At 51.1% G+C, this 57,671-nt stretch carries 42 protein-coding genes and 1 tRNA gene (2 of these 43 cut by a window edge); 24 read left to right on the top strand and 19 right to left on the bottom strand.

Annotation, left to right across the window (positions count from 1 at the left end):
- From R3I13_RS11435 to R3I13_RS11425, 3 genes are all read left to right on the top strand, one after another.
- A protein-coding gene (locus R3I13_RS11435; protein ID WP_346318086.1) for a hypothetical protein crosses the window boundary here: on the top strand, positions 1-35 show its 3' portion. It extends 448 nt beyond the left edge of the window; 35 of the gene's 483 nt are visible here — the last part of the coding sequence; the start codon falls outside the window, past its left edge; the stop codon is at positions 33-35.
- Positions 36-43: 8 nt separating this feature from the next.
- The gene (locus R3I13_RS11430; RefSeq protein WP_346318085.1) at positions 44-2,449 is read left to right on the top strand and encodes a penicillin acylase family protein; all 2,406 of its coding nucleotides are present in this window, start codon (positions 44-46) and stop codon (positions 2,447-2,449) included.
- Between the two features lie 185 nt (positions 2,450-2,634).
- Positions 2,635-2,707 (top strand) — tRNA-Lys (locus R3I13_RS11425).
- A 1,027-nt stretch (positions 2,708-3,734) separates the two neighbouring features.
- Here R3I13_RS11425 and R3I13_RS11420 read toward each other — a convergent pair.
- The 3 genes from R3I13_RS11420 to R3I13_RS11410 are packed head-to-tail and all read right to left on the bottom strand — an operon-like array spanning position 3,735 to position 9,486.
- On the bottom strand, positions 3,735-4,310 hold the full coding sequence (locus R3I13_RS11420) for a hypothetical protein (RefSeq protein ID WP_346318084.1): 576 nt from the start codon (positions 4,308-4,310) through the stop codon (positions 3,735-3,737).
- Between the two features lie 6 nt (positions 4,311-4,316).
- The gene (locus tag R3I13_RS11415) at positions 4,317-5,723 is read right to left on the bottom strand and encodes a RagB/SusD family nutrient uptake outer membrane protein (RefSeq protein ID WP_346318083.1); all 1,407 of its coding nucleotides are present in this window, start codon (positions 5,721-5,723) and stop codon (positions 4,317-4,319) included.
- A gap of 22 nt (positions 5,724-5,745) precedes the next feature.
- Complete coding sequence (locus tag R3I13_RS11410) at positions 5,746-9,486, bottom strand: carboxypeptidase regulatory-like domain-containing protein (RefSeq protein ID WP_346318082.1); 3,741 nt, start codon at positions 9,484-9,486, stop codon at positions 5,746-5,748.
- Positions 9,487-10,589: 1,103 nt separating this feature from the next.
- Between R3I13_RS11410 and R3I13_RS11405 the strand changes: the two genes are divergently transcribed.
- Both R3I13_RS11405 and R3I13_RS11400 read left to right on the top strand, forming a co-directional pair.
- Positions 10,590-11,063: a thioredoxin family protein gene (locus tag R3I13_RS11405; RefSeq protein WP_346318081.1), complete on the top strand. Its 474-nt coding sequence runs from the start codon at positions 10,590-10,592 to the stop codon at positions 11,061-11,063.
- Between the two features lie 147 nt (positions 11,064-11,210).
- Complete coding sequence (locus tag R3I13_RS11400; protein WP_346318080.1) at positions 11,211-12,434, top strand: hypothetical protein; 1,224 nt, start codon at positions 11,211-11,213, stop codon at positions 12,432-12,434.
- 379 nt (positions 12,435-12,813) lie between these two features.
- Here the strand turns inward: R3I13_RS11400 and R3I13_RS11395 are convergent, their stop codons facing one another.
- The 8 genes from R3I13_RS11395 to R3I13_RS11360 form a co-directional block, all read right to left on the bottom strand.
- Entirely contained in the window at positions 12,814-13,884 is a 1,071-nt protein-coding gene (locus R3I13_RS11395; RefSeq protein WP_346318079.1) for a serine hydrolase, read from the bottom strand.
- A gap of 228 nt (positions 13,885-14,112) precedes the next feature.
- Positions 14,113-15,009, bottom strand: a complete 897-nt coding sequence (locus R3I13_RS11390) for a winged helix-turn-helix domain-containing protein (protein WP_346318078.1) — start codon at positions 15,007-15,009, stop codon at positions 14,113-14,115.
- Between the two features lie 134 nt (positions 15,010-15,143).
- The gene (locus R3I13_RS11385) at positions 15,144-15,896 is read right to left on the bottom strand and encodes a hypothetical protein (protein WP_346318077.1); all 753 of its coding nucleotides are present in this window, start codon (positions 15,894-15,896) and stop codon (positions 15,144-15,146) included.
- Between the two features lie 19 nt (positions 15,897-15,915).
- Positions 15,916-16,581 carry an alpha/beta hydrolase-fold protein gene (locus R3I13_RS11380; protein WP_346318076.1) on the bottom strand — a complete coding sequence of 222 codons (666 nt, stop codon included), beginning with the start codon at positions 16,579-16,581 and terminating at the stop codon, positions 15,916-15,918.
- A 142-nt stretch (positions 16,582-16,723) separates the two neighbouring features.
- The gene (locus R3I13_RS11375; RefSeq protein WP_346318075.1) at positions 16,724-17,740 is read right to left on the bottom strand and encodes a hypothetical protein; all 1,017 of its coding nucleotides are present in this window, start codon (positions 17,738-17,740) and stop codon (positions 16,724-16,726) included.
- A gap of 43 nt (positions 17,741-17,783) precedes the next feature.
- Positions 17,784-18,782 (bottom strand): terpene synthase family protein, encoded by a 999-nt coding sequence (locus R3I13_RS11370; RefSeq protein WP_346318074.1) that lies wholly within the window; start codon positions 18,780-18,782, stop codon positions 17,784-17,786.
- A gap of 257 nt (positions 18,783-19,039) precedes the next feature.
- Positions 19,040-19,810, bottom strand: a complete 771-nt coding sequence (locus tag R3I13_RS11365) for an SDR family oxidoreductase (RefSeq protein ID WP_346318073.1) — start codon at positions 19,808-19,810, stop codon at positions 19,040-19,042.
- A 31-nt stretch (positions 19,811-19,841) separates the two neighbouring features.
- Positions 19,842-20,597 carry a glucose 1-dehydrogenase gene (locus R3I13_RS11360; RefSeq protein ID WP_346318072.1) on the bottom strand — a complete coding sequence of 252 codons (756 nt, stop codon included), beginning with the start codon at positions 20,595-20,597 and terminating at the stop codon, positions 19,842-19,844.
- 108 nt (positions 20,598-20,705) lie between these two features.
- On the opposite strand from R3I13_RS11360, the gene R3I13_RS11355 reads away from it, so the two are divergent.
- Entirely contained in the window at positions 20,706-21,056 is a 351-nt protein-coding gene (locus R3I13_RS11355; protein WP_346318071.1) for a helix-turn-helix domain-containing protein, read from the top strand.
- A 58-nt stretch (positions 21,057-21,114) separates the two neighbouring features.
- Positions 21,115-21,849 (top strand): SDR family NAD(P)-dependent oxidoreductase, encoded by a 735-nt coding sequence (locus R3I13_RS11350; RefSeq protein WP_346318070.1) that lies wholly within the window; start codon positions 21,115-21,117, stop codon positions 21,847-21,849.
- A 117-nt stretch (positions 21,850-21,966) separates the two neighbouring features.
- Here R3I13_RS11350 and R3I13_RS11345 read toward each other — a convergent pair whose 3' ends face one another.
- From R3I13_RS11345 to R3I13_RS11335, 3 genes are all read right to left on the bottom strand, one after another.
- Complete coding sequence (locus R3I13_RS11345; protein ID WP_346318069.1) at positions 21,967-22,980, bottom strand: hypothetical protein; 1,014 nt, start codon at positions 22,978-22,980, stop codon at positions 21,967-21,969.
- 119 nt (positions 22,981-23,099) lie between these two features.
- Positions 23,100-24,089, bottom strand: coding sequence for an aldo/keto reductase (locus tag R3I13_RS11340; RefSeq protein WP_346318068.1), 990 nt, complete (start codon positions 24,087-24,089; stop codon positions 23,100-23,102).
- A 71-nt stretch (positions 24,090-24,160) separates the two neighbouring features.
- On the bottom strand, positions 24,161-25,015 hold the full coding sequence (locus tag R3I13_RS11335; RefSeq protein ID WP_346318067.1) for an AraC family transcriptional regulator: 855 nt from the start codon (positions 25,013-25,015) through the stop codon (positions 24,161-24,163).
- Between the two features lie 174 nt (positions 25,016-25,189).
- Here R3I13_RS11335 and R3I13_RS11330 point away from each other — a divergent pair, with 174 nt between their 5' ends.
- Both R3I13_RS11330 and R3I13_RS11325 read left to right on the top strand, forming a co-directional pair.
- Complete coding sequence (locus R3I13_RS11330; protein ID WP_346318066.1) at positions 25,190-26,230, top strand: helix-turn-helix domain-containing protein; 1,041 nt, start codon at positions 25,190-25,192, stop codon at positions 26,228-26,230.
- A 125-nt stretch (positions 26,231-26,355) separates the two neighbouring features.
- Positions 26,356-27,408 carry an alpha/beta hydrolase gene (locus R3I13_RS11325; protein WP_346318065.1) on the top strand — a complete coding sequence of 351 codons (1,053 nt, stop codon included), beginning with the start codon at positions 26,356-26,358 and terminating at the stop codon, positions 27,406-27,408.
- A 15-nt stretch (positions 27,409-27,423) separates the two neighbouring features.
- Here R3I13_RS11325 and R3I13_RS11320 read toward each other — a convergent pair whose 3' ends face one another.
- A complete protein-coding gene (locus R3I13_RS11320; RefSeq protein WP_346318064.1) occupies positions 27,424-27,804 on the bottom strand; it encodes a hypothetical protein in 381 nt (126 codons plus the stop codon).
- Between the two features lie 119 nt (positions 27,805-27,923).
- On the opposite strand from R3I13_RS11320, the gene R3I13_RS11315 reads away from it, so the two are divergent.
- Entirely contained in the window at positions 27,924-28,568 is a 645-nt protein-coding gene (locus R3I13_RS11315; RefSeq protein WP_346318063.1) for a sigma-70 family RNA polymerase sigma factor, read from the top strand.
- A gap of 19 nt (positions 28,569-28,587) precedes the next feature.
- On the opposite strand, the gene R3I13_RS11310 is transcribed toward R3I13_RS11315, so the two are convergent.
- On the bottom strand, positions 28,588-28,944 hold the full coding sequence (locus R3I13_RS11310; protein WP_346318062.1) for a helix-turn-helix domain-containing protein: 357 nt from the start codon (positions 28,942-28,944) through the stop codon (positions 28,588-28,590).
- A gap of 93 nt (positions 28,945-29,037) precedes the next feature.
- Between R3I13_RS11310 and R3I13_RS11305 the strand changes: the two genes are divergently transcribed.
- On the top strand, positions 29,038-29,568 hold the full coding sequence (locus R3I13_RS11305; RefSeq protein ID WP_346318061.1) for an NAD(P)H-dependent oxidoreductase: 531 nt from the start codon (positions 29,038-29,040) through the stop codon (positions 29,566-29,568).
- A 57-nt stretch (positions 29,569-29,625) separates the two neighbouring features.
- On the opposite strand, the gene R3I13_RS11300 is transcribed toward R3I13_RS11305, so the two are convergent.
- Both R3I13_RS11300 and R3I13_RS11295 read right to left on the bottom strand, forming a co-directional pair.
- Positions 29,626-34,674 carry an FG-GAP-like repeat-containing protein gene (locus tag R3I13_RS11300; protein ID WP_346318060.1) on the bottom strand — a complete coding sequence of 1,683 codons (5,049 nt, stop codon included), beginning with the start codon at positions 34,672-34,674 and terminating at the stop codon, positions 29,626-29,628.
- Positions 34,675-34,703: 29 nt separating this feature from the next.
- Complete coding sequence (locus tag R3I13_RS11295; RefSeq protein WP_346318059.1) at positions 34,704-35,621, bottom strand: PorP/SprF family type IX secretion system membrane protein; 918 nt, start codon at positions 35,619-35,621, stop codon at positions 34,704-34,706.
- A gap of 430 nt (positions 35,622-36,051) precedes the next feature.
- Between R3I13_RS11295 and R3I13_RS11290 the strand changes: the two genes are divergently transcribed.
- Complete coding sequence (locus tag R3I13_RS11290; protein WP_346318058.1) at positions 36,052-39,288, top strand: TonB-dependent receptor; 3,237 nt, start codon at positions 36,052-36,054, stop codon at positions 39,286-39,288.
- A gap of 3 nt (positions 39,289-39,291) precedes the next feature.
- Positions 39,292-41,067, top strand: a complete 1,776-nt coding sequence (locus R3I13_RS11285) for a RagB/SusD family nutrient uptake outer membrane protein (protein WP_346318057.1) — start codon at positions 39,292-39,294, stop codon at positions 41,065-41,067.
- A 92-nt stretch (positions 41,068-41,159) separates the two neighbouring features.
- Here R3I13_RS11285 and R3I13_RS11280 read toward each other — a convergent pair whose 3' ends face one another.
- On the bottom strand, positions 41,160-41,534 hold the full coding sequence (locus tag R3I13_RS11280) for a hypothetical protein (RefSeq protein WP_346318056.1): 375 nt from the start codon (positions 41,532-41,534) through the stop codon (positions 41,160-41,162).
- Positions 41,535-41,700: 166 nt separating this feature from the next.
- On the opposite strand from R3I13_RS11280, the gene R3I13_RS11275 reads away from it, so the two are divergent.
- From R3I13_RS11275 to R3I13_RS11225, 11 genes are all read left to right on the top strand, one after another.
- Positions 41,701-43,113: a sialate O-acetylesterase gene (locus R3I13_RS11275; RefSeq protein WP_346318055.1), complete on the top strand. Its 1,413-nt coding sequence runs from the start codon at positions 41,701-41,703 to the stop codon at positions 43,111-43,113.
- 103 nt (positions 43,114-43,216) lie between these two features.
- Positions 43,217-43,948, top strand: a complete 732-nt coding sequence (locus R3I13_RS11270) for a GntR family transcriptional regulator (RefSeq protein WP_346318054.1) — start codon at positions 43,217-43,219, stop codon at positions 43,946-43,948.
- Between the two features lie 76 nt (positions 43,949-44,024).
- Entirely contained in the window at positions 44,025-44,927 is a 903-nt protein-coding gene (locus R3I13_RS11265) for an ROK family protein (RefSeq protein ID WP_346318053.1), read from the top strand.
- A gap of 61 nt (positions 44,928-44,988) precedes the next feature.
- Positions 44,989-46,725: a class I mannose-6-phosphate isomerase gene (locus R3I13_RS11260; protein WP_346318052.1), complete on the top strand. Its 1,737-nt coding sequence runs from the start codon at positions 44,989-44,991 to the stop codon at positions 46,723-46,725.
- 55 nt (positions 46,726-46,780) lie between these two features.
- Positions 46,781-49,108: a GH92 family glycosyl hydrolase gene (locus R3I13_RS11255; RefSeq protein WP_346318051.1), complete on the top strand. Its 2,328-nt coding sequence runs from the start codon at positions 46,781-46,783 to the stop codon at positions 49,106-49,108.
- A 56-nt stretch (positions 49,109-49,164) separates the two neighbouring features.
- Positions 49,165-52,254, top strand: a complete 3,090-nt coding sequence (locus R3I13_RS11250; RefSeq protein WP_346318050.1) for a TonB-dependent receptor — start codon at positions 49,165-49,167, stop codon at positions 52,252-52,254.
- A 21-nt stretch (positions 52,255-52,275) separates the two neighbouring features.
- The gene (locus R3I13_RS11245) at positions 52,276-53,880 is read left to right on the top strand and encodes a RagB/SusD family nutrient uptake outer membrane protein (RefSeq protein WP_346318049.1); all 1,605 of its coding nucleotides are present in this window, start codon (positions 52,276-52,278) and stop codon (positions 53,878-53,880) included.
- 39 nt (positions 53,881-53,919) lie between these two features.
- A complete protein-coding gene (locus tag R3I13_RS11240; protein ID WP_346318048.1) occupies positions 53,920-55,065 on the top strand; it encodes a SusE domain-containing protein in 1,146 nt (381 codons plus the stop codon).
- Positions 55,066-55,090: 25 nt separating this feature from the next.
- Positions 55,091-56,290, top strand: coding sequence for a glycoside hydrolase family 76 protein (locus R3I13_RS11235; RefSeq protein WP_346318047.1), 1,200 nt, complete (start codon positions 55,091-55,093; stop codon positions 56,288-56,290).
- A gap of 59 nt (positions 56,291-56,349) precedes the next feature.
- Positions 56,350-57,504 carry a glycoside hydrolase family 76 protein gene (locus tag R3I13_RS11230; protein WP_346318046.1) on the top strand — a complete coding sequence of 385 codons (1,155 nt, stop codon included), beginning with the start codon at positions 56,350-56,352 and terminating at the stop codon, positions 57,502-57,504.
- A gap of 21 nt (positions 57,505-57,525) precedes the next feature.
- Positions 57,526-57,671, top strand: the 5' portion of a protein-coding gene (locus R3I13_RS11225) for an MFS transporter (RefSeq protein ID WP_346318045.1). 1,033 nt of this gene lie beyond the right edge of the window; the window shows 146 of its 1,179 coding nt (coding positions 1-146); the start codon lies at positions 57,526-57,528; its stop codon lies off the right edge, out of view.

Genomic DNA, 57,671 nt, shown 5'->3' with positions numbered 1-57,671 from the left:
TCGATATCTACCTGGCCGAGCCGGCAACCATGTAAAACTCTTTATGAGAATTATCCCATTGATCTTCACGGTCGCGCTCGTCTGGGCGCTCAATCACCGCTGGGGCGCCACGCCTCCTTTTGGTATGCTTTTCAGTCCGCAGCACGGTTTCTGGGTACACGCGGAGCCCGTCAATTCCCCGGTCAGTGAACAGCTCGTTTTTCCCCAGCTGAAAGGCAAGGCGGAAGTCTGGTTCGACGACCGGATGGTGGCACACGTATTCGCCGAACAGGAAGCCGATGCTTATTTCATCCAGGGTTACCTGCACGCGAAGAACCGCCTCTGGCAGATGGAACTGCAAACCCACGCCGCCGGCGGCAGGCTCAGCGAAATACTCGGCCCCAAGTTGCTGGATTACGACCGCCGCAAACGCCGCGAAGGCATGGTGTATGGCGCGGAACAGGTCGTAAAAGGTATTGAGGCGGATCCCGTCACGAAAATGGAGCTGGACAGCTACACCGCCGGTATCAACGCCTACATCGGCGAGCTGCGCAAACGCAATTACCCGCTGGAATACAAGCTGCTGGGGTATAGTCCCGAGCCGTGGACCAATATCAAGACCGGCCTGCTCGTAAAGTATATGAGTGCGGACCTGGCCGCCACGGCGGATGATATTCCTTACACCAACGCCCGCAATCATTTTTCCAAAGAAGATTTTAACCAGCTGTACCCGGATTTTACCGACTTCATTGCGCCCATCATCCCGAAAGGCACGCCCTTCCCCGCGCCCACGCGCCGCGCCGTGCCTCCGCCGGATAGCGTGGTGAATGCTGAATTCCAATACAACACCCAACAGCAGGACCGCGACAAAGGCAGCAACAACTGGGCCGTGGCCGGTAGCAAGACCAAAAGCGGGAATCCCATTCTCTGCAACGATCCGCACCTGGAGCTGAGCCTGCCCAGCCTGTTCTACGAAATGCAGATCAAAACCCCCGGCATGAACGTGTACGGCGTAAGCCTGCCCGGCGCGCCCGGCATCATCATCGGCTTCAACGACAATATGGGCTGGGGTTTTACGAACGGTTACGTGGATGTGCTGGATTATTACAAAATGGAATTCCGCAACGGCAAAAAAGAATACCTGTTCAATGGCCAATACCGCCCTGCGGACCTGCGGGTGGAAGAGATCAAAATAAAAGGCCAGCCCAGCTTCTATGATACCGTGGCCTACACCGTATGGGGCCCGGTGCTTTACGACGAAACCTTTACCGATCCCCGTTTTAAAGGTTACCTCGCCATGCGCTGGACCGCGCACGACCGCAGCAACGAACTGCGCTCCATCCACCTGCTGAACCACGCCAAAGGCTACAACGATTACCTGGAGGCCATGAAATACTGGAGCTGCCCCGGCCAGAACTTCATTTACGCCGGCAAAAAAGACGGCATCGCCATCTGGCACAACGGCAAGCACCCGCTGCGCTGGAAAGACCAGGGCAAGTTCGTAAACCCCGGCAGTGACAGCACCTATGCCTGGCAGGGCTTCATTCCACAGGCCGAGAACCCGCATATCTATAATCCCGCCGAGGGCTTTGTAAGCTCCGCTAATCAACAATCTACAGACAGCACTTATCCATACAACCTCTTCGGTTATTACGACCTCTTCCGCGGTATGCGCATACAGGAGCAGCTGGGCCAGATGAGCGGCATTACGCCTGAAGACATGATGAAGCTCCAGAACGACAACAAGAACCGCCTTGCCGAGGCCGCCGTGCCCTTTTTGAGCGATTATGTGAGCGCAAATAATTTAAGCTCCAAACAGCAGGAATACTGGCGCATGTTATTCGCCTGGGACGGTGTGGCAGGCCCGGACAGCAAGGCAGCCACGCTTTTCAACCTCTGGTGGAGCAACCTGGAAGACGCCATCTGGAGCGACGAGTTGCCGCTGAACGACAGCATCGCCTACGTGCAGCCCGAGGAAAAAACGCTGCTGTTCTGGCTCATGCGCGACAGCGCCATGCATTTCGTGGACAACATCCGCACTCCCGCCCGCGAAACGCTGGCAGACCAGGTGATGGCCAGCTTCCGCCTGGCCGCGGACACCGCCGCAGCGCTGGATGTGCGGGGAGAGCTGGTGCTGGGGAAATTCCGCGGAACGGACATCCGCCACCTGAGCCGCAGCATCCCCGCTTTCAGCCGCATGCACCTGAACACCGGCGGCGGCCGTCACATCATCAACGCCACTAAAAAGACCACCGGCCCCAGCTGGCGGATGGTGGTGGAGCTGGGCCCTGAAACCAAAGCCTGGGGCATCTTCCCCGGCGGCCAAAGCGGTAACCCCGGCAGTCAATTCTACGATAACATGGTAGACGACTGGCTGGCAGGAAAATATTACGCGCTGCGCGTGTATGATGAGAAGAAGCCCGCGGAAGGAGTGAGGGGGAAAATGGTGTTTATGCCGGGCAGTAATTAATGCATGCTTCCCTTTGCAAAATATTATTCAGTGTACAAATATGATCATGTGAATGAAAAATTTTTTCTCGTTGAAAAGCAGGGCAGGAGAGGGTTTGAGTGTAGTAGTAAATTTTATTGACTGAAATATTTGGCAAAAATAATTTAATACATATCTTTGCACTCCCAATCGAAAAGAAACGGGATGATTCCGTAGCTCAGTTGGTAGAGCAATACACTTTTAATGTATGGGCCCTGGGTTCGAGTCCCAGCGGGATCACAGACAACTTACAAACCTCGCGCTGGTCGCGGGGTTTTGTTTTTTAGTTGAGCGTTTAGTCGAGTTCCTTTTGTATAACCCCGATTTCTTTCCCATACTTTATACAGGTTAATCAGCTTTTACTAAGATACAAAATAAAAAGTACCCACGAGATTACTTAGTGGTATATACAGCGGGAAAAAGTATCAGGATGAGAATTAGAACTCTTCTTCAAATACATTAAATCCTCTGGGGATTCTACGTTTTATTATAATGATTCCCATCCAGAAATATGGAATGCCGATTAATGAAAAAGGTAGGAATCTGTCTAAAATATTTGAATTAGCTTTCTCTATATTACCCTCGAATCGGGAAAATTTTGAACTACGGAATTGAGTATATACGTTACGGCCAGAAAAATGCTCGATGGATTGTGTCATTTAAATTGTATACAAATACCCATATTTGACTAATATGCAACCAAGCAAGTGGTTAAAAACAAGTTTTAACCTTCATAATTAGTTGGCTTTAAGAGGTTCGAGTAAACGACTAAAGTAAGATTCCAAGAATATTTGAATAGATCATCAACAACTTATAGACTTCGCGCTGGTCGATGGTCTTGAAACTACAGTTAATATTTCAATCACAAAAAGGTATAGTATATTCCTGCTCTAATATTTGGAGAACTAATCCATTCTTTTTCAATGGTTGAATACTTGAATGCCCAGCCCAATTGGGTGGAAAATGTGAATTTTTTACCTAAACTTCTTTGTATTCCCCAGGAAGGTTAAGACCGGCGCCAAAAACTACAATACCAGCCTTAATTTGATCCTTTTTGATAGTGGTGTCCTGTTTGTCCTGTGCTATTGAATTAAATGAATGGAATATCATAATTAATGTTAGCAACAATGTTCGCATGTAGTTTCGATTTTATTTAATCAAAGTGAAATCATTTAATTTCCAGGAAGTTTGGGAGCTTCTAGGTTATTTAAAAAAATAAATCTATGTGAATCCCGGCAAGCCTCATTAACATTGGACAAGGCAACTTTCATTTTACTACGATGATTTTATATTGACCAAACATCAGGCTACTTTTCAGGCGGGCATTCGGAGAACTGGTACTCAACCTGACAGGGATGGTTATGATATATAAACCTGGCTGCTTTATACCAGAAATATCCTTTAATATCACCTTGATAGAGTCGGTGGATGCTGTTTGCCCCGCTTTGACAGTTACCTTGCCATTTCCCATTATTGTAAACATCCCTGGCTGGAGCTGCGCAGTTCTGGCCTTGTAGATACTGTCAAACACCTGGCCCAGCCGGGGATTCTCATCAATGGAGGCAGTTATCTCCACATCTGTCCTGGCCGGATCGGTGAGTAGTACCGGAAAGCAGGTGGGGGAACGTTGGGGGTACATGCCAACACTTTGTGATACACTGTCGCCATCGTTTATGGGTATATTTATATTAATGCCGGAATCAGCCAGGTTGTCAAGTACATCAGCGGTCACTTCATCTTTAACCGGGGCCTTGTCTTTTTTGCATGCGTTGAAACATATACAGCAACCTGCCATCAAGATGGCAGATGGTATAAGCGTATTTATTAATCTGGAAGCTTTCATTGGGCGTTACCTTTGATTTTGAATGATGGCGGGATTGTTGGCGATCACCTTCGGCGTAAAAGGCATCAGGTATCTGGACGAAAGGGCGGGAAGGGTCGCTATCACACTGTCTTTGCTATTTACTCTTCTAAGGTCTTGTTTGAACCTGGGGTCCCTGTTCAGTCTTTTAAGATCAAACAACCGCAGGCCGCCATGAAAAAAAAGTTCTCTTCTTCTTTCCTCGAGTACGAGCGTAAGCGCATCTTTACCAGGAGACACAGCTAACGGGGTATAGTCTGCTTTTTTAAACCGGGATTGCCTTAATTGATTTAACAGTGCTACTGAACTCTCCGCAGCTCCTTTCCTGGCCAGGCATTCAGCCTTAATGAGCATCATTTCAGCCACAGTAAGGCTGTAATTGAATTGCATGGAGGGCATGTTATTATCTGAATATTGTTCATACCGAAAGTGGTTTTCTTTGCGCCGTATCTCAAAGTTGATATAAAAACGCAGGTCTTTGGTACCAAGGAGGTCTGATAAGGATAGACTGGCATATATAGCCTCATTAAACTGCCGAACATATGGTAGGTCGATATAAACCCTTGCCAGCAACACCTCGGGATTTGCTTCCTGATCTCTAAGGGTAAATGGCTTGTAGGGGCTGGTGCTTTCATAATTCAATAATGCACTCTTGATTTTTAACGCTCCGTCCGCAGCTGCCAACGCCTTTTCGTAATCGCTCATCAACAGGTAAGTCCTGGCCAGCATGGCATATGCCGCCGCTTTGCCAGGATGGATCACATCCCCGCCAAAATCCGGGAGCGAGGGGGTGTTTACCGCCAGCTGAAGGTCTGTCAATATTTGATCATAGACTTCCTTTACCGTGTTCCGCCTGGGTTGTTGCGTGGCATCCGGGTGAAGTATGAGCGGAACTGCAAGGTCCTGTCCCGCGCTGGCGGACTGGTAATCGGGCCCGTAGATATTGGCCAGCTGAAGGTAATAGTAGGCCCGGTTGATGCAGGCCTGCGCTTTTACGATAGCTTTTTGTTCACCGGTGCCTCCATCAGCATTTTCAATATTGTCCAGGATGATATTCATCGGCAATATCAGTTGGTAGGTGCCATTGTACATAGCATCGTCATCGGCGGGCTGCCAGATGTTGGGTGCCCAGGCATAGGTGTTCATGTAATACCCCATCGCAGTATTCCCGGAATTCATCACCTTGTCGGAAAGATACACATCGTCGCTTGCGAAATCGGCCAGCATGTAATTGGGTGTTGCGAGGCTGCTGTTATTGAGTATCTCTTCAAAATCGCTTATGGTGCGGGGATTAATGTTTGTTGTATTGTCCGGCCGTACATTCAGAAATTTTTTGCAGCTGCTGACCAGCAATACCAGTGAAATGACAAGTATGAGCCGGAAGATTGGTTTCATTTGCATGGTGATTTTTTTCGCGTTAAAAACTTGCATTTATACTCAGCACATATTGCCTGGGCGTGGGCGAGCTTACTACCCCTGTATTGCTGACCTTTTCAGGGTCAAGGTGATATTTGTTCCAGGTCCATACTGCCACGTTCAATACCTGTGCGGACAATGTCAGGCTTTTGATGGTCTTTTCCAGGCGCTTTCCAAGAGGAACCTCATAGCCTAACTGGATTTCTCTTAGCCGCACATTATCTGCAGGCATCAGGCTGTTGTCGGAATTCCTGATGAGCAACTCCCTTAAGGGGTTGGGCTGGGCAATGGCCGCAACATCTGTAAACGCCTCGTCGCCCGGCTTTCGCCAACGGTCCCTGATGGCAATGTTCCTGTCTGGCTCTGTAGTCAGTACCGGCATGTATCTTCTCATGATATGCCCGAATTGGAATAACATTCTTACACTGGCAAAGAAAGGGCCGAAGCGCACGCTCTGGTTTAGCGCGCCGGACCAGGGCGCTACTGATGTTCCCAGATATACCAACGAAAGAGAATCGGGCCTGGTTACCTTTTCGTTTTTCTGATTATAGACCCGGGGGGCGCCGGTTGTGTCCAGTCCTGCCCATCGAAATCCCCAGAGGCCCGTTTTGCTATAGCCATTACGCTGGGCCGACAGATAGCTGTCGGTTAGCGTAAAGGCCACGGGCGGCGCACTGATCACCTGGTTGTTATTATAGGCGGCATTTGCTGTCACCGTCCAGTCTACTTTCCCACGGCGGATGATCCCAGCCTTTATTGACATTTCCACCCCTTTGTTGGCAGCTATGCTGTAGTTTAGTTGGGAAGACAAACCTGTAGCCGGGTCCGTAGGAGCATTTCCGTTTGCAAGACCAGCAACGGTTTTGTTATAGTAACGCAATTCAGCCGTGAACCGGTCATTCAACGCACCTACGATCAGGTTTATTTCTTTGTTGATGATTGCAGGCGGCAATGTCCCCTGTGTATTGTTGGCAGGCGTGTTGAATCCACCACTGTTTGAAAGTGAATTTGCCTCCGTAACGATATTCATGCCCTGGTAGGGGTTGATATTCTGTAGCGTTGCTTCCACTCTGAGCGTGCTCAGCGCAGGAAAACGGAACCAGGGCTCACGGGCGATGTCATACATTGCACGGCCATTCCATTGACCCGAAGCGCTGCTCTTACTCTTTGTATAATCAAGGGATAGCATCAAACGATTTTTGGACAAGCCTACTTTCAACCCACCCTTTAATTCACGGTAGGTTTGACCGCTTAGTTCTGTATTGTTAACGCTGGATACGATAATTGCAGCATTATTCCACAAGGGCTGCAATTGCCTGTTGGCATTAATCAGCGCCGGCGGCAGGCGGGCAACCCCGGTTTCTAAAGCGCTGACACTCATTTCAAGCTTGCTGATCCAGGAGGCTTTAAAGAATGGTTCCTGCCTGATATCCCAGGAACCGTTGATGCGTTTCGTGGTAGTTGAGGCATAGGCAGAAGGTTCCCCCAAATTTGGCGTGAACATTCCGGAGTAGGATGCTCCCAATAAATAGCGGTCAAGGTAACTGTAGTTCACCCTGGCGTTCATCGTTATATTTCTGTTATAGCTATTCGTGGCGAGCGTAGGTACCAGCAATTGAGCAGCGTCCATGGAACTGCCGAGATAGTTATTGAAACTGGAAGTTGGCCCGGTTAAAACGGGCAGACTGTGGCCTGTCGCCCGATCATACCCGTAAAAGGTGTATGTAGGGAGACCGGCATTTTCCACATTGGTGGCGCCGCCATCCATACTAACAGACAGACTATGGTCGGTTCCGAATGTATGGTTAAAACTCAGTCCTGTGCGTACGTTGAACATTTTTGTTCTGCTCTGTCCTTTTTTCAGGATATCTCCTTTGGGTATATGAAAAATAACACCCTTAATATCCTGGTTATCATCAATGACCGTTTCTCCATATCGATTTATCAATGACCTTGCCTGGCTGGATGCCGCTGCTGTGTAGTCGGTTTTATTTACTCCTGACCACTGGTAGGTGATATTCGTGTACCAGTTGAGCCCTTTGGCCAGTTTCCAGTTAATGTTCAGGTTGGAATTAACGTTATTCTGGTTCGATGTACTGTTATTTAATCGTGCATCCTCCAAAGGATTGTATCCGCTGTTTAAATACCCGGCCTTCATCATCTTCTCACCCACATCGGGCGGAATTTCATTATAATTGTAAACATATTGACCTTGCGGGTCCAGCAGAAGCTGGTAGGGGTCCCAGTCTATATTGGTGGATGCGCCATTCACCGTCTTGTCATTATAGAAATCGGTCATCAAGGCTACTTTCAGTGTGTTTTTTAACAAGGAAAGGTTATGTTTCATATTGAAGCCAAACCTTTGGGCTTTATCTTTGATCCCCTGATTGCGGTTCGTGCTCCAGAGACCGGCTGCCGTAAAGCTGTAATTACGCATCCCCATTGCAACGGACAGCGAATGATTCTGAATAAATTCGTCCCGTTGCAGCAGCTTCATTTGCTCCCGGTTAGAGAGCAGCGCGAGCGAATCCCATTTTTGCCGGAATGTCGTCTGCGTCAGTGTTTCCCTATAAAGATCGGCCAGGATATACTCAGCGGGAGACAGAAAACCAGGCGTACTAGCGTTTTTATAAGTCACAATCCCTTTGTCATAGGCTTCTTTGTAGTAATCCAGCATGTCTGCTGAGGATGCCAGCCGTAATTTTTCTGCGCTTATATCTGGCGCCGGCGTATAGTAAAAATTACTGCTGTAGCTGATTTGCGGCTTGCCTTTTTGAGGGGCCTTGGTGGTAATTAGAATTACACCACCGGCTGCTTTGGGCCCCCACTTAAGACATTCCTCGGGATCTCTGATAACTTCAACAGACTCCACATTGTTCATAGGCAGGTCGGCCGGAAAGCCGTCCCGGATAAAACCATCGATTACCACCAGCATACCGGATGTTCCTCCGGCAAAGGAGTTGGCGCCTCGTAACTCTGGTATGATACCGGTACTGCTGGTAGACTTCTCTGCTTTATACTTGTTATCTGATGAATACGCATCAATACTAAGACTCTGCACGGTCCCGTTTTCCACTGCCCTTTTAAATTCTTCGAAAGACTGATATATTGGTTCGCCCCTCGTACCAGCAAACCCACGGGAAGTAGGAGTGTAGTCCCTATAATACTCTTCAAGGCTCATTACCCCATTGCTCGTGTACACTTTTAATTCCCCTGTAATTGTCTGAGATCCTTTCCGGAGCGTCAGCCCGGGAACAGCTCCTTCCAACACCTGGCCGAGATTGAGGTGCCCTTTATGTTGCAGGTCCACCTTAGTACCCACGATCTTCTTGCTTTCAACACCGAATTCTTTGAGCGTATTGACGTCGGTTTGCAGCTTTACCACGGGGTTTTCAGCAAGGGACTTGACCGAGGATGATATTGACAGAAAACCCACACAACTGAACTGGACCATTGCTGTATTATCGGCGCTGCTAATGGTGAATGCGCCGTTTCGATCCGTGATGGCTGACTTTCCCTTCTTTAGCCTTACGGTACCACCCGCTACCGGCCTGTTTTTTTCATCTACCAGCCGCCCGCTGATGGTGATAAGGTGCCCCGCAGGAACAGGCAACGGGATACGCTGTTGGGCATTTCCGGATATGCTCATGTGCATCAATATCAGGATGCACAACAATTTGCTGTAATGCGCCGTCAGGTGTTTGATACCGCCGCTGAGGAAGCAAGTGTAAAAATTAAACATTCTTCATATAGATTTGAGATTCATAATTCCTGCTTTGGAAAGATTGGTACAATTGCTCCTTATGAAAGGCCTGACAGTGTACCTCTTTTGCCGTCAGGTTGTTCGAATAGTTACCGTCCGCGGGCATCGGGAACTTTTAATTTTGGTTGGATTTTATTTTTCAATTGCTGATTCTATATGGTTAGCAGGCATATGTGGCCCAACCTGTTACGGTGGTCCCATATTTTAATGAAAGTGTCATGAACCACATCTTCCGTCAGTACTGGTGATTTAGCCGCTTTCAGGATAAAATAGCTGAGCGGCTTTACGTACAAAAAGTATAACTGGCTTAAGGCATCGCTATCTCCCAGCCGAAGGAGCGTGACTAGTTCTTTTTCTGCATACATTTGACATTCAGCTTAGGCATAGACAATATATTTCGATGTAGCACCCATGAAATGGTTGTCACACCTTCGACAGGGATGCAAGTATTAGCATTTAACACCATTTTGTTACGCAATGGCAAGTCTTAGGAGATATCGGTAACCACGACATAATCATGCTATGCGCTATTTTGTATTTTCGCCACTTCTTTCTATTAATAATGCAGCGGATGTTAAATTTTGGCCAGCGGCCTGTGTCATTTTTTTGTAAATTCCCCTTTGAGCTGGAGCATGATTTTTGAAATTTTCCAAGGATCTGTCATATGAAGAGACGGCATAAATCCTGCAAATCAATACAGGCGGTACCTGCCAACTCGTCTATCGTGCGCTGGAACGCTTAAGAGAACAATTCGGCGACTTCTCCCTGCTCGTGTTGTTATACCTGTTGCAACGCCGCTAAATTTTTTTTTTTTAAAATTTTCGGGAAATGGGTAAATCTTGTACCCCATTGTCTCTTTAGGATGACGAGCAAAAACTATCGAAGTTATCTGATAGAAGATTTCCTGGCGGATGAGTATTTTATCCTCAGCAAAGACCCAGCGCTTTGCAAAAACACGCACGCATACCTATAGCGGACAAACTTATACGCTGAAGCCAAATGATGATAAATGAAGGCTATAACGGAAAAGGATATAGGACCTTAACCTGGCTTTGTAAAAAATCAAACCAACGAGTTGATATATGAAGAAAAAGCTGTTACTGTTAATCTTTTTGTTGCCATTAGCGGCCATGGCACAGGATAAGGGCATTCGTTTTGAACATGCCCTAAGCTGGAAAGAGGTGAAGGCAAAAGCCAAAAAAGAAGGCAAGTTTATTTTTATGGATTGTTTCACCACCTGGTGTGGTCCCTGTAAAAGGATGAGCAGCGAGGTCTTCTCAGAGCCGGCAATCGGTGAGTACTTCAGCGAAAAATTTGTATCGGTGAAAGTACAGATGGACAAAACGTCCATTGACGACGAGGCGGTAAAAAGCTGGTACGACGATGCTGCAGCCATTGCGAAAGAGTACAGTGTGAGGTCTTATCCCACGTTTCTGTATTTCTCTCCCGAGGGTAAATTGGTGCACAGGGAAGAAGGCAGCATGAGTGCCGGTTTGTTTTTGGAGATATCTGCGCGTGCACTGAAGCCGGCAACCACCACCAGCCCGACACGCTGAAACGTCTGGCAAAAGAAGCGCTGACCATACATGAAGAAGGGCGAAACATTCTGAACAAAAATGATAATTACGAATTGCGCTAATTCGTAATTATCATTTAACATTGGTGTGGATGGCCACATAAAACCAAACCAACACATTAAATTTATGATCAAAAAATTATTATTGTTAGCCTCCTGGTTGCCATTCGCTGCTATGGCGCAGGAAAAAGGTATGCATTTCGAGCATGGCTTGTCCTGGAAGGAGATCAAAGCCAAAGCTAAAGCAGAGAACAAATACATCTTCATGGAATGCTTCAACAGCGAGGATGACCTTAGTAAGTATATGTCAGACAGCATTTTCCCGCAGGGAAAAGTGGGAGCGTTCATGAATGCCAAATACCTCAATGTGAAGGTACAGATGGACCGGACCCCCGAAGACAACGAAGAGGTGAAGAAATGGTATGATGATGCGCTAAGGATAGAGAAAGACTATAATGTCCGCTGTTCTCCTACCTTCCTGGTCTTTTCACCGGACGGTACCATCGTTGACGGCTATGCAGGTGTTCAACCAGGCGAGGAGTGGTTCCTCGAGAGATTTACTGCTTCTCTGAACCCTGATCAACAGTATTACCTCCAGCTGGAAAAGTACAAAAACGGTCAGAAAGACACTGCTTTCCTGCGTAAGCTGGCTTACATGGCAAAGGATGCAGTTGATGATGAAAATGCTTTAACGGTAGCCAAAGCTTACCTTGAACAGCAGTCCGATCGCAACACACCCGGTAACCATGCTTTTGTACGTGAGATCCTCTTCAGTCCCAAAGACGGTCCTATGGGCATGATGAACGCTGATAGAGCAGCAGCCGACATTGTCAGTAACTTTGGTGCCGCAGAAGCTAAACTAATGGAGATAGTGGGTAAGGAGGAAGTATACGCTGCACTGCGTACCATAAATAATGCTGCACCCGACTGGGCAGCCATCGAAAAAAAGGTAAAGGCTAAATATCCGTCCATTGCAGAACAACTGGTACTGAAAACCAAAATCCAGTATTTCAGTGATAAAAAAGACGGTGATAACGCGGTAGCGAACATTGTCGCCTATATGAAAAAATACGGCAACACAGCTGATCCGCAGACACTCAACGAATTCGCCCGCACCATCTTTAAAAAATGCAAGAATCAGAAATACATAGAACAGGCCCTGGAATGGAGCAAACGTTCTTTCAAAGAAAATGAGACGCCCGCATTTATGCACACCTACGCCAATCTGCTGTACAAAGCCGGTAAAAAGGCTGACGCCTTGGCCTGGGAAGAAAAAGCCATGAACAAAGCTAATGGTGACGAGAGAAAGAACTACGAAACTACCTTGGAGAAAATGAAGAAAGGGGAGTAGTACCGGAAATTAAGAGATGGTTGGTTATCAGCAAAGAGGGCTCACCGGGAGGTGGGCCCTCTTTATTATGCCGGAAGGGGCGTTGCCTATTTAAGTTGTATCGTTTATTAGCGTTTAATATAATAATATTTTCCCTGGTTCTTGGTAATGCGGTGTATACTACAGCGTCCGGCTTTTTATGATTTTCCAGAGATTTTTCAGCGATAAATAGAACAATGTTCAATAATTCCCAATCTTTAAAACTATGTATCGTAGACATTTTTAGGCGACTGTCACCCATCCAGAACGCTTTTTTATGGGGTTGGTATCTTGCTTCGGTATCTTCCTCAAAAACATGGTTCACCTCAATATTCTTTTCACGGAACAGCCTGTTGTCTTCCTACTTTATTACAGCATTTATCTTCGCCCAAAGAGCATTGTCGAACCCTGAAACGGCAAAGCTAGGGTTATCCGGGTCAGAGGCATTTCCCATTCTTACGATGACCATTTTTTTATTAGGTATCACATAAATACGTTGGTCACTGGCGCCCATTGCCGCGTACATATCCGCCGGTGCATTAGGGACCAGAAAGCCGTTGAATACTGTTTGCCCGCCGGGTATCATAAACTTCGTTTTGCCATTAAGCCACCATAGGTAGCCATAAGATGGATTTATGTTTTGTGAAGTGTTGATGCATTCTGTAAAATATGCTTCATTGATTATTTGCTCGGTCTTCCATTTCCCTTTGTTTAGGGCCAGCAGGCCGAATCTTGCCATACTTCTTGTGGTGCTGTGGTATATGGTAAAAATGGCGCCAAAATTCCAAAAGCCATCCATTCCTATTTTATTTTTCAGCCTTTCGTTGAAGTATGTTTCAAAATCTTTGTTGGCAGCTTTTTCTGTTACATTTATAAGTTTCTGGAAAACGTTGCTGTACGCCCACCTTATACCGGCATCGGCTACATAGGTAAGGTTGGATTTTACTACCAGTTGCTTGCTGTCGTCAATACCCGATGTCATGGCCAGCAAATGTCTTACCGTTATAAGGTCTTCCTTTGCCTGGGGCATGCTTGTCCATTCTTTACCCAAATAATCGGAAGCTTTGCTGTTAATATTCAACAAGCCCTCCTGCTGGGCAATTCCTGTTACGGCAGACACCAGTGTTTTGCCTGAGCTGTTCCATTCCCATGCAGCGGCAGCATCGTGCCCGTCAAAATACGCTTCCATGGCAATTCTGCCATTTACGAGTATCATAAACGACTTTGTATTTTTCTGGGCAAGGAAAGTTTTCAGATCGGCAATAGCATTAGTATTCCAGTTCAACTGCGAGGCGGGGATGGTTTCCCATGTCGTACCCGGGTTTGCGGGGAAATAAAGAGCCGTATCCGGGGTGGATGGTGCCGGATCTTCTTTTTTATCACAACTGATCAATGAAAATACCAGGAAAAACAAGAAGTTAACATTCTTCATACATATAGGTTTGACGATTAGACTTCGCTGCTTGCCGAAAGTTCAATCTTTGTTTAAAATTTATGCCCGCCGGAGGAAAAACCGGCCCTGCTTCGTGTCAATACATTATTATAAAATTGGCTGGCAGCCGGTCTCAAATTCAGCAGCAACAGCAGCAATAAATTTTGGGGAATAAATAGTTTATTGCCTGACTAAAATTTGTCAGAGGCGGTCAAATGGCAAGGCCCATTATTTAATTTCAAGCTTATATCCTTTTCCGCGTACAACAACGATGTTGATACCCGGATCGGGTTCCAGTTTTTTCCTGAGTTTTGAAATGAACATATCCAGGCTACGCCCTACAATAACGCCTTCATCTTCCCATATCTCCTTTTGCAGCCGGCTTCTCTCAACAGTTTCATTGGGAGATAACGCGAAAATGTGCAGTACCCGGGCTTCAGTACCGGTTAAGTCTGTCGTCTCTCCATTGATGATGAGTTTGCGATCCTTCACATCAAACAAAACCGAGCCCAAAGTGATCACCTCCGCAGGCAGGTCATTCCCGGCCACGGGTAAAGTTTTCCGCGGCTTTACAGACCTCAGGAAAATAAAACCAACAAATGCTAAAAATGACAGGCTGCCCAGGAGGATCCTATTCCTGGCCGTATTGATTCCTATCGGTCTGAATTGAATGTTGATCATGTAACATGCCCTGGGCTGCACTCTTCCCCTGCATGCTACAATATCATTTTTTTTATTCTTAGATATGGCATATCCGTAGGCTACACTGGCGTTGCCACAATTCAGGACCTTTACAACATAATCGTGCGCCAGCGGGTCCTGGGCCAATAAACGCCGGGTAGTATTCACCAGGGAGTCCGGTTGGAACGTAAGATGATTCTCAAAACTGATCTGGTATTCATTCTCCCCGGTCTTTTTTACCGGGAGCACTCTTGAGATGCTGTCGCCCGACTGTAAAAGTATTTCATGCCCGATCCTGCGGAGTAAAACTTCCCTTCTGGCAATGTCAAAGTCGTCACTGCCTTCTATGGTGAAAGCCGCGCAGATTACGGAGATAAACAAGAAGAGTATCAACCCCAACAGGTATTTGCGCTTCCCGGAGAGGAGATGTTGACTAAAATGCATAGTGCTCAAACACTTATTTAAAAAATTCATAATTCTATTTACAGTTCAGACTTCCCGTCCTGAAGATATCACAGTAATTTCGCCGGTTCAACTTCGATATGTTATAAAAAGTGAAAATTCCTGGTGCTTAACGATTATGTCCGGTGCATTACTTTGTCGTAAAGATGTTTTAACTGGGTGTCACCAAAACCATAAATACTTTCCCTGTTCCAAAATTCCTTGAACACTGTATGAAAGTCAGTAGAAATGTTTTTTGTGATGTCTTCAATAACTTTTTCAGGTCTGCCCTTGGTGCCGTCTTTTGGAAAACGGTCAACATGTGCCTTTACCACTTCCTGTAAATACGGGAAAGCTAAAGATCGGTTCTTTGAAAGACTTGTCAATTCTCCAAGATTGCCGTTTTTGTATGCTTCCCACAAGTCTTTCCCCAGATGTATGTCGGCTTCGTTTAAAGGAATTTTATCAGCAAAACAAATTTTAAGTTCATCTGAATTTGCCGGTCCAAAGCCATTCCAGAATTGTTTATCGGTTTTGTCTAAATAAGAAGTATAAACAGCAGAAACTTTTTTCTTTATCGGCAAACCAGCGATAATTGAAATAACAAACCACATATTTACCTGGCAGAACAGGTCATACTCAAACCAAAGATTAAACTCCGAATGATCAGGCGCATTCCTTATTTTTTCAAACTCTTCTACAACTTTACTTTGGTATTCAGTTGCTGTTACTCCTATAAACTTTGCCCTTGATTGCCAAAAGTCATGCAGGTTATCGCCTGACAGATCTCCATCTATAAGGCCTTCCCTGACAACTATTACATCTCCTTCAATTTTCGCGTCCGGGAAACTGTAAGCAAGGGAGTCGCCGTTTAAGATATTATAGATCATGATCGTGATTTTTTAAATTTTACAGACTGTGTTCAAATGCCCAGGCCGCCATTAGCGGGAACTCTGTTTGCCAGAATTTACCGCCGTGCGGTCCTTCCCGTTCTTTCAGCACAACCTCGGCGCCTGCAGCATCCAGCGCGTTCGCCCACCTTATCGCGTTATCAAGGAAAAAGGGCTCCTGTTTACCTGCAACAAGGTACGTGCGCGGGATCACGCCCGGCATCGTGCCAGGCGGTTTGTAGCCCGCACCTGGAGAGGCACAAAGGATGGCGCCGTAGATGCCGGGGTGCTTAAGCCCGAGGGCTAATGCCAGCTCGCCCGCTGCCGAGGCGCCAAATACTGCAGTACGTTTCGCGGTGAAGACCAGGCCGAACTGGGATTTTACCCATTGTCGGACGTTTTCAACAAAAAACTTTTCATGTTCGGCAAACCGTACCGGGTCAAAGCCTGGCGAATACTCATGGAGCCGCGGCATTTCGTCTTCCAGGCTGTGTACGCCTACGACCATCGTTGGCGGCACGTCTGCACGTTCAAGAAGCGGGCCCCATTGCGCGATCTGCTGACCGTCACCGGAGAAGATAACTGCCTCAGGCAGGTTTGACGGGACATATACAGTCACTTGCCGGCCCCCGTCGTAATCGAACGTCCCGGTTATAAGCTTCGTCCCGGATGCTCCGTCAGTCATACTGTATTGTATTATTTATAGGGTGGATCTTTCTTGTAAAGTTGTATAAAAACTAAGTTAATCAAAAATTAAGAATGAAAAGCCGGTTCATTGCCGGGGGGGCATGAAAGTGCACGGGGAGGCATAGCTATTTTTATGGCTCCTAAATATGCTTAATTTCTATCCAGTCCATCGTTTCGCCTTTTCCATTGGGCGGCACCGCAAACCCGCCAGGTTCATACCGTTTCGTTCCGCTTTTGTAATAAAAATCATTTAAGCCGCTGATCATTTGTTTGATGTAATAAATAAATTCCTCCGTTTCTTTTTGGTAGGGGCTGAAATCCGGCAGGTGGTTGGCCAATGTTACAAATTCGTTTACAAACTCATCATGGATCCTCATTCCTTCTGCGCAGGCTTCGTCAAAGGATATTTTATTCTGACGCTGCAGGATGGTGATGATATTGAAGGTCTCTGATTCTATCACGAGCTCTTTGCCGATGGTTGCAAAATCGTTCTGAAGGGCAACGATGATTGCCTGTATCAAAATAATGCGCTGTATAACGGTATGATTGTAAATAGAGTCGGGCAAAGCAAAACCGGTGGAGGGACAGATCAGGTCAACAAACGGGATCATGCCGATGGAATTGGCGCGGATCAGGTGAAAGAGGGGGATAGGAGGAACGTCTTTGCTGATCTTATAGGGCGATTCTTCCATAATTCCGTCTGTAACAAACCGATACTTATAATTCGTAGCGATCCGCTCAAGCCAGAAGTCCGGCATTCCAAGCGCAATCCACTCTTTCCTGTTTGTTTGCATCTGGCGCAATATTCCTTTCTCTTCCGGCCGGGGATCATCCCCCATCATTACCTCGAAGATCCGGTCCCTGAAAGCTGCTATCTCCTTTACCGGTAAAAGTTCTACATAATCATCAGTTACCGTCATATAGATTGCGAAACGGGATGCATGAAGGACTCTTTCCTTTTCGGTGGCAGCTGGTACCATAAAGGGGCCTACATCCACCAACCGCATTTTTTTATACCTTACCAGCGCCTCTTCTGATAAGAATTGATAGTCCTGGTCGTACCAGGCGATCTCTTCTTCATATAAGGCCCCGGTGAAAGGGCTTTGAAGGGTTGTCCAGGGATATACCGGCTTGGGCACTTTGAATTCTTTGTTCATATATTGTGTTTGGTTTAATAATGATGAGAAATTGTATCCAGGCTTATCCTAAAGCCTGCTTTACCGTTTGTACATCGGGAAATCCCTGCATTGAATTATACCGGTCGAGCGTGGTCGAAATAGACTTCCATCCGTTCAGCGTCATGCTGATATAATGGACCCTGTTTGTTACGGCATCCTGCCATGTTCCGAAGTCCGGCAGGAAATCCTGCAGGTACCGGAATTCCCGCAGGTATTCGTTATGGATGTGCAGCGCCTCCAGGCAGGCTGCCTCCCGGGAAATATTACGATTGTGCTGGATAGCTTTTACTACGTTATAATAGATCGCGCCGGTAGCTTCGTCTTTGAGCACCGACTGCACCTCGTTGAAACAAGCCATCATGCGAATGGTCAGCGCTTTCAGCCGTTTTATGATGTTGTGCTGATGTATATGTTCCGGGAGGAATACTTCCGTTTCAAGATCAAGCAGCTCCAGGAAAGGGTAGAGGCAAAGCGAATCTTCGCGGATAGCCAGGCATTCTTCCACAGAAGGGAATTCTTTCCGGGCCTTATAATAAAGCTCCTGCTGGAGGCCATTGAAATATTTCTGAAGGCCATGGACAAACCGGTTCATTGATTCTTCAGGGAGAAATTGAACCAGTTCTTCCCTGAGCGTGAACAGCAGGCCGGCAAGGGGGATTTCTACGTCGTCCCTGGCAGCTGTTCCATTGAGGATCCCCAGGGTCTGGTCGCGGACGCGGTGCAGTTCCCGGAGGTTGCATTCTTCGCACCTGTCGTCATTGTAAAGTGTCCACAGCATGAGCCGGCATACCGGTTTCAGCCGCTCGGCGCTGGCCGTGGGAAACCACTGGGAGGCGATATGCGCGGTTTTGGTCATTTTGTACTTTTTCCTGGTGAGCGGGTCGTTTTGATAAAGCGCCAGGTACTCGCCTTCTATCCAATGTTGTTCAGTAATTTCCTGTAAGACGCCGGCAAACGGGTTCTTGAGCATGGGGAAAGGATAGTGGAACCGGGATAGGATTGAAGTGATCTCTGTGTTCATAGAAATAGTCGGGTTAAGTTGGGGAGAAAATGGTCAACTGGTTACATGTTCCTGATATTCCGGCGCATTCCGGAATAAAAAGGTTAACTGCCTGATATCAAATTGAAAATACAAAGGCTTGCCGCAATTTTCCCGCAGTGTGGTTTTTTATGGCATTACTTGTGAGCGTAATATTTGGGCATATCCAATGCGGGTATGCTAAAAAAACGAAGTGCATACCGGGTGGTATGCACTTCAGGTATGTTTTTGATGAAATTTTATTTCATCAGGCTGATATTCGTAAGCCCGCCGTCTGAAAGGATCTCAGTGCCCACTATAAAAGCCGAATCGTCTGATGCCAGGAACACCGCGGCGTTCCCGATGTCGGAGGGGAGCCCCTGCCTGCCGGCGGGTGTGATGTCTATCCAGGTTTGTTTTACCTGTTCCAGCTGTTCCTGCGGCACAATTTTTCCAAATACGGGCGTATCGATAGAGCCCGGTGAAAGCGTGTTCACCCGTATTTTTCTTGACAGCAGGTCCAGCGACAAACCTTTGGCCAATGATACGATAGCCGCTTTGGCCGCGCTGTAAATGGCCATTCCCGGTACCGCGCGGTGCGCGGCGCTGGACCCGATCAATATCACGGAAGCGCCGTCGTTTAAATACGGAAGCGATTTTTGTACGGTGAAATAGGCGCTTTTTAGATTCAGGTCCATATAGCGGTCATAGTTTTCTTCCGTGACGTCGCTGATGGCAGCCATCGGGAAACCGTCCACAACGCCGCCTGCATTCACCACCAATGCATCTATTTTCCCGAATTTGCCGGCGGTTGTTTTGAATATATTTTCCAGGTCATTACCGGCTGTAACGTCGCCCTTTATGCTGATGAAACCTTCTCCCAGTGAGCCTGCCGCGCTTTTTAGCGTTGCCTCATTCCTCCCGGTAATGGCGCCAACCGCGCCTTCGTTCCTGAATGCTTCCGCAATGCCGAATCCAATTCCGCTGTTGCCGCCTGTGATCACGGCTACTTTGTTTTTTAGCTTACCCATTTTATTCTTCTTTAATGCTGAATGTTATGTTTTATATGCCGTAAATGCCTCCCGAAACGGAAATCTTTTCCCCCGTGATCCACGCCGATTCGTCGGATGCAAGGAATACGGCCACCTTTGCAATGTCTTCCGGCTGCCCGGTGCGGCCAAGCGGTGTATTGGCGACAAATTTTGCTTCCGCACCACTGCCGATAAATCCCGCGCTGCGTGAGCCTTCCGTTTCCACGATGCCGGGCAGGATGGAATTGATACGGATATTTTTCCCGCTGAATTCCTTGGACAAAGCGATCGTAACTGCGTCCAATGCAGCTTTGGTCGCGGAATACACCGATCCGGTCGGAAGGGGCGTTTTACCGGCCTCCGAGCTGATATTGATAATATTGCCTCCCTTGTCGCCAAACAGTTTTAAAGAGGCCTGGATGGCCAGCAAAGACCCCAAAACGTTAATGTTGAACTGCTGGTGGAAAGATGCCTCCGATAGCTGCTCAATGGGCTGGTACTGGTAGATGCCGGCATTGTTCACCAGTATATCCAGCGTGCCGAAAACGTTCTTCGTTTCTTCAAACAGCCTGGCAATATCGGCTGCTTTCGCCACATCGCCCTGCACCGGGATGGCCGTGCCGCCGTTATCGGTGATGGTTTTAACGACCTTCTCCGCATCTTCTTTGCCCGATGCGTAATTCACCACAACTTTTGCCCCTTCTGCCGCAAAATACCTGGCAATGGATGCTCCTATTCCTTTTGATGCGCCTGTAACTATCGCGACCTTATTCTTTAGTTTACTCATTTTCCTGATTGTTTAATTTCTGAGCTGCTAAGTTAGACCAGGTAAATTTATTTTAGTTACTTTGTAACCAAAAGTAACAGTAACATAGAAGTAACAAAGTAACTTATCATGGAATGCAGGGATTTTGAAAAACACCACAAAAATGAAATGAGGGCCGTCCAGGATTCAATGGACGTGCTGAACGGGAAATGGAAAATCTCCATCATCTCGTCTATCTGCTATTACAACAAAAGAAGGTTTTCTGACATCCTGGGCGATGTGGATGGTATTTCCAACAAAATGCTGAGCAAGGAATTGAAGGAACTGGAATTGAACAAGCTGGTGAAACGGACGGTTTTAGACACGCAGCCCGTCACTGTCCAGTATGAGCTGACTGCACACGGGAAAACGTTGCAGACCATCATCAACAACCTCATGGATTGGGGGAAAAGGCACCGGAAGGAGATCACCGGGAAGTAACAAAGTCCGAAGCAGCTCATTTACTAACAGGATTGAAAATTATTAAACCAAGGGGAAAATGGCGCGGATATTTATCACAGGATCGGCAGACGGGCTTGGGCAGCTTGCAGCGCAGTCCCTGGTAGACAAGGGCCACCGGGTAGTATTGCACGCCCGGAATGCGGCGCGCGCCCGGCAGGCCCTCCAGGCTACGCCAGGCGCTGAAAGCGTACTGACAGGGGATCTCTCCAGCCAGGAAGCCACCATAAGGCTGGCGGAAGAAGCAAATAAGACCGGCCCGTTCGATGCCGTCATCCATAATGCAGGTGTTTACCAGGTGCCGGCAGCGCAGCTCTTTGCTGTAAACACGCTGGCGCCTTATATCCTGACCTGCCTGATCCGGATGCCGGAGCGGCTGATCTATCTCAGCTCCGGCATGCACCAAAGCGGCCGGGTAAACTTCGACGCGATTCAAAACAACATCAACCGCATCAGCTATTCCGATACCAAGCTCCATGTGCTGATGCTTTGCAAAGCAGTGGCTCGCACATGGCCGGACGTATACGCCAACACGATAGACCCCGGCTGGGTACCCACCAGGATGGGCGGGGCAGGCGCGCCCGACGACCTGCAGAAAGGCTTTGAAACACAGGTCTGGCTGGCGGAAGGCAAAGATGAACAGGCAAATGTATCGGGCCGTTATTTCTTTCATCAGAAACAACAGCGCTACAACCCGGCAGCAGACGATATTTCAGCCCAGGAACGCCTGTTGGCACTATGCGGGGAGCTGACGGGCGTATCTTTCCCAGCTTGATAGTAATTAATACGGGCGGCATTGCATTCGCGTGCCGCCCGTTTTTTTAGGCTATTTCAATTTTAGCCGCATCCGCTGCGCGTAAGGGCGTTTCTCTCTCGTCATATAGGCGGTTAACTACCTGCGGCTGACAAATTCCCCCTCTACATAACCTCCATTGACATAACGGGTCTTATCGTTCGTGTGCCATGCATAAATACCGGCCACCATCACGCCAAGATCTTCCACGTAATTGTCAACGGTATCCTGCAGGGCGCCGAAGTGCGGCAGGTTTTCCTTTAACAGTAAAAATTCGTTCAGGTAACTGTCATGAAGTTTCATGGACATCATGTAAGCCTCATTCAACGATACCTTATGTTCATGCTGCATGACTTTTACAATATTCATCGTGTCGCCGTCCCTGTGCAGTTCCTTTGGAAGAGAAATAAAATCATTGTGCATGCCTACCAGCCAGGAAGTGAGATGGTGCAGCCGCAGGATAAACGGGTGTTCCAGCACGCTGTCCGGCAGGTCGCGGTAGTTTTTCTGCATCGCTACATATTTGCAAAACGGGAGCGTTCCGCTTGTATCCTGCCTTATGACCAGGTAAATGGGGAGCGGGGGAGGGATGTTCGCCCTGTAGTATACCCGCTCTTCCGTGTAACCTGCCAGGACGTTGTGCATTGCAGCCGCAAATTTTTTATACAGGCGTTCTGGCATCCCGCATTGAAGGGCATCCCGGCGCAAGACCCAGAATTGGCGGAATATCCCGTTGCCGGCAGGTTCATACGGGTCTTCCCCCGTTAACAACGCTGTTATCCGTTCCGTCACCTCGTTCATTTCATGGGGGGAACAGCGGTCCCAGTAATCATCCATCATTGCCCCGTTCGCTGTATATCTTGCAAGGGGCCGCAGCTCTTCGATGCTGTTCAGGAACGGGCATCCGCGGGAGGCAATATCGACAAGATTGTGCAGCTTATGTTTTTTACGGGCGGTTTCGCTGTGAAAATCATAGTCTTTGTCGATCCATGCGTAATACTCTTCCCGCTGTTGTTGAAAATCGGCATGGATAAAATCGGGAAAGGGGTACCGGGGTCTGGGTAAATGCTGCAATCCGGCATAGAATTGCTCGTCTGTGACTTTTTTCTCCATGGTTTTGCTATTAGGTTAACAGTAGGGTTCGGTCCGAAGATAGAACAGGCGACTGCGGCCAGGTCGCAGCCGGGCCGCAGCATATGCCGTTGTTTTTTTGCCGTTACCCGCTCCGGGTATTACCGGTTCAGTGCGCCCATGAATTTTTCTGAATATCTCGTGCCGGAAACGCTTCCCGCAGGCATGACCGCTTCAATGCTTTCCAGTTCTCCCGCAGTAAGGATTACTTTTTCCGCTGCTATATTCTCTTCCAGGTATTTGATCTGCTTGGTTCCGGGGATCGTAATGATATCTTCGCCCCGGGCAAGCACCCAGGCAATCGCCAGCTGGGAGGGCGTGCAGCCTTTTTTACCGGCCAGTGACCTGACTTTTTCCACCAGTTCCAGGTTCCTGTAAAAATTCTCTCCCTGGAAGCGCGGCATATTGGCGCGGGCATCCTTCAGATCTTCGGGCCTTTTGTAGGCTCCGCTGAGGAAACCGCGGCTTAAAGGCGCGTAAGCAACCAGGCCGATGCCAAGCTCCCGTATGGTTGGCAGCACTTCCGCTTCAATGTCGCGGCTCCAGAGCGAGTATTCAATTTGCAGTGCCGTAATGGTGTGAACGCCTGCTGCCTTGCGTATACTTCCGGCAGAAGCCTCGGACAGGCCGATATAACGGATCACGCCTTTTTGTACCAGGTCTGCCAGCGCACCAACGGTCTCTTCAACAGGCACGTTTGGATCGATGCGCGCAAGTGTATAAAGGTCGATATAGTCGGTCTTCAGGCGCCGGAGACTATACATGACCGCGTTTTGGATAAACTCCGGGCGGCCTGTTACGGAACCGGGGCCCATGGCGCCGTTAGGACCAGGTGCCACCAACTGGCCGGTTTTTACGGACAGGAATGCTTTACTGCGTTTGCCCTGGATGGCCTGGCCTATCAGGGTTTCATTATGACCGGCGAGATAATAATCGGCGGTGTCCAGGAAGTTGTGCCCAAGTTCCAGCGCTCTTTCAATAGTCGATATCGATTGTTTGTCGTCGGGTTGCCCGTAAGCGCCGGACATGCCCATACAGCCCAAGCCTACCGGTGAAACCAGCGGCCCGTTTTTTCCAAGTTGCCTGTTCATGATGCAAGATTTATTTCATGAACAAAATTCCCGGAATCACCGGAAAGGAACCCGGACAAAAACCGCTTACTTCAGGACAAATCCCGGAAGAATGCGGCGATGGTTTTACCGGTCACCTTTTTAAATAAGCGGGAGAAATAATCGGGGTCGTTAAAGCCAAGATCGAAAGCCAGTTCCTTGACAGAAGAACTTTCGCCATAGCACATCCGGCGCCGGGCTTCCAGTATCAGCCGGTTTATGATAAACTCTTTGGGTGAAAGCCCGGAATAATGTTTAACGATCTGGTACAGGCTGTCTGTGCTCAGCGCAAGCTGCCCTGCGATATCTTTAATGGTAGGATGGTTGGTGAGGTTGTTTTCCACGAATAATTGAAAGCCGATGTATTTTGAAAGTTTATCATCAGCCGGTTTTTTGTTCATGGAGAAATATGCTGAATTGATCTCGGTCAGCATGGTATTGAGATGCGCCAGGATCAGCTCCGGCCCGGTGTCGGGCGTGCTTAGCAGGCCGATGAGCATTTCGAAGATAGCTTTGAGCCTGGCGCTAGTTCCCGGGGTGACCGTTATCTTTTGCCGGTTCAGGGGGTTCACTAAAAACGGATATTGTTTCGGCAGGCGGGAAAGCGTGCTTTCATCAAAACCCAATTTAAAATAATCAGTGCCGTGGCCTGACGCGGGCAAACGGTGAACCTGGTGAGGAAGTACAAACAACAATTGATTATTTTCAATATCGAATTCTTCAAGATCAACCCCATACCGGGTGCTACCGTTCAGCATAAACAGGAAAAAATAATAAGGCGTGCGATGGGTTAGCTTAACCTGGTCGGCGATCTCACGGGGGAGATGACCAAAACGAGGAGAAACCACCCGGATAGGCAGCTTATCGTTTTGTTTATGCTCATGAAGCAGCGATCTTATAGTTTGCATCAGCAAATAATTAATTGGATTATATAAAATTACATCAAAAAAAATAATGATCTTAACGGCCAGATCAAAACGCCTCATGTCCTGATGGAAATACTTTATTTATCCGGTGTAATTATTGGAGGTTTTTTATCCTTTGTTTTATTTACCAAATCAGAAAAATCAGTGGCGGATCGTATGCTTGCCTGCTGGCTTGCGGCTTCAGCCAATATGTTGTTGTCTGTTTACCTGCTCGGATCAGGGCTGTATAAACAATATCCGGCAGCGGCCATCCAGGGATTATGGATGCCAATGGCGCAGGGCCCTTTCCTCTACCTGTACATAAAATACCAGACCCGTCCTATACTGTTTCAAAAGCGGGACCTCCTGCATTTTTTGCCGTTCGCTTTGGGATATTTACTTTTTTCACAGTTCTATTTCCTCCCTTTTGATGAAAAGGTCAACACCCTCAGCAATAATGCTGCGGGATTTGAAATGGAAAACAGGTTCAGGATCATCCTGATCTGTATTTCCGGGATCATCTATATTCCATGGTCTTGTTACAAGCTGCTTGGTTTCAGGAACCGCCTTGAGCACCAGTTCTCAAATACTGAAAAGATAAATTTCCGGTGGCTGCTGTACCTGATTATTGGGATGGCAGTTATCTGGGTGGCTGTTTTGGTGATGCACTCAGACCGGCTGGTGTTTTCAGCATCCGCCATATTTGTATGCTGGATGGGGTATTTTGGCATCAAACAGGTGAATGTGTTTAGTCAGAAAAATATCGAAAGCGCGGTTTTCGCGGGCTATGAAGCGGCAACGGAAGATACCGGCGAAGATCAGCCTCCGGTAACACAGCCCGCTCAGCCCAAATATGCCAAATCCCTTTTGGAGGAGGGCGCCGCACAAAAGCTTCATCAAAAGCTGCTTGCTGTAATGGAAGAAGAAAAACCTTACCTGGACCCGGAATTAACGCTCAATGACCTTGCGGGAATGGTCGATACAAATCCGAACCTCTTATCACAGGTGATCAATTCCGTTGAACAAAAGACCTTTTACGAGCTGGTGAACGAGTTCCGGGTGAAAGAATTTTTACGGCAGGCCGCTCTCCCGGCCAATAAAAAATATACCCTGCTGACCATCGCCTATGATTGCGGGTTCAACTCAAAAGCTTCCTTCAACAGGAATTTTAAGAAACACACCGGGAAGTCTCCCAGCGAATACCTCCATACAATGTAACCTGCGCTGATTAGTCTCAATAAACATAATGTGTTGTATTTGAGTCAATTGTAATAGGTGTCATCCTGCCGGATGCGACCTGCTTCTTATTTGCAGGGGATATTTTTGTGCCAAAAAAATAGCGCATGAGAATTCCAAAATGGATCAAAAGAGTAACCCTGGCCCTGCTTGCCTTAGCGAACTTATTGTTGTTCGCCGGGTTTGTATTTGAAAGAATATCCCGCTACAACGCCGGGAAGATCGTTCCCAATGGCCAGTTTGCGGAAGTGGGAGATCATCGTCTTCATTACCTCAAAAAAGGAACCGGAGGCCCCACCGTAGTTTTTGAAGCGGCGTTTGACCCGGCAGGCCACCTGCAATGGTACAATATTCAACAGGAACTGTCTGCATATGCCACTACAGTTGCGTACGACAGGGCAGGGATCCTTTGGAGTGAAAGAGGCGGGAACGCGAAGACAGGCGGGAAAATAGCCGAAGAATTACACCTGCTGCTGGAAAGATCAGGGGCTCCGAAACCCTATATTCTCGTGGGACATTCTTTTGGAGGAATGCTTACCAGGTTCTTTGTCCATAAATACCCGCAGGATGTAGCCGGGGTCATACTGATCGACAGCCAGCATCCCGATAATGAAAAATACCTGTCGCCCGGACTATACAAAATGGTCAATAAGGGGCTGCCGGGCGGCTTCCTGAAGTTTGCCAATACTTTCGGTCTTGCAAGGCTGATGTTCCGCAATATGTTTCCTCAAAATGAACAATACAAATACCAAAACACGATAATGCCTGCATTGCTCTATAAAAGCGCCGATGGCGTTTTGGAAGAGCAGGACCGGATGGCGTTGGTAAAAAAGGAGGCTTCAGCAATCAGGTCTTTCGGCTCAATTCCCCTGTATGTTATCAGCGCAACGGATGAAGACCGGTTTGATGCGTTCATTAAAGACAAAGAATTGAAAGCTGAAATGGCGGCTGCCTGGAACAAAATGCAAAAAGACCTGTTGGGGCTTTCTTCCGTTAGCAGGCAGATTTTGGTTCCGAACAGCAGCCACTATATCAACCAGGATCAACCAAAGGTGATCGAAGATGCGGTAAAAGAAATGATCTTTCATACCCGGGATATAAACCGGGCGGACCATGGGCATCCCGGCGTGAGAGGCGCCGGTATCCATGCCGGGATGTGAGTGGTTATTGTTTTTTTATTGTGGCCGGCTATTCGTTTGTTCTATTTTGGTCAACCGGGCTAATGTGTATGCCCCGATTGCCATCACCAGGTCGCGGACAGCCACATCCAGGTAATTTCCGCCGATCAGCAACTGAAGCGCAATACAGATCAGCCAGGCCATGACGATGTAGGCGCCAAGGAGCGGCCTGACCAGCACGGCAATACCCGCTATGATCTCGATAACGCCCACTATTTTCATAAAAACCAGGGGGTCGAAAGGGATCAGGCCCTTGTTGCTGCCCAGGTAGTCTGCCCAGTTGGTAAGCAGGTTGGTAAACTTGTCCAATCCAGCCACTATGGGCACAATACCGTACGTCAGCCTCAGCGTGTTCTGAATTTGTTTGATACTCGACATAGTAATATGTTTTTTATATACTTTAGAGTAACCACATCGTAAATGGTTACAAATTCCAGACCCTTTTTAAAATTTTTACCGGGGATGTAACCTTTTAACGGCTGTTTCATCTAAATGATATGACTGATCAACCGGATATAACATTAAGACCGGTTTCCGATGAGGAACTTATTGCCAGGATACTGGCTGGCGAGAAACGCTTGTTTGAGCTGCTGATACGCAGGTATAACCAGCGGTTGTACCGTATAGGCATGTCTATCCTGGAAAATGAAGCGGAAGCGGAGGATGCCATGCAAACGGCATACATCAATGCTTATGAGCATCTGCCTGGTTTTGAGCAACGTTCCTCCTTCGGTACCTGGCTGATACGGATCATGCTCAACCAATGTTATGAGCAGAAGCGGAAAAGAAGGCTTATTCTTACCAACTTTGAACAACCTGATAATTTTGTAAGTATGAGTACGGCAGTAAATGAGCTGGCTAATAAAGAACTGGGCAACGCGCTGCGCCAGGCTGTTGCAAAATTGCCGGAGAAGTACCGTCTTGTTTTTGTGTTGAGGGAGATCGAAGATCTTTCCGTGCGGGAAACCTCCGCGGCGCTAAACATTGAGGAGTCCAATGTGAAGGTCCGTTTGAACAGGGCCAAGACAATGTTGCGCGAAAACCTGGACGGTTATATGAAAAGCCATGTCTATAGCTTCCATCTTGCGAAATGTGACAGGATCGTAGATCACGTGCTGAGGCATTTAGGAATAATTGCATAATACCCCCCGGACTATACTGTTATTTAAGGTTCTTATGTTTCTCTCCCCATTTTTCAAGGTGTTTGATAATGGGTTTCAACTCATAACCAATCGGCGTCAGCTCATATTCAACCCGTGCCGGGACCTCGGGGTACACGGTCCGCTTCACCACTTTGTTGTCTTCCAGTTTTCGCAGCTGCAGCGCAAGCATCCGTTCAGTGATGTTGGGTAAAAGTTTTTTCAGTTCTCCAAACCTGAGTTTCCCGTTTATCAGCCAGGAACAGATCACCAGGGCCCATTGCCCGCCGATGATGTTGGCGGCATACACCTCCAGGCATTCATCAGCCAATGCTTTTTTGTTGGCATAGTTGGTGGATGTTTCCTTGATCTTTGACATACTTACATTTTTTATAGTACGTTACAATTGGTTGTCAATTTACAAAATTCCCGCCACCCGCTTTATTTTTGGTGTAGCTGAATCTTGATAAAAATGAAAACATTGGTGATCGTTACCCATCCCGACATTAAAAGCTCGCTGGTGAATAAAAGATGGATGGAAGAATTGAATAAATTTCCCGGTAAGTATACCGTACACTCACTGTACGAAAAATATCCTGACGAAAAGATCGACGTGCCGGCAGAGCAGACGCTGGTTGAGCAGCACGACAGGATCGTGTTCCAGTTTCCTTATTACTGGTTCAATTGCCCGCCGCTTTTAAAGAAATGGCTGGATGAAGTATTGACCCGTGGATGGGCATATGGCAGCAGGAGCGGGTACAAGGTCTCGGGGAAAAAAGTTGCCCTGGCTATTTCACTGGGCGTGGACGAGCATGAGTATCATCCGTCGGAGAGATATAAATATTCCCTGGCGGAACTGACCCGCCCGTTCGAACTTACTTTTGAATATGTAAAGGCAGATTACAGGCCGCTGTTTGCTTATTACGGGATTGAGTACAACACTTCTGCTGAATGGATTGAAAGAAGTGTTCCGCTGTACCTGGATTTCCTGGATGCTTTATAACACAACCGGCAGGCCGCTCACGATGGTGTTGGCCTGCCGGTTGGATCTTCCCTGTAATTAATACTCCAGCACAAAGTAGCCCGTCACTTTTTTGCGGGCGCCGCCTGATGTGTAGAAGAACACATAATAGTACACGCCTTTAGGCAGCAGCTGGCTGCCGTGGCTGGCATATCCCTTAAAATCGCCCTTATAAGGTTTCGCTTCAAACACGATCCTGCCGGCCGCATTGGCGATATGGATCTCGTTGTCCGGGAAATTGCGCAGGCCTTCTATTTGCAGGTGATCGTTGATGCCGTCCCCATTTGGCGTCACGGCATCGTTCACTTTTATTTCCTTGCCGGAGGAAGTGATCTCCAGTTCCTGTGTAACCGGCGTGGCGGCTTCGACGTTCCTGTTGCCCGGTTGCCTTGCGGTGATGCGGGTAATGCCGGCGCGTAGCGGCGTTACCAGTGCATTGGCTGCCGTGGCAACGGTGGTGTTCTCTATCTCGTATGTAATGGGCAGGCCGGAGCTGGCGGTGGCGCCGGGGTTGAATGGTGGTTCGTTTACGTTGCGCGCCGTCAGCGGTCCGAATGTGATGGTTTGAGCGGCTTTTTTCACGACCAGCTGTTTGGCAACCGGGACGGCAGCGGCGTAGTTGCCGTTGCCGGGTTGCGTGGCAGTGATTGTGACTGTGCCGGCGCCTGTAATGTGGATCTGGCCAGACGCATTCACGGTGGCCACGCCGGCGTCTGAACTGGTGTATACGACAGGCAGCCCGCTGGAAGCGATGGCTCCCGCAGCGAAATCCGCATCGCCAAAGGTTTTTACCGGCAGGTTAGCCAGTGTTACCTGCTGTGCGGCTTTGCCAACGGTGAGCGTTGCCGTGGCGCTGGCGGCCTCGTAATTGCCGGTGCCGCTTTGTGTTGCCGTAATACTAACAGTGCCCGCCCCGGTGATATGAATGGTACCATCGGCTGCAATCGTGGCTACATTGGCATTTGCGCTGCTGAATGTAAGCGGCAGGCCGGTGCTGGCGCGCGCATTGAACGCGAAGTCCGCATCGCCGAAGGTCTTGACCGGCAACGGGTCGATAGTGACGGTTTGCGTGGCTTTATTTACCGTCAATACAGCGGTGGCAGCGGCGTTATTATAGTTGCTGTTGCCGGGTTGTGAAGCCGTGATGGTGGCCGTGCCTGCACCGGTAATGTGGATATTGCCGTCTGCGGTAATAGTGGCCACATTGGCATCGGAACTGGTAAAAATGGTAACAGGCAACCCTGCGCTGCTTTGTGCCTGCGGCGCAAAATCTGCATCGCCGAAGGTTTTTACCGGCAGCGGCTGGAAGGTGAGGGTCTGCGTGGCTTTGCCTACAGTCAGCACAGCGGTAGCAGTAGCGCTGTTGTAATTGGCATTGCCGCTTTGTGAAGCGGTGATAGTAGCGGTGCCCACGCCTGTAATGTGGATATCACCGCCTGCCGTAATAGTGGCTACGTTGGTATTAGAACTGGTAAAGATGATGGGCAATCCTACGCTGCTCTGCGCCTGCGGCGCAAAATCCGCATCACCAAAGGTTTTGGCCGGGAGTGGCTGGAAGGTAATGGTTTGTGTGGCTTTGCCCACGGTCAGCACCGCGGTGGCGGTGGCGCTGCTGTAATTGGGATTGCCGCCTTGTGTGGCCGTGATGGTGGCACTACCGGTGCCGGTTATATGAATATCGCCGCTTGAAGTGATAGCAGCTACATTGGCGTCGGAGCTGGTAAAAGTGACGGGTAGCCCCGTGCTGCTTTGTGCCTGCGGCGCAAAATCCGCATCACCGAAGGTTTTGGCCGGCAGCGGCTGGAAGGTGATGGTTTGCGCAGCCTTGCCTACAGTTAGTACGGCGGTAGCGGTAGCGCCGTTATAATTGGTGTTGCCGCTTTGCGTAGCGGTGATCGTAACTGTGCCGGTACCTGTGATGTGGATCTTTCCGTCAGCCGTGATAGTGGCCACATTCGCGTCTGAGCTGCTGAACTGCAACGGTAGGCCTGCGCTGCTCTGCGCCTGCGGCGCAAAGTCCATGTCGCCGAAGATTTTGGCCGGCAGCGGGTCGAAGGTGATAGTCTGCGTGGCTTTATTTACGGTTAATACCGCGGAAGCCGTGGCGCTGTTGTAATTGGCGTCCCCGATCTGTGTAGCCAGGATGATGGCGGTGCCTGCGCCGGTAATGTGGATGTTGCCGTCTGCTGTAATAGTTGCCACATCGGCGTCGGAACTGTTAAATGTAGTGATGGGCAATCCCGCGCTGCTTTGTGCCTGCGGCGTGAAATCCGCATCACCAAAGGTTTTTGCCGGGATCGGCTGGAAGGTGATGGTTTGGGTGGCTTTGCCCACGGTCAGCACGGCGGTGGCGGTGGCACTGTTGTAATTGGCATTGCCGCTTTGCGTAGCCGTGATGGTGACACTACCGGTACCGGTTATATGAATATCGCCGCCTGCTGTGACAGTAGCCACATTGGCGTCGGAACTGGTGAAAGTGATCGGCAGGCCGACGCTGCTCTGTGCCTGCGGCGAAAAATCCGCATCGCCAAAGGTTTTGGCCGGCAATGGCTGGAAGGTGATGGTTTGCGCAGCCTTGTTGACCGTGAGTGCCGCAGTGGCAGTGGCGCTGCTGTAATTGGTGTTCCCGCTTTGCGTAGCCGTGATCGTAGCCGTACCGGCCCCTGTGATGTGTATTTTGCCGTCAACAATGGTCGCTACGTTCGGATCTGAACTGCTTAGCTGTATGGGCAGGCCCGCGCTGCTCTGTACCTGCGGGTCAAAATCCGCATCGCCGAAGGTTTTGGGCGCAATGGCCGGGAAAGTGAGGGTTTGCGACGCCTGTGTTACCCGCAGCGTTACAAGGGCGGTATCGCCGAGGTAGTTGCCGCCGGTTTGCTGCATGGCGGCAATTTGAGTGGTGCCTGTGCCGGTAAGATGAATGTTTCCGTTAACGTCGATCGTGGCCACGCCGGGCTGGCTGCTGCTGAAGGTGAGGGGCAGGGCGGGGTCCGCCTGCACGCTGAGCACAAAGTCGGCAGCCCCGTACACTTTATCGGCAATTGGCGGCAGTACAATTTCCAACTTCTTCGGACTGATAGTGAGCGTGCCCGGCGGGTAAACGAAAGTGTAGTTGGCTGCCGCCGCGCCGCCCGTCGTGATCGGGTATGTGCCAACGCCGCTGCTGCCGGTGGCTGTGGTGGATATCTGCACGGGCTGTGTGAGCACGCTCTCAGTTTCGCTGCCCGCGAAGCCGGTAATACTGTAGGTGAGCGCGGGAAGCGCATCGCCGTAGGTGATGTTTTTATTGTCTGCTGCAACGGTGAGCGTGCCTGGCAGGAATTGCATCGTTTCCTGGATCAGGGTGAAGGGCAGCCATTCCGCATTGCCGGGGTGCCATGCGATGAGCGAACAGGTATCCACCGCCTTGATGCGGATCTTGCCGTCGGGCAGGAGTTCCGCCGCGGAGGGGTTTCCCAGCTGGATCATGAGCGGCAGGCCGGAGTTGAGCGTAGCAGGCACAAAATCCGGATCGCCGTATTGATGTATGAGGTCGTTCAGTTGTATGGTCTGTGTTTTACGGGTGGGGAACGATCGTTCCGCGGCAAAGGCGGAGCCCGCCCAGGCTGCGTCTACGGCCTGCACGCTCCAGCGGTATACTTTGTCGTACGAAAGGCCATGGAACGTATAACTGGTGTTCTGGGTGGTATTGCCCATGCCCACAAGCCTGCGGTAGCCGCCCGGACCCGCATATGGGTTGATCTTCACGTTACTGCCCGGGTCTTCATACAAATAGATGTTGTAATACAACCCGGCGGCGGCGGTTTGCCCGTCCTGCGCCGGCTGCCAGGTGAAGGTAACGGACTTTTCATCGGCTGAAATGGCATGAGTAAGCCCGGAAGGCGCCGCAGGCCGTGTATTGGCGGCGGCAATGGTATTCCTGTACAGCTTGCAGGCAAATGAATTTCCAAGTTCGGAACCGATCCACAGCAGGTCCAGCCGGCCGTCCTTATTATAGTCGGCCCAGGAGGCAGCCGAAAAAGTCCGGGATGGCAGTGTTGCCGCAAGGGAGAAATTATTGCCGCCGTTGTTCCTGTATACTTGTGTGGTAGACTGCTCCGGCTCCCAAACTGTTTGCCCGGCCAGCACCACGTCCAGCAATCCGTCGTTATTATAATCGCCCCAGGCGGCGGTGCCGCTCACGCCTGGCAAAGTGGTATGGTCGGCGGTAAACCCGGCCCCGCCGTTGTTGTGAAAAATAGAGGTAAGGTAATAATCCGGGTTCTGCGAGCTGAATCCGGCTAACAGCAGATCAGGATAGCCGTCATTATCATAATCGCCCCAGGCAATGGTGCCGTTATGGTAACCAAAACTTCCCAGCATAGTGCCGGCGGAAAAATTACCATTCCCGAGGTTGCGGTATAAGCGGTTGGCGGATTCGGTTTCCGTGAAGCCGATCAGCATCAGGTCCAGCAGCCCGTCTTTATCATAGTCGGCCCAGGCAAGATCTCCACCCGCTACGCCCAGGAGGGGAATGCCGGTTGCCTCGAAACCGCCCTGCCGGTTGTTGTGGTAGATAACGGACACCCTTGCGGTATTGTCAAAGCCGCTAAGGGCAAGGTCGGGGTATCCGTCGTTATCATAATCACCCGCTGCGCCGGCGCTGTTAACAAGGACCGCAGGCAACCCGGTATTGGCGGCCTCTGTAAAAACGCCGTTGTTGTTGTGGTAAAGCAACACTTTGCCACCGGGTATCAGCAGCAGGTCCTGCCAGCCGTCGTTGTCATAATCCAACCAGATGATGGTCATCGTCGATATGTTGGCGGCTGCGCCGAAGTCAACGCCGATGTCGGTAAAACTGCCGCCGCCGTCGTTGCGGAAGATGCGCACGTGCGACCGGGCTGCCATCGATTCAAGGCCGGCCATGCATACGTCCAGGTCGCCGTCGTTGTCATAATCGGCCCATGCGGTAAACCCGCCGACGGTGTTGAGATTGCCGAAACCGGCGGGCGTAGCGTCCACAAAAGGCGCGGTCTGTGAATGGCTGTGCAGGGTTGCGAGCAGCAACACCAGTGCGCAGAACAGGATTTTTATGCGGAAAGAAAACATATCATGCTGAGTTTGGGAGAGAACGGATATTACCACCATTTATAAGGAAGGAAAGCGCCGGCGGCCCAGGGTATCCTGTAGTTCACGAAGATCTCATGCGAACCGGAGCTGAAACGGATAATGTTGTACTTGTTACCCACCGCGAAAATATAGGAGTACCCCAGCTGCAGCCTGCGCTGAACGGTGTATTGCAGCGCGGCGTTCATTTCTCCCGTACTGCGCCAGGTGAGGCCAAGGGCGGCACTTTCGCGGTATATAACGGTGGCGCCTATATCCAATGGTTTTTCCTGCGGGAAGATATTGTAAAGCAGGGAAGGAGCCACTGCGAAGTTTTCCCCGAGCAGGTGAAGGCTGCCTGCCGCCACATAACCGCTGTTGCCTTCGTCTTCCGGCCGCAGCTGGCCTTCGCTCCTGAAGTTCTTCAGCTTGATGCGCGGCATGGAAGCGCCGATGTAGAAATTGTCCCGGTGCAGCATAATACCGAACCCGGCCACGCCCCGCCATTCATTCACCGGCTGCTTGTTGGCCAGCAAAGGATCGCCCTGCCCCAAGCCGCCATAACGCGCCGAAAAATTGTCCATGCCGCCGTAGAAGCCGAGGGTGAGGCGTTCCGTGGGACCGATATTCACCGTTTTGGACACCATAGCGCCCAATGATGCGTAGGAAATAACGGCGATCTTTTTGTACTCTGCCACAAGACCCACGGCAATCCCCGGCTTCCGCACGAAAGTATTGCCTGTGAAACTAAAGGCGACCGGCGCATCGTTGATGCCGGCCCATTGTTTACGGCCAAACGCCGTCAGCGAAGTGGATGAATCCATGCCCATGATGGCAGGGTTCACCAGGCCAAGGTTCTTATTGAAATTGGCGTAAATGAAATTTTCCTGCGCCTGTAAATAAGAGGAAAAGAGCAGGAAGATGCTCAGCAGGTGTAAACGTTTTATCATGCGCGGATAAGGTTATGGTCAATCTGGATACTGTTACTGCAAAGGACGGCTATTCCGGAAGACACGGGTATCCCTCATTGGGGGGAGGGGCTACGCTTCAAAGCATGCATTAGGAGCTTGGTTTCCCGATAAGATTATCAATTTGTTAATTGCATTTAACCTGAATGAACTTCTGATCGAATTTTTTCAATTTTGCCTCGCTGACATGAGGTAAATAAATTTCTGATAACAACATCATGGCCATAATATTATAATGACTGGAAGGCGGCTTCCAGCAAGGGAACCGCCATGCGCATCCTTACCGTCATCCATTGTCCTGCTTATACTGTTTCTCATCACTTATTCTGCTATAATCTAAATCTATTTTATGCATTTCGGAAAACAAAGGCGTTATCTAATGTGGCGCATCCATCAAAAAACATTGGCCTGCATGGCGTTGCTCTTTTTGGGAAACGCGGCGGCCTGGGCAAAAGCTGCATCTCTGGCGCCGTATGCGCATAATGTAGTGTCAGAAGCTGACCGCCGGGTGACGGGGAGGGTGACCAGCACTACGGGCGAGGGCTTGCCTGGTGTAAGCGTCGTGATCAAAGGCACACAGACCGGCACTGCTACAGATGAGAATGGTAATTATTCGATCAACATACCCGATGAAGGCGCTGTACTGGTGTTTTCTTTTATCGGCTTCGCTACCCAGGAGATCAGGCCCGGCAAGGGGGGCACGCTCAATATACAGCTCGCGCCGGACACAAAATCGCTCAACCAGGTGGTGGTAGTGGGTTATGGCACGCAGAAGAAAGTGAATCTTACCGGCGCGGTAGACCAGGTGGGTCCGGACGCATTCCAGAACAGGCCTGTGCCCAACCTCGCGCAGGGTCTTGTAGGAGTGGTACCCAACCTTAACCTGAGGATGCTGGATGGAAAGCCCACGCAATCGCCTTCATTCAATATCCGCGGTACGACTTCCATCGGGCAGGGCGGTAGCGCATTGGTGCTGATCGACGGTGTGGAAGGAGATCCCGGCATGCTTAACCCCAACGACATCGAGAACGTGTCTGTGTTGAAAGATGCAGCATCCGCATCGATCTATGGCAGCCGCGCAGCATTCGGCGTAGTGCTCATCACAACGAAAGTGCCAAAGGGAGGGAGAACCAATGTTACTTATTCTGCCAACTATGCGATCAAATCGCCTACTGAAGTGCCGGATAATATTACCGATTCTTATCCCTGGGCAAAGGGATTCAGCGATGCATGGTCCAGGTGGAACGACAACGGCGCCACGCCTACGGCTATCAACAAGACCATCAGCTTTTCTCCCGCATATCTTGCGGAGATCAAAAGAAGGTGGGAAGATCCCTCTCTGCCGAGAATAGAAGTGAATCCGTCCACCGGTGAATATCAATATTTCTACAGCACCGATTGGTACGATGAGTTGTATAAAAAGAATTTTGGCGCGCAGGATCATAACCTTTCTGTTTCCGGCGGCACCGAAAAAGCTACTTTTTACCTGAGCGGCAGATACAACGGCCAGGATGGCCTATTTCGCTACAACAGCGATGACTACAAGATGTATAACTTACGGGCGAAGGGCAGCATGCAGGTAACACCTTGGCTGCAGATCGACAACAACACTGAATATTCAGTGCGGAAATATCACCAGCCGCTGAACGTAGGCGAGGGGAGCGGGATATACCGTAATATGGCAGACGAAGGCCATCCGCTGGCTCCGTTATTAAACCCGGACGGTACATTGTCGTTTTCAGCCGCCTACACGGTAGGTGACTATTACATCGGCCGCAATGCTATCGACAACACGCAGCGTTTCCTTAAGAACAAGATCGGCGCCAAAGCGCAGTTCTTCGAAAATAAGCTGACCGTTCGCGGAGACTTTACCTTCCAGAGCACGGACATCGCTTCGCAGCAGAACCGCGTGCAGGTACCCTACAGCCGCGCAAAAGGCGTGATCGGTTATACCGGCTCCAATACAAACGACCTGCAGGAAAGAAAAAGAACCACCAACTATCTCGCTACTAACTTTTATGCGGATTATGTGAAGTCTTTCGACGGCGGTCATAACTTTAATTTCCTGGCCGGCTTCAACTATGAACAATCGGTTTACAACAACCTGACGGTACAGCGCAACGGCATTGTTTACGGCGATGCGGACGATATCAGCCTGGCCCTCGGCCAGAGCATCACCACGACCGGCGGCTACCAGAGATGGGCGACCGCGGGCGGCTTTTACCGTATCAACTACAATTTCCGCGAACGTTACCTGCTGGAAGTGAACGGCCGCTACGACGGTTCATCCAAATTCCCGACAGACCAGCAATGGGGCTTCTTTCCCTCAGTATCGGCCGGGTGGAGGATTTCTGAAGAACCGTTCTGGACAGTGAGTCCCAAAGTTTTGTCGAACGTTAAATTGCGGGCTTCTTATGGTTCACTGGGCAATGGTAACGTTGATCCTTATTCCTTTAACGAAAAATTCAGCATCTCCCAGTCGGGCCGTGTGATCAACGGCATCCGCCCACAGGCCACCCGCCAGCCGAACGTAATACCCGACGGGCTGACCTGGGAAACTTCCACCACCGGCAACCTCGGTCTTGACTTCTCTGCATTGAACAACCGGCTGACGTTTACCGGCGATGTTTACCGCCGCTGGACGAAGGACATGTTCACAAAAGGCCCCACCGTACCGGAAGTATTTGGTACGGATGTACCAAAAGGCAACTACGCCGACCTTGAAACCACCGGCTGGGAACTGTCCGTTAACTGGTCCGACCAGTTTTCGATGGCATCGAAACCCTTCCGGTATGGCGTGCGGTTTACTTTAGCCGATTCAAGGGCCATTATCACCAAATACAACAATCCTGATAAAAACCTCACCGACTACTACGAAGGCCAGCGTGTAGGCGAGATCTGGGGATACCAGGTGGAAGGGCTGTTCAGATCAGCCGACGAAATTTCTAAATCACCTTCGCAGGCTAATATTCAGAACACCAATACCCGCAAGAACTACCCGGGCGATCTCAAGTTCAGGAACCTGGATGGCGATAACGTGATCTATCAGGGCCTGAACCGCGTTGGCAACTCAGGTGACAAGACCATCATCGGCAACTCCGAGCCGCGTTATACTTTCGGGCTGAATCTTTCCGGCGACTGGAACGGTATCTTCCTGTCCGCTTTCTTTCAGGGAGTGATGAAACAGGATTGGTATCCATCTTCTGAAGCACGTTTCTGGGGACAATATAACCGCCCGTACAACGCCTATCCGCGCTGGCAGGAGAATAATATGTTCCGCGAAGAGTTGGGGAATTTTGATGCATACCTGCCCCGCCTCGTGGGTTACGTAGCCCAGGGCACCGGCCGCGCGTTGCAGGTAGCCAACGACCGTTTCCTGCAAAACGCTGCTTACATCAGGCTGAGAAACTTACAGGTCGGGTACACGCTCCCGCAGCGCCTTGTATCCAAAATACACGCCCGCGACCTGAAAGTATATGTATCGGCAGAAAACCTCTGGACATGGTCGCCCATGTACAAATGGACCCGTGATACAGACGTGACCAGCATTTACGGCTCCGACCGCGATCTGAGCGGCGGCACCAGCGGCGATGGTTATAACTATCCCATGCTGAAAGCGGTATCAATAGGTTTGACCCTCAATTTTTAAATCATGAAGACTGGAAAAATATTCAATTATACACTTGCGCTGGCGCTGCTGCTGTCCGCCAGCTCCTGCGACCTCAATGACACGCCGGTGGACACTGCTACCAGCGAAGCCGTGTTCGGGTCTGAAAGCGGCCTGGAATTATATACGAATTCATTCTATGACCTGCTTCCGAACACGGATGTAGGTGTGTTCCAGGACGACGACAATTCTGATCTGGTAGCACGCAACGGGGTGGACAACTACCTGGCGCCGAACGCACTTTCTCCTGTTACCAGCTCCGGCTGGACCTGGACGGACCTGCGCAACATCAATTTTTTTATAGAGAACGCCGAAAAGAGCAACGTCGCTACCAAAACGCATTACCTCGGCCTGGCACGTTTTTTCCGCGCCCTGTTTTATTTCGAAAAAGTAAAACGGTTTGGCGATGTGCCCTGGATCGATAAACCGATCGAAGTGACCGATATGGACAAGCTGAAAGCGCCGCGCGACAACAGGTTTGATGTGATGGACAAAGTGCTGGCAGATCTTGACTATGCGATCGAGAACATCACGCTGACCTCCGACCAGACCAGCACCCGCATCACCAAAAATGTGGCCCGTGCCTACAAAACACGTATCTGCCTGTTCGAAGCATCGTTCCGCAAATATCATACGAACTACGGCAAGCAGGCCACTGCCGCCGCCTGGTACCAGGAAGTGATAGAAGCAGCGAACGAGATCAAAGGTTTTTCACTGCACCAGGGCGCCGCGCCTGACAAGGGATACCGGGAGCTGTTCATCGCAAAATCCGCTTTCGCCGACGAAACCATCCTTTCCGTGGCGCTGAGCAGCAACCTCCAGGTTTACAGCTCCGCCAACCGGCGGTTCATCAGTCCCACGTATGGCAACCGCCCCAGCCTGACGCGCCGTTTCATCAACACCTACCTCAATCTCGACGGCACGCCGTTTACCAGCAAGGCAGGATACGCAACAACGCCGTTCGTGGATGAAGTGAAAGACCGTGACCTGCGGCTGAAACAAACCATCCGCCTGGGAGATTACCGCAGAACTGAAAATGGTGTTCCCGTAGCCGCTCCGCCGAATTTCAACCAGACCTACACCGGCTACCAGCCCATCAAATGGTGCTACGACGAACGTTTCCCTTACGACGACGAAAGCCGCAACGACAATGCCCATATCATCATGCGTTATGCTGAAGTGCTGCTCAACAAAGCCGAAGCGCTCGCCGAGCGGAACGAAATGACAGCGGCTGAGTGGACTGCCACCATCGGCGCACTGCGCAAAAGAGCGGGCATCACAGGCCCTACGCTTACTACATTGCCTACAGTGGCTGATCCATACATGATCGCGTTCTTCGCCAATAAATTCACCAACCCCGTGCTGCTGGAAGTGCTGCGCGAAAGGGGAGTGGAGCTGGTCTTCGAAGGCCTCCGCCCGGACGATCTGCGCCGCTGGAAAGTCGGCGAACTGTTCCAGGACGCGCCCATGAACGGCATGTATGTTCCGGCCCTGGGTGAGCATGACCTGAATGGCGACGGCATCAAGGATGTATATTTCTACCAGGGCACCAAACCGACTTCCACCACACCCGGTATCGCATTCGTAGATGTAAGCCCCTCCACCGCGGTGGGCCGCATACAGCTGTCCAACGGCACTTCCGGCGAAGTGATATGGAATCCCGGCCCGCGTCAGTGGACCGATGCCAAATATCTCTACCCGATCCCGCAGACCGTGCGGGACAGGAACCCTAACCTGGGACAGAATCCTGATTGGCCGTAGCAGGATTACAAATATTTATTGGCATAAAAAAAAGAGAGCTACTGTTTCCGGTAGCTCTCTTTTTTATAAAATGATTTGGCCTTACGGCTATTTTAGTCCCATTCCTCATCAAACTCTTCCCTCTCCGCTTCAGTAGGAGTGGCCACTGCAACGACTTTCCCCGTTCCATCATTTAATATGTAAAACTTAAGCGGCTTAAAATTCCTGGCGCTTCCCAGGATGGCGTTGTAGTACAGGATGCCATTGCTGACGCCCCGGTCAAATTTAAAGAAGGAGGCGAAGGGGGCTAATCCTAACCTGTATTCGGTGCCTGACACCAGCGATACGCTGCTTGCCGCGGTTACCACGGTATAAGTATTTTGAATCACAACGGGATCCGGTTCAGGGATGTTCAGCGTAGCGTCTGTATTTTCTTTTTTACAGGCAAGGGCAAACGGGAACAACAGGTAACAAAAAAGTTTCTTCATAATTAAATCTACAAAAAATGAGAATATAGAAAATGGGAGAATGATACATGATAAGCTGACCAGCGCAGGTGGAATGCAGTCCTGCTGCGCATGAAATAACTGCTTTGATATGTACTACATAATTTATACATTTATTTTTCGACCTTTTTTTTATCAACCAAATCATATGAAACGAATAAAAGCTTGTATCGGGCTGTTTTTGCTGGCGAATACCATTGCCAGCGCTAAAGTAATTCTCCCGGCTGTCATCGATCACAACATGGTGCTTCAGCAAAAAACGAACGCCGCTCTCTGGGGGAAGGCACGCCCGGCAGCGAAAGTGAAGATCACAACCAGCTGGAACGGAAGATCGTACACCGCCCAGGCCGGCAGCGACAGCCTTTGGCGTGTTTCAGTAAGCACCCCGGCGGCAGGCGGCCCTTTCAGCATCACCTTCGACGATGGTGAAAAACTGGTGCTGAAGAATATACTCATCGGCGAGGTATGGGTTTGCTCAGGCCAGTCCAATATGTCGATGCCCGTTAAAGGCTTTCGCAACCAGCCCATAGAAGGCTCAAACGATCTGCTGATGAATGCGAAGAATTCCAAACTCCGGCTGTTCCAGGTTACGCGCCAGGTGTCTGACCAGGCTCAGTTCGATACAAAGGCGCGCCGCTGGGAAGAAGCGGATATCGAAGGTGTGGGCGAGATGAGCGCTGTGGGCTACCTGTTTGCAAAGATCATCCAGGAAAAGCTGGATGTGCCTGTTGGCATCGTGCTCACGGCCTGGGGCGGAACCCGTATTGAAGCATGGATGAGCCCGTCTGCATTGCAGGCCTTTCCTTCAGTGAAGATCCCGGCTCCCGGCGATTCTGTGAAACTGAACCAGAACAGCGCTACCGCGCTTTATAATTCAATGATCAGCCCCATCGCCGGTTTCACCATCAAAGGGGTATTATGGTACCAGGGAGAGGCCAACAGGAGGAATTATAGTGAGTATCCGCAGATGATGCAGTCGATGGTGGCAGACTGGCGTAAACGCTGGAATTGCGGGGAATGGCCGTTTTATTATGTGCAGATCGCGCCGTATAAATACGAAAACGATAAAAAGTCAGCCTATCTCAGGGAAGCGCAGCTGCAGGCCCTGAAGCTGATCCCCAACTCGGCAATGGCGGTAACCGCCGATATCGGGAAAGAATTATCGATCCACCCGCCGGATAAAATGACTGTCGGCAAACGCCTGGCCTATTGCGCGCTGGCAAGGGATTATGGGGGCGCCCAGCTTCCATACCGGGGCCCGGTTTACAGGTCGATGAAGATCACTGCCGACACCGTTGACCTCGCGTTTGATCATGCTCCAAACGGACTGTATGCCGGGGAGAAAGACCTTACCCTGTTCGAAATAGCAGGGGAGGATAAGATCTTTCATCCCGCCACGGCCAAAATAACGCAAGCCGGTATCCGCGTATGGTCCGGCCAGGTAAAAAATCCGGCGGCAGTCCGGTATGCTTTCAAAGACTGGTTTACAGGCGAGCTTTTTAATACCGAAGGTTTGCCGGCTTCGCCTTTCCGTACAGACAATTGGGAAGCATCCAAATAAGTACTCGGACGGAAGATCCTTAACACCCATCATCCCGCCGGGAAAAAAAATCCCGGCGGGCTTGTTTTATTTTCCAAACTTTACTATGTTTGAACATTCATACATGGGTTTAAAGATCGACCATAAGAGCAAAATGCCGCTCCACATACAGGTGGAAGAACTGCTGCGGAACCTGATAGGCCAGCCTGAGTACCAGAACGGCTCCTTCCTGCCGAAGGAGGTGGAGCTGGCCAACCGGCTGGGCGTTTCCAGGAACACCATTCGCCAGGCAACCAATAAGCTGGAATACGAAGGACTGCTCACCAGGAAAAAAGGAGTAGGCACCAAAGTGGCGCCACGCCAGCTTTCCACCAGCCTGCAGGACTGGCAGAGCTTCACCAAGGAAATGTCCAAACGCGGCATCATCACATCCAACCTCCTGCTCACGCTCGAAAAGGTGAAGGCGGACGAAAAAATGGCGGGCTTCTTCAACATCCCGCACGGCACGCCCATCTGTAAACTCAGTAAACTCAAAGGTGTAGACGGCGAACCGATCGTTTACTTCGAAAGTTTCTTCCATCCACGTATCACCCTTACTGAAAGCGACGACCTGAACCGTCCGTTGTACCAGCTGCTGTCCGAAAAGTTCGATATCACCGTTGTACGGTCCAGCGAACACATCAGTGCCCTGGTTGCCGGCACTGTGGCGAAAAAGCTGCAGGTAGACCCGAAGTGCCCCGTGCTCTTCAGGGAACGTTTTGTATACGATCCGGGCGACAGGCCGGTGGAGTACAACATAGGTTATTACCGGTCCGATAAATTCACGTATTCCATTGAAATAAGATCAGAACGCTGATCTGTTTTACCACTCCTTTTTTTGCTCCGCGCAGGAAAAGGATATTTTTTTCTTCATTCTTAATATGTTCAAACATATGAACAATATGTATGTGATCGGTGCGGATATTGGCGGTTCGCATATAACGGCGGCCCTGGTAAACCTTGCCAATGGCGCGGTGGCAGACGAATGCAAATTCAAAGAACCGGTGAACGCCGCCGCCGGCGCGGAAGCGATATTATCACGGTGGACGGCCTGCATCAGCCGCACCCTGGCCGCAGCCAACAATGAAGTGGCTGCCATCGGCATAGCCATGCCGGGGCCCTTCGATTACCCGGGCGGCATCTCGCTGATCAAAGGCGTAGCTAAATACGAATCCCTTTACGGCATGAACATCCGGGAGGAGCTGAAATCATCCCTGCAATATTCCAAAGGCATTTATTTCGAAAACGATGCTTCCTGTTTTGCCCTCGGCGAAGCATGGGCAGGCGAAGGGGCCGGCAGCCGCCGCATGGTGGCCGTTACGCTCGGCACCGGCCTGGGGGGCACCTTCCTGCGCGATAATGAGATTCTCCACGAAGGCAAAGGCATACCGCCGGAAGGGTATATCTATCATCTGCCTTACAGGACAGGCATCGCGGAAGATTATATCTCTTCCCGCTGGCTGCTCAATGAATATCACCAGCGCACCGGCCAGCGCCTGCATGAAGTGAAGACCATCGGCGAGCTGGCTGAAAAGCAGGATGCCGTTGCCCTCGCGCTGTTCGCCGAACTGGGCGAAGCTTTAGGCGAGGTACTGGCTCCCTGGCTCGCGGATTTTGATGCTGAGCGGCTGGTGATAGGCGGTAATATCCGCAAGGCGCATCCTTACTTCCTGCCCTCGCTGGAGGCCTGTTTGCAGCGGAACAACATCGGGACCAGCGTGCATATTTCCGGGCGCGGCGAGAACTCGGCCCTTTCAGGCGCCGCCTGGATATGCAGATCTATACTTAGTAAATAACAACAACGCGCGATAGACAATGAACACCATGATGAACTGGAGAAAAACAACCCAACCCCTGATGCCCGTTACGACAGCGGAGAAAGCGGCGCCCCCGGCGGGCCATTACGACATGTATCCTTTCGCCAGGCTGGAAGCGGGCAGCATCCAGTGCGGGTATGCCAGTCTTGCAAACTGGATGGCAGGCCACAATGTGATCCTTATAGACGGATATGTCGGCAACGACTGGGAGTATATCGCCGGCTCCCTGGAACGGGAGCTGACCGCCGCGGGGACAGCTGTACACCTGGTGTACGCCTCCTCGCTGATGAAACCCGCTGAAGAAGTGGAGGCACTGGTAGCGCCTTTTCTCGGGGAGAAAGGAACGGTATGGGGCAGAAGGGCTGCCATTACTTTAAAAGATCTTTTTGACGAAGAAAAACTGCGGCAGGTGCAGCCGGCAACGGAAGGCATCACGCTGGTTATCGGCGTGGGCGCAGCGCTCACGGGATTGAAAGCGCCGGTGGTTTATATAGACCTTCCCAAGAATGAGCTGCAGTACCGCATGCGCGCCCGTACCGCCAATAACCTGGGCAAGCAGCAGTGGGACGATAACCAGGAAACCTACAAACGTTTTTATTTCGTAGACTGGGTATTGCTCAACGCGCACAAGCAGCAGATACTGCCTTCCATTGAAGTAGTGGCAGACGGCCAGTGGAAAGAACAATTCACCTGGGCAAGCCACGCAGCTATCAGTAAAGGCCTGCAATACCTTTCCCGCAACGCTTTCCGCGTAAGGCCCTGGTTTGAAGCAGGCGCCTGGGGAGGGGATTGGATGAAAGAAAAGATCCCCGGTCTCAACAGGGAAGAAGTGAACTATGCCTGGTCTTTTGAAATGATCGTTCCCGAGAACGGGCTGGTGTTCGAAAGCGGCGGCAGGCTGCTGGAGATCGCATTCGACTGGCTGATGATGAAACATTCCAAAGAAGTGCTCGGGCAGGATGAGCAGCGCTTCGGCATCGATTTCCCGATCCGCTTCGATTTCCTGGACACCTTCGACGGCGGCAACCTCTCCATCCAGTGCCACCCCCGCGTAAAATACATACAGGAGCAATTCGGGGAAACCATCACCCAGGATGAAACCTATTACATCCTCGACTGCAGCGAAGGAGCGAAAGTATACCTCGGCTTCCAGGACGATATTGATCCTGCTGCTTTCCGACATGCACTGGAAGAAAGCGCCGCAGAGAATAAGGCCATCGACATCGGGAAATACGTGCAGGTGCACGATGCGCATAAGCACGACTTCTTCCTCATTCCCAACGGTACGGTGCACAGCTCCGGGAAAAATAACCTGGTGCTGGAGATCAGCGCCACTCCTTACATTTTTACTTTCAAAATGTACGACTGGGTGCGGCTGGACCTCAACGGGAAGCCAAGGCCCATCAATATCGATCATGCTTTCAATAACCTTGATTTCAGCCGCAAAGGCGCGCGGGTAAAGAAAGAGCTGATCTCCAAACAGCAGGTGATAGCCGCCGGCGAAAACTGGCAGCTGGTGCATGTGCCTACCCATGCGGAACATTTTTACGATGTGCACAGGATCGAGTTTACCGGTACGGTTGAAGTGGAAACCGAAGGCAAATGTCATGTGCTGATGCTGGTGGAAGGGAGATCTGTACTGGTGGAGACCGCCAACGGGTTCCGCCAGCGGTACAACTACGCGGAAACTTTTGCCATACCTGCCGCGGCGGGTTCTTATAAGATCATCAACGAAGGCGCTGCCACGGCCAAAGTGGTAAAAGCTTTTATAAAATAAACGGGGCAGCCGGGCATCATTCCCGGGCTGTCATCACCATAAAATAATGTCAGGTATGAGAAAGGAAAATTGGATGCTCTGGTTGCTGCTGTTGGTTTCAGTATCCACTCTCAGCGCACAGGAAAAAAATGACCCGGTTCAATACGTAGATCCGTTGATCGGTACCGCGCATTGCCGCTGGTTCCATTTTGCGCCCGGCGCTTCGCCGTTCGGCATGGCCAAGCCAGGGCCCTCTACCAACGGGCATTACGGCAATCCCAACGGCTGGGAGGCTGTGGGCTACGATTACAGGCATACTTCCATTGAAGGGTTCCCCAACTTCCATGAGTTCCAGGTTGGCGGCGTTGTGCTGATGCCCACAAAAGGCCCGCTGGTGACCGTACCGGGAAAGCTGGAAGACAGCCTCTCCGGCTACCGCTCCGCCTTCGACCGCGCGCAGGAAACCGCTGCCGCTGGCTATTATTCCGTTTTGCTGAAACGCTATGGCATCAAAGCTGAGCTGACCTCCACCCAACGTGTGGCCTTCCAGCGCTTCACATTCCCCGCCGGCAGCGATTCCCATATTCTTTTCGACATCGGTAACAAACAGGGTGAAAGCGGCGAAGTGAAAGATGCGCATGTATATATGACGGCGGACGGCCGCATTGAAGGTTACGTGATCACCCTGCCTGCATACGTGCAAAAGTACCAGCAGGGCGCCGAGGTGGCCATGTATTTCTCCGCCGTGACAGATAAAAAACCAAGCTCTTTCGGCACCTTCCGTGGAGACGTGCAAACCGGCGGCGCTGCGGACATCCGGGGAAAAGGAGCGGGCTTGTACCTCACCTTTGAAACCAAAGAGCAGGAAGCGGTTACCGTGCGTATCGGGCTTTCTTACACATCCGTAGAAAATGCCCGCCTCAATATGCAGCGCGAGGCTGCGGCCACGAACTTCAGCCAGGCCCGGCAGCAGGCGCAGCGAAAATGGAGCGAGTACCTCGGCAGGATCACCGTGAGCGGCGGCACCAAAGCAGACCGTACAAAGTTTTATACCGGCCTGTATCATGCCGTGCTGGGCCGCGGCCTTGCCAGCGATGTGAACGGGGCTTATCCGAAGAACACGGGCGGCAACGGGCAGATCCCTTTGAATAAAGCGGGCGTGCCCGTGCATAATCATTACAACACAGACGCCGTATGGGGCGCGTTCTGGAACCTTACGCCGCTCTGGGCGTTGGTGTACCCGGAATATTATTCCGACTTCGTGAGCAGCCAGCTGCTGGTATACAACGACGCAGGCTGGCTGGGCGACGGTATCGCTTCCAGCAAGTATGTGTCCGGCGTGGGCACCAACTTCGTGAGCCTCGTGATAGCCGGCGCTTACAACTACGGCATCCGTGATTTTGATGTGGCCAAAGGATATGCAGCGGCGCTTAAGAATGAAATTGGTTACGAGAACAGGCCGGAAGGCGCAGGGAAAGACGACGTAGCCCGGTTCCGCAAATACGGTTATGTGGACCATGTGGACCCGAAGCCGGGCGACTGGTGCTTCTCCGGCTCCCATACGCTGGAATATTCTTTCAGCGCCTACGCCGTAGCGCAATGGGCAAAAGCGCTGGGCAAAACCGGTGATTACAACACCCTGCTGAAACTGTCGCAAAGCTGGGAAAATATCTTTGACCCAACTAATAAGTATATGCGTCCCCGTTATGCCGACGGCCGCTTTGTAGACAACTTCAAGCCAACTGAACCCTGGCGCGGCTTCCAGGAAGGGAATGCGGGGCAATACACTTTTTACGTGCCGCATGATCCCGAAGGCCTGGTGGCTAAAATTGGCAGGGAAGAATTCAACAAAAGGCTGGACAGCATTTTTACTGCCGCGCAAAAAACTACGTTTGGCGGCGGCACCACCATCGACGCTTTCTCCGGCCTTTCCGCGCCTTATAATCACGGCAACCAGCCCTGCCTGCAAATGCCCTGGATGTTCAACTACTCCGGCAAACCGCATCTTACCCAGAAGTGGGTGAGGGCCATCTGCAACGAGTTTTACGGTACCGAAGGCGTACATGGTTACGGTTACGGGCAGGATGAAGACCAGGGGCAGCTCGGCGCCTGGTACGTGATGAGCGCCATGGGACTGTTCGACGTACAGGGCGGCGCATCGGCCAAACCGGTGATGCAGATCGCTTCCTCCCTGTTCGATAAGGTGAAGATAAAGCTGAATAAAAAGTATTACAGGGGCAATACCCTTGAGATCGTCACGCACAACAACAGCGCGGGCAATATCTACCTCCGTCAGCCAACATTCAACGGCAAAAAGCTTCCGCAGAATTCCATACCGTTCGAACAACTGACGCGTGGAGGAAAGCTGGTGTACACGTTATCGGACAAACCTGCTGCGTATTGATGCAGCGGGCTTTTAAAAAAAAGAATATTCCACATCTGATCAAAAAAATTAAGCCTATGCTAGCTTATTATCACGTTATCGTAATAAGGCTCACGCGCAGAAGCAGGCTCCCGCTGATGGTGCTGCTGCTACTGCTCGCGGCGGGCCGCGGCGCATATGCGCAGGAATCCCGTACTATTACAGGCCGCGTTACAGACGATCTTACCAAACAACCGGTCCCGGGAGTTTCCGTTTCAGTCAAAGGTACCGGTACCGGCACAGCTACGGCCGCCGACGGTACATTTTCCTTAAAGGTCCCGGCAGGCAACCAGGTGCTCATGTTCTCTTCCATCGGCTATGCCAGCCAGGAAGTGCCGCTCACATCTGCGTCGCAGCTGAACATATCCCTTAAAGTCTCCAGCAGCACATTATCGGATGTGGTGGTGGTAGGCTACGGCACGCAGAAGCGCACGAGTCTTACCGGCGCAGTGAGCGTAGTGACGGCGAAGGACCTGGAGGGCAAACCTGTTACCAGTGCGGTGCAGGCCCTGCAGGGCGCAGCGCCGAACCTCATCATCCAGCAGAACGCTACGGAGCCCGGCGCGGCTATCAATATCAATGTGCGCGGCGTGAGTACTGTCAACAACACCAGTCCGCTGATACTGGTAGACGGTGTGCCCGGGTCGCTGGACCTGCTCAATCCTAACGACATCGAAAGCATCAGCGTACTGAAAGATGCAGCCTCGTCTGCCATCTACGGCTCCCGCGCTGCCAACGGGGTGATACTCGTTACCACCAAAAAAGGAAAGCTCAATAAAGTGCCCCGCATTACCTACAACGGTATAGCCGGCGCGCAGCAGCCTACTTTCCTCATCAAACCGGTGAGTGGGGTGGAATACATGCAGCTTAAAAACGAAGCGCTGGTCAATTCAGGGCAAACGGCGCAGTTCTCCCCCGAGCAGATCCGCCGCCAGGGAGAGAAAGGTTCCGAAAAATGGTGGATGGACGAAGTGATGCGCCCCGCCGCATTGCAGCACAATCACAACCTCGGCGTAACGGGCGCCGTAGGCAAGGTCGCCTACCTGGTTTCCGGCGGGTACATGGACCAGAACAGCCTGTACCGCGGACCTGATTATGGCTACCAGCGTTACAACGCACGCGCCAACCTCAGCACACAGCTGGGCAAATTAAAACTGGGCGGCAATTTCGCTTATGCAAAACAGAAGATAAGGGAGCATGCCTATTATTCCGACTGGCTGGTTTCCACGGCCATCCGCATTCCCCGCATCTATCCGATCAGAGACACGGCCGGCCATTATTTCCTGGCGCCCACAGCTTCCAACAACCCGCTGGCACAGCTGGAACAGGGCGGCCGCAGGCTGTACAACAACGACAGCTACAACTACATGGCCAATGCCGAATACGCGATCACCAGTCACCTGTCTGCCAAAGTGGTATACGGAGCGGATATCCGCGTGAATAACATGGATGAATTCCGCCGGTCCATCAACTACGCGCCCTACTCAGGCTCCGACAACCAGAGCGCGAGAACGGTGAACCATGCGCGCAGCATACAGGACAATTTCCAGGCATTGCTCAATTACGACCGCACCTTCAACAAAGTGCACGAAGTAAAGGCCTTGCTGGGCTATGCTACGGAAGGCTGGAAGAACAAGTATAGCCAAACCCGCCGGCTTAACGTGGATAATACGACGGGCGATTCCACCACAGGCACCGAAACCCTGAAGGGCTTCAACGATACATACGATACCCGCATCGACCAATGGGCGCTTAATTCAGCGTTCGGGCGGTTGAACTATAGTTTCGACAACCGTTATTATTTCGAATTCAACTTCCGCTACGACGCATCCAGCCGTTTTGCCAAAGGCAACCGCGGTGCATTTTTCCCTTCGTTCTCCGCCGCATGGCGCATTACGGACGAGCCGTTCATGGAAACGGTGAAGCAGAAGCTGGGCGACCTGAAGCTGCGCGGATCCTGGGGCCAGCTCGGCAACCAGCAGATCATTTCCAACTACGGCTACATGAACGTATATACGACCGTGAGCAATATGTATGGCTTCAACAACCTCGCGCAGGCAGGCTCTTCCTTTGCGGTGGGCAACCCGGTGATCACCTGGGAATCCGCCAACTCCGCCAACATCGGTTTCGACCTGTCTATGCTGGACAACCGGCTGACCATCAGCTACGATTATTTCCACAAGATCACGGACAACATCCTGCTGCAACTGCCCGCACCCGGCCTCTACGGCGCTACCCCGGCCTTCCAGAATGCAGGCAAGGTGAAGAACCAGGGCTTTGAGCTGGCCGTTAACTACAAGGCTAAAACCGGCGCGTTCAACCACACACTGGGCGCCAACCTGGCAGACAACCTCAACGAGATCGTTGATTTCAAAGGCCGCACCTTCATCCAGGAAGGGGACGTAACCTACATCAACCGTGAAGGATACCCGATCAGCGCTTATTACGGCTTCGAGGCAGACGGTTTTTACCAGAACCTTGAGGATATCAAGAACAGTCCCAAACCGTCTTTCGTAAACCAGGTAAAACCCGGCGACATCAAATACGTAGACCGCAACGGGGACGGCGTGATCAACAACGACGACCGCTTCATCATGGGCAATCCTTTCCCCCGCTTCACTTTCGGGCTGAACTACAGCGTAACCTGGAAAGGTTTTGACGCGAGCATTTTCATCCAGGGCGTAGGCAAAAGGAACGTGTTCCTGCGTGGCGAAGGCATAGAGGCATTCCATAACAACTGGGATAACGTATATGCGCAGCATATAGACCGGTGGACGCCGAACAACCCGGACGCGGATTATCCCCGCCTTACCATCGGCACGGAATCCGTTAATAACAGGGCCAACTCTACTTTCTGGCTGGAGAATGCCGCCTATGCAAGGCTGAAGAATGCGCAGCTCGGTTATACGCTGCCTGCCAGCCTAACCGGCCGCGCAAAGATCCAGAAGGTAAGGGTATACCTCACCGGGCAGAACCTGTGGACCGTTACCGGCATGAAGAATGGCATGGACCCCGAACTGACGGAGTTTAACAGTACCCTCAACCTGAACTCGCTGAGCAGCGCCACAAGCGGCCGCATTTACCCTGTTCAGAAAGTATGGGCAGTAGGGCTGGATATCAACTTTTAACCACGTTTAAATGACCGCAATATGCGTATAAGAAAGTATTGTTCGATTGTGTTGGGGGCGCTGCTGCTCGGGGCTGCGGGCTGTAAGAAGCTCGACCTGGGGCCGTCTTACCAGGATACCGATCTCACCTTCTGGCAAAAGCCGGAAGCCGCGGAGCAGGTGCTCAATAACTGCTACGCCGGCATGTATTCAGCCGATTATTATTTTTTCAATGAAAGTCTCAGTGATAATTCCTTCAGCTCCAGCTCCGTGAACGGCGGTGCCGCGCAAAGCATTGCCGCGGGCGCTTACGACGGCCGCACCAACCGCGTGGCAGGGGAGTGGGCATTTCACTACGGCGGCATCCGCAATGTTAATAATCTCATTGCCAATATAGACAAAGTGCCCGGGCTCGACGCCGGCCTGAAAGACCGTTACCTCGCTGAAGCAAGGTTCATCCGAGCCTTTCATTACTTCCATCTCGTTACCTGGTATGGCAACGTGCCGCTGATCGAAAACGAGATCTCCTACGAAGAAAGTTTCCGGATCGCCCGCACTGCCAAAGCCGAAGTGCTGAGCTACATACTCGCCGAGCTGGACGAAGTCACGGCCGCGCTTCCGCTGAGATCCGCTTATCCCGCTTCAGACAAAGGCCGCATTGCGAAGGGCGCTGCCGCAGCCCTCAAGGCAAAAGTATTGCTCTACGACAACAAGTGGAGCGAAGCCGCCGCCGTGCTGGAACAGATCATGGCGGGCACGTACGGCGCTTACACCCTGTTCCCTTCCTTCGCCGGCATCTTCCAGCCGGAGAATGAGAATAACGATGAAGTGATCCTCAACCTGGAGTTTGTTCCGGTGAGCAGGACGCATTCCATGCAGCGTTTCTTCATTCCTTTCACAGAAGGCACGCTCATCTGCGGCATGGCGCCCTCGCAGTCGCTGGTAGATGATTTTGTCATGACCAACGGCAAGGGCATTAATGAAACAGGCTCCGGCTACGACGATAACGCTCCCTTCCGCAACCGCGACCCGAGGCTGGAAGCCACCATCATCCACGACGGCTCTTCCTTCACCACCAAACGCGGCGAAACCATCACCATCCGTACAGCGCCCGGTACCGGCGACAATGCGGCAGACAAAGCGGACGCTTCCAAAACAGGCTATTACTTCCGCAAGTATTACGACCGTACCGCCGATGGCAATAACAACTCCGGTCTCAACCTTATCCTCCTCCGTTATGCGGACGTGCTGCTGATGTATGCCGAAGCAAAAGCGATGATGAACCAGCTGGATGCGGCCGTATGGGATAAGACCATCAGGCCCATCCGCCAGCGCGCAGGCTTCAGCGACCCGGCGGCTCTCAACTTCTCGAACTACGCAGGTTTGAGTAACGCCGCCAAAACGGAACTCGTACGCCGCGAGCGCAGGAGCGAAATGGCGCTGGAAAGCCAGCGGATATTCGACATCCGCCGTTGGAAGATCGCGGAGACCGTCATGAACGGCACACTCTATGGCATGAAGGTGGGCAACAGCCATCTTGCTGTGGACAGGCGCGTGTTCGACGCCCGCAAACATTACCTGTGGCCGGTACCGCAGGCGGATATAGACATGAACAAAAACCTGCTGCCGAATAACGCCGGCTGGTGACCTGTACAACCTTTATCAACACTCATAAAAGATATTCTTATGACACGCATTTTCAATCCCGCGATATATACCATGCTGGCCGCGCTGCTGGCCATAGGAGCTTTCACCTCCTGCGAAAAGGACAAGACCATCAACAGCAATATTTCCACCGTTAAAGAATTGTATTACCCTGAGGTGGGCAAATACTACAAGCTGCAGCCCGCCACCAGTGCCGTGGTGAACTTCGAATGGAGCGCGGCCAGGGCCGAAGACGGCAGCCTCGTGATGTATGAGGTCGCATTCGATACGCTGGGCGGCAATTTTCAGCGGCCCATCTATACCGTTGCCTCCAACGGAAACGGCGTGCAGAATTCGCTCTCGCTCTCCCATAAAGTACTCAACTCCATTGCCAGCAAAGCGGGCATTCAGCCTTCCACCTCCGGTTCTCTGCAATGGACGGTGATCGCCAGCAAAGGCCTTAACGAAAAACGCGCTGATTCCTCCAGGGTGATCGTGATCGAAAGGCCCGCAGGCTTTACGGAGATACCCGCCAATGTGTTCATCACCGGCGCAGCAACAGAAGGCGGAACGGACCTTGCCGCTGCCAAAGCCATGAAACAGGGCGCCGACGGGGTGTTCGAGATATTCACCCGGCTGAAGAACGGATCATTCACTTTCACAGACCGCAACAGCGGCACGCCGGTAACCTATTCCATGCAGGGCAACAGGTTGCAGGAAGGCGGGGAGAACCAGCAGACCGGCGACAAGATATACCGCATCCGGCTGGACTTTGCGAATGCCGCCGCGGAGATGATCGAGATCACCGATGCGGGCGTGTTTGCATCCGCCTACAACAAAGTGATCGGCAAACTCGCTTACACCGGCAATGGTACCTGGTCGGCGCAGGGCGTGCCCATCGCTTATTTCGATTTCGGCAGCTGGAAGGATGACCGTTTCAAATTCCAGTTCACCACCGCGGATGCGGCCGGCACCGCCGGAACCCTCTACTACGGCAGCGTGAACCAGTCCAACTCTACACCGCCCGACGCCAATACGCCGGCAGCTTATTATTCCGTAGTGCCGGTAGATAATTCGCAGTGGGATTTCACCTATAAATACCCGGCCGGCTCTGATGGGAAAACCGGGGATTTTACCCTGCAGCTGAATGCGCAGGAAGATTATTCCTATAAACTGACCGTGCACTAATTGGTGAATCTTTAAAGTCATTTACATGAGACCTATCATTCTGATCATAGCCGCGGCGGCGCTTACCCTTAGCGGGTGTTACAAGCAGCGGGACGATGTGCCTGTGAAAGTGGAAGGCGATACCGCGACGGTGGCATTGACCTACAAGCTCAAAGCCCGCCAGGCGCTGGACGATATCTATAAAAATTACGGCATCAGCGGCAGCCACTATGTAAGGGAAAGTTTTCCCGCACAGCCCGGTGACCCGAAGTATGCTTACCTCTGGCCTTACTCCGCCATGTTTACGGCGGCTACGCTGTTGAAGCAGCTGGGCTTTACGGATGAAGTGTACCAGGGTTATTATACGGGCACGCTTGCAGGCATGCAAGGTTACCTGGATGCTAGACGCCAGCCTGCCGGGTACCAGTCCATCCCTGTAAGCGAAGGCCAGGCGGACCGTTTCTACGACGATAACGCCATTACCGGCATAGACATGCTGGAAGCTTACCGGCTCACCCGCGATGTGCAATTGCTCGCCAACGCAAAAACCTGTTACACGTTCTGCGCCTCCGCCGAAAGCCCTGAAGCAGGCGGCGGCCTTCACTGGAACGAAGGGGTGCGCAACAATCCCGATGATCCGAATTATATCAAGGCCACCAATGTGACCGCGCTTTCCGCCACACTGGCCCTGCAATTGTATCAACAGGAACAGAACGCAACTTATCTCTCCTCCGCCAAACGCTGGTACAACTGGGTAAAACAATACATGCTGGACCCGTCTGACAAGATCTTCTGGAACTCGGTATGGATCAAGGATGGCAGCATCAATTATGCTAAATGGACCTACAACTCCGGTGCCATGATCCAGAACGCGGCCCTGTTGTATAAGATCACGGGCGAGGAAGCCTACCTCGCAGATGCGAAAGCATGGGCGCAGGCTTCGTATAATTTTTTCACGCGCGAGGTGCCCAACATCGGCCGGTTCTTCGTGCCGCACGACCCATGGTTTACCGCCGTGCTGCTGCGCGGGTACCTGGAGCTGTATGAGCTGGACAAGAATGCTACCTATATCAACACCCTCGCTGCGAATGTAGACTACGCATGGCAGCACAGCAGGCTGCCGGGCACCTTCCAGTTCTATGAAGACTGGTCCGGCTCCGACCTGGGGAGATACCATTCCCTACTTACGCACATCGGCATGGTGGAGATATATGCCAGGTTATCAATCTGGGAAAAAGAACAATAAACCGGCACATCCGTTGGCGGTGGACACAACGGCGAACGGATGCTGCCCAACCGGGGATTATGAAAAGGATATTATTCAGCCTGGCGTTGACAGCTATGGTGCTACAGGCTGCTGCGCAGCAAAACGAATACCGGCAAAGGGCGGAGGAAATGTTCCACCGCGTATGGACGTTGTACCGCGTACCGCAGCACGGGCTTTTTTCAGAGTATTACCCGCAGCAGCATAAGGATTCGCTCACCTATATGCAGGACGGGAATGTGCAATCCAAAGAAGTGAGTTACCTCTGGCCGCTCAGCGGGGTGGTCACTTCCGCCAGTATGATGATGCGGCTGCCCGGTAAAAAGGCGGTCTACCGGCCTTACGTGGATTCAGCCATGGCGGCCATGTACCAGTACCGCGATACCACGCGCCGCCCGGCTGGCTACCAGGCTTACCCGGCAAAGTTCGAAAAGGTGGACCGTTATTATGACGACAACGGCCTTGTAGCCATCGACTATATGGAAGCCTACGAAAATACCCGCAACCCGGTGTATCTTTCCAGGGCTAAGGAAGTATTTGCTTTCATCATGAGCGGGTGGACGGACGTGCTCGGCGGCGGCGTTACCTGGCTGGAGGGCCGCGGCGATCAAAAGCCGGCCTGCAGTAACGGCATGGCCACGCTGGCTGCGCTCAAAATATACCAGGCCACCAAGGAGCCGTATTACCTGCAGCAAGGCATTAAATTCTACGACTGGATGAACAGGCATTTGCGCGACTCCGCCGGCCTGTACCGGAACGATATTAAGACCGCCACAGGGGCAGTGAATGCGACCTACTATACATATAACTCGGGATCTATGCTGGAAGCGGCCATTATGCTCTACACTTTCACCCGGCAACAAAAATATTACCGCGATGCAAAGCAAACGGCGCAATCGGCCTACCATTATTTCGGCCGGCCGCAGGAAGGCATGCGCAGCGAATTCTGCGACCTGCCCTGGTTTGCCACGGTGCTGTTCCGCGGGTATGCCGCGCTTTATGCCACAGACAAAGATCCTGTGTATTTAAAGGCCATTATTTCGCGGGTAGACCATGCCTGGAACCACCGGGACCCTTACGGCCTGCTCAACCATAACTGGAGCGATAAACGGGATGAGGCCGGGAAACCGAAGTGGCTGCTGGACGAAGCCTGCATTGCAGAGCTGTACGCCCGCATGGCCCTGCTGAATTTATAATAAATACAACATCAAACAAATATGACGCAAGCTACCAGCAATCCATCCATTCCGCCGGCCAAAACAAGCGTGTTGCAGCTGGCTCCCATTTTGTCCGGCTTCTTCATCATGGGCTTTGTGGACGTGGTGGGTATTGCCACCAACTACGTGAAAAAAGATTTCGGCTT

It is taken from the genome of Chitinophaga sp. YIM B06452, from assembly GCF_039655965.1.
GTDB lineage: Bacteria > Bacteroidota > Bacteroidia > Chitinophagales > Chitinophagaceae > Chitinophaga.
Note: the sequence above shows the minus strand (reverse complement) of the source record. Positions and strands in the feature narration are given on the sequence as shown.

Excerpts from the sequence above, each read along its gene's own strand:
- R3I13_RS11430 (WP_346318085.1), top strand. The coding sequence starts at position 44 with ATGAGAATTATCCCATTGATCTTCACGGTCGCGCTCGTCTGGGCGCTC.
- R3I13_RS11420 (WP_346318084.1), bottom strand. The coding sequence starts at position 4,310 with ATGAAAGCTTCCAGATTAATAAATACGCTTATACCATCTGCCATCTTG.
- R3I13_RS11415 (WP_346318083.1), bottom strand. The coding sequence starts at position 5,723 with ATGAAACCAATCTTCCGGCTCATACTTGTCATTTCACTGGTATTGCTG.
- R3I13_RS11410 (WP_346318082.1), bottom strand. The coding sequence starts at position 9,486 with ATGTTTAATTTTTACACTTGCTTCCTCAGCGGCGGTATCAAACACCTG.
- R3I13_RS11405 (WP_346318081.1), top strand. The coding sequence starts at position 10,590 with ATGAAGAAAAAGCTGTTACTGTTAATCTTTTTGTTGCCATTAGCGGCC.
- R3I13_RS11400 (WP_346318080.1), top strand. The coding sequence starts at position 11,211 with ATGATCAAAAAATTATTATTGTTAGCCTCCTGGTTGCCATTCGCTGCT.
- R3I13_RS11395 (WP_346318079.1), bottom strand. The coding sequence starts at position 13,884 with ATGAAGAATGTTAACTTCTTGTTTTTCCTGGTATTTTCATTGATCAGT.
- R3I13_RS11390 (WP_346318078.1), bottom strand. The coding sequence starts at position 15,009 with ATGCATTTTAGTCAACATCTCCTCTCCGGGAAGCGCAAATACCTGTTG.
- R3I13_RS11385 (WP_346318077.1), bottom strand. The coding sequence starts at position 15,896 with ATGATCTATAATATCTTAAACGGCGACTCCCTTGCTTACAGTTTCCCG.
- R3I13_RS11380 (WP_346318076.1), bottom strand. The coding sequence starts at position 16,581 with ATGACTGACGGAGCATCCGGGACGAAGCTTATAACCGGGACGTTCGAT.
- R3I13_RS11375 (WP_346318075.1), bottom strand. The coding sequence starts at position 17,740 with ATGAACAAAGAATTCAAAGTGCCCAAGCCGGTATATCCCTGGACAACC.
- R3I13_RS11370 (WP_346318074.1), bottom strand. The coding sequence starts at position 18,782 with ATGAACACAGAGATCACTTCAATCCTATCCCGGTTCCACTATCCTTTC.
- R3I13_RS11365 (WP_346318073.1), bottom strand. The coding sequence starts at position 19,810 with ATGGGTAAGCTAAAAAACAAAGTAGCCGTGATCACAGGCGGCAACAGC.
- R3I13_RS11360 (WP_346318072.1), bottom strand. The coding sequence starts at position 20,597 with ATGAGTAAACTAAAGAATAAGGTCGCGATAGTTACAGGCGCATCAAAA.
- R3I13_RS11355 (WP_346318071.1), top strand. The coding sequence starts at position 20,706 with ATGGAATGCAGGGATTTTGAAAAACACCACAAAAATGAAATGAGGGCC.
- R3I13_RS11350 (WP_346318070.1), top strand. The coding sequence starts at position 21,115 with ATGGCGCGGATATTTATCACAGGATCGGCAGACGGGCTTGGGCAGCTT.
- R3I13_RS11345 (WP_346318069.1), bottom strand. The coding sequence starts at position 22,980 with ATGGAGAAAAAAGTCACAGACGAGCAATTCTATGCCGGATTGCAGCAT.
- R3I13_RS11340 (WP_346318068.1), bottom strand. The coding sequence starts at position 24,089 with ATGAACAGGCAACTTGGAAAAAACGGGCCGCTGGTTTCACCGGTAGGC.
- R3I13_RS11335 (WP_346318067.1), bottom strand. The coding sequence starts at position 25,015 with ATGCAAACTATAAGATCGCTGCTTCATGAGCATAAACAAAACGATAAG.
- R3I13_RS11330 (WP_346318066.1), top strand. The coding sequence starts at position 25,190 with ATGCTTGCCTGCTGGCTTGCGGCTTCAGCCAATATGTTGTTGTCTGTT.
- R3I13_RS11325 (WP_346318065.1), top strand. The coding sequence starts at position 26,356 with ATGAGAATTCCAAAATGGATCAAAAGAGTAACCCTGGCCCTGCTTGCC.
- R3I13_RS11320 (WP_346318064.1), bottom strand. The coding sequence starts at position 27,804 with ATGTCGAGTATCAAACAAATTCAGAACACGCTGAGGCTGACGTACGGT.
- R3I13_RS11315 (WP_346318063.1), top strand. The coding sequence starts at position 27,924 with ATGACTGATCAACCGGATATAACATTAAGACCGGTTTCCGATGAGGAA.
- R3I13_RS11310 (WP_346318062.1), bottom strand. The coding sequence starts at position 28,944 with ATGTCAAAGATCAAGGAAACATCCACCAACTATGCCAACAAAAAAGCA.
- R3I13_RS11305 (WP_346318061.1), top strand. The coding sequence starts at position 29,038 with ATGAAAACATTGGTGATCGTTACCCATCCCGACATTAAAAGCTCGCTG.
- R3I13_RS11300 (WP_346318060.1), bottom strand. The coding sequence starts at position 34,674 with ATGTTTTCTTTCCGCATAAAAATCCTGTTCTGCGCACTGGTGTTGCTG.
- R3I13_RS11295 (WP_346318059.1), bottom strand. The coding sequence starts at position 35,621 with ATGATAAAACGTTTACACCTGCTGAGCATCTTCCTGCTCTTTTCCTCT.
- R3I13_RS11290 (WP_346318058.1), top strand. The coding sequence starts at position 36,052 with ATGGCGTTGCTCTTTTTGGGAAACGCGGCGGCCTGGGCAAAAGCTGCA.
- R3I13_RS11285 (WP_346318057.1), top strand. The coding sequence starts at position 39,292 with ATGAAGACTGGAAAAATATTCAATTATACACTTGCGCTGGCGCTGCTG.
- R3I13_RS11280 (WP_346318056.1), bottom strand. The coding sequence starts at position 41,534 with ATGAAGAAACTTTTTTGTTACCTGTTGTTCCCGTTTGCCCTTGCCTGT.
- R3I13_RS11275 (WP_346318055.1), top strand. The coding sequence starts at position 41,701 with ATGAAACGAATAAAAGCTTGTATCGGGCTGTTTTTGCTGGCGAATACC.
- R3I13_RS11270 (WP_346318054.1), top strand. The coding sequence starts at position 43,217 with ATGGGTTTAAAGATCGACCATAAGAGCAAAATGCCGCTCCACATACAG.
- R3I13_RS11265 (WP_346318053.1), top strand. The coding sequence starts at position 44,025 with ATGAACAATATGTATGTGATCGGTGCGGATATTGGCGGTTCGCATATA.
- R3I13_RS11260 (WP_346318052.1), top strand. The coding sequence starts at position 44,989 with ATGCCCGTTACGACAGCGGAGAAAGCGGCGCCCCCGGCGGGCCATTAC.
- R3I13_RS11255 (WP_346318051.1), top strand. The coding sequence starts at position 46,781 with ATGAGAAAGGAAAATTGGATGCTCTGGTTGCTGCTGTTGGTTTCAGTA.
- R3I13_RS11250 (WP_346318050.1), top strand. The coding sequence starts at position 49,165 with ATGCTAGCTTATTATCACGTTATCGTAATAAGGCTCACGCGCAGAAGC.
- R3I13_RS11245 (WP_346318049.1), top strand. The coding sequence starts at position 52,276 with ATGCGTATAAGAAAGTATTGTTCGATTGTGTTGGGGGCGCTGCTGCTC.
- R3I13_RS11240 (WP_346318048.1), top strand. The coding sequence starts at position 53,920 with ATGACACGCATTTTCAATCCCGCGATATATACCATGCTGGCCGCGCTG.
- R3I13_RS11235 (WP_346318047.1), top strand. The coding sequence starts at position 55,091 with ATGAGACCTATCATTCTGATCATAGCCGCGGCGGCGCTTACCCTTAGC.
- R3I13_RS11230 (WP_346318046.1), top strand. The coding sequence starts at position 56,350 with ATGAAAAGGATATTATTCAGCCTGGCGTTGACAGCTATGGTGCTACAG.